Raw genomic sequence first — 57671 nt, forward strand, 5'->3', positions numbered from 1 at the left:
GCTTGTTTAGCTCATTTAAAACATTTAAACTGACAGTTTCGCTCGTTGTTCAGTTTTCAAAGAACAATTTCGACAACTTTTACATCTTACCAGATGTTAATCAGTGTGTCAAGCATTTCTTTTTGTTTTGTTTCGACAACGTTCATTATCTTATCACATGATCGTGTGTCTTGCAAGCTTTTTTTTAAAATCTTATTCTGAAGTTGTTCACTTCAACGTTTGATTCGTTTTAAGCTCGCCGGTCTTATGTTTCTCGGCCGGAATTAGAATATACCATAGGCGAACGCCCCATTGCAACCCCTAATTTCAAAAAAGTTGCGATTTCAAACAAAAAGCCGACTGCACACGGCAGTCGGCTCTTATTAACCTCTATCACTCACCTGCGCGGTGGCGCATATGAGGGAACAGCAGAACGTCGCGGATCGACGGCTGGTTCGTCAACAGCATAACCAAACGGTCGATACCGATGCCCAGACCGCCAGTAGGCGGCATACCATACTCAAGCGCACGAATGAAGTCATCGTCCATCTCATGTGCTTCATCATTGCCATGCTCGCGCTCAAGCAGTTGTGCTTCGAAACGCTCGCGTTGGTCGATTGGATCGTTAAGCTCCGTGAAGGCATTCGCATGCTCGCGCGCTACGATGAACAGCTCGAAACGATCCGTGAAACGTGGATCTTGCTCGTTCTTCTTCGCCAGCGGCGATATTTCAACAGGATGACCCGTAACGAATGTAGGCTGAATAAGCGTGTGCTCGCAGAAATGCTCGAAGAATGCGTTCAGGATATGGCCCGTTGCCCAGTGCTTCTCAACCGGAACTTTGTGCTCGCGCGCTGCCGCATGTGCTTCCTCGTCCGTAATTTGCGAGGCGAAGTCAACGCCTGTCGCTTCCTTAACGAGATCAACCATCGACACCCGGCGCCATGGCGTACCGAGGTCTACTTCGTATTCTCCATAAGGAATAACCGTCGAACCAAGCACCTCTTGCGCAATATGTTTCACGAGGTTCTCGGTGAGTGCCATGATGTCTTTGTAATCCGCATAGGCTTCGTACAGTTCAATCATCGTGAACTCAGGGTTGTGGCGAGTCGAGATACCCTCGTTACGATAAACGCGGCCGATCTCATAAACCTTCTCCAGGCCACCGACAATGAGGCGCTTCAAATGAAGCTCGATTGCAATACGCATGTACAACTGCATATCAAGTGCATTATGGTGCGTAATAAATGGACGAGCGGATGCTCCGCCCGCAATGCTGTGCAGCGTAGGCGTCTCTACTTCAAGATAGCCGAGCGAATCCAAGTAACGGCGCATCGACTGGATAATACGCGAACGCGCAATAAACGTTTGCTGTACATCCGGGTTCGTGATCAAGTCTACATAGCGCTGACGGTAACGAAGCTCTACATCCTTCAAACCATGGTGCTTGTCCGGAAGCGGCAGAAGCGATTTCGTCAGTACAACGATCTCCTTCGCCTTAACAGACGTCTCCCCCGTGTTCGTCTTGAAGACAACACCTCGAACACCGACGATATCACCGATATCGAGCAGGTCGAATGCGGCATATTGCGTTTCGGAGAGCGTGTCCTTACGCGCGTAGATTTGGATCTTGCCAGACAGGTCTTGGATATGCGCGAACGACGCTTTACCCATACCGCGTTTTTGCATAATGCGGCCGGCAAGCGCTACTTCGACATGCTGCTCCTCGAGCTGTTCCTTCGTTGCTTCTTCATTAGCTGTAATGATGTCCTTGGCGTAATGCGTCCGCTCGAACTTGCTGCCGAATGGGTCTACACCCAGAGCACGCAGCTCATCCAGTTTGTCGCGGCGAATTTGCAAAAGCTCGCTCAGTTCTTGTTGTTCCAGTTGTTGCTGTTGGTTCTCTTCCAATTGTAACCACTCCTAACGGTTGACGCCGACGCTGCAGCCTTATCGGGGCAAGACAAGGAGGCGCTAATTTGTATGCGAGCCTCACTTACGAACGAAAAAGCTTCCAAGGGAAGCTTTTTCGAAAGGGCCGTACGTAAACCTTATTTTTTGATTTCAAGAATTTTATATTGAATGATGCCGGCAGGGACGTTAACTTCGACAGTTGCGCCGACTTTTTTGCCCAGAATCGTCTTGCCTACCGGGCTTTCGTTCGAAATTTTGTTGTTAAGCGGATCCGATTCAGCCGTACCGACGATCGTATATTCCACAACATCGCCGAATTCCAAATCTTCCACTGATACCGTGGAACCGATGCTTACCGTATCCGTATCGATATCTTCGTTGTTGATGATACGAGCGTTGCGCAGCATTTTCTCAAGCGTAATAATACGTCCTTCGATGAATGCTTGCTCGTTCTTCGCGTCCTCGTATTCCGAGTTCTCACTGATGTCACCGTATCCAATGGCAACTTTAATCCGCTCTGCCACTTCGCGGCGTTTCACCGATTTGAGGTTTTCAAGTTCCTCTTCCAACTTCTTGAGACCTTCTTGAGTTAGAATAACCTCTTTATCGCTCATCTTGTGATTCTCCTGTCGTGTGACATATTTTCATACACCTTATGCCGCCTGTATGAATTCACCATTACTTAATATATTGCGCAAAGCCCGCTCCATGACGCCTCGTTCAGGACACGCATTGAAGCGCTTGCTTGTGTTTATATTGCTTGATTATATTGCAGTATCACATCAAATGTCAATCAAAGCCAGCCCCCATGCGGGACATACTTCGTCCTACTGTGCAGCGGCTTCGCCATCCGACCAGCTGGCGGATACCGGCTTATGCGCATCCTCTGGAAGTGCGTCGATGTACTGGTTCAGAATTGCCACCATGTTGTCGCGGCCCGTCTCTTCCATGATGTTATCCTTGATGCGCGCCGATCCTGGCAGACCTTTCATATACCAAGCCATATGCTTGCGCATTTCGCGTACCGCAGTCGATTCACCCTTCAGGCTGACAAGACGGTCCATATGCAGGATCGCAATCTCCATCTTCTCCTTCGGAGTCGGATCTGGAGGCAGCTCGCCGCGCGTCAAATAATGCACCGTACGATACAGCATCCACGGATTGCCGAGTGCGCCGCGTCCGATCATAACGCCATCTACACCCGTATGCTCAAGCATCCGCTTCGCATCTTCAGGCGTAAATACGTCACCGTTGCCAATGACAGGTATGGATACGGCTTCCTTAACCTCTTTTATAATGTCCCAATTCGCTTTGCCTGTATACAGCTGCTCGCGAGTACGGCCATGAACACTAACTGCGCTGCCGCCAGCCCGCTCAACTGCACGTGCATTCTCAACAGCAAAGATATGTTCATCATCCCAGCCAATACGCATCTTCACCGTTACCGGCTTGTCGACAGCTTCCGTTACAGCGGATACCATCTCATAGATCTTATTCGGATCAAGAAGCCAACGCGCCCCCGCGTCGCACTTCGTTACCTTCGGAACCGGGCAGCCCATATTAATGTCGATAATATCAGCATTCGTCTGTTTATCTACGATCTTGGCAGCTTCTACGAGCGACTTGCGGTCACCGCCGAAGATTTGCAAACTGAGCGGCTTCTCCCGCTCGTCGACGAAGAGCATCTCCATCGTTCTTTTGTTACCGTGAAGAATCGCTTTGTCGCTTACCATCTCGGCACAGACGAGCCCTGTTCCAAACTCCTTGGCAATAAGACGAAAGGCCGGGTTGCAGACACCGGCCATCGGCGCAAGCACGACATTGTTCTTCATCTCGATGTTTCCGATTTTCAGCATGCTACTCGTAACTCCTTCCTTCCGTTATATTGCCTAGTTACCGCTAATTCGAATTAATTCATTGTAGTCAATCCCAAGCGTATCCGCAATGTTGGTCAGCAGCTTCGGATCCGGCTTGCGCGTTCCCCGCTCCAGCGATCCAAGTACCGCCACCGAAACATCAAGCCGCTGCGCAAGCTCCTGCTGGGTAAAACCTTTTAATTTGCGAAAAGCGCGGATGCGTTGTGCTAATAGATCGTTATCCATCGCTTGATGCCTTCCTTTCCGTCCTGACAGGCCGATGTGGCAGATTGCTCTGCCGCCGCGCGAAGCGGATGCGTCTTCGTCAGCACGTCGCAAAGCGGCACCAAAACAAATGCTCGTTCCATCATCCGAGGATGCGGCAGTGTCAGCCGCTCCGTATCCATCGATACATCTTCGTATAAAAGCAAATCCAGATCAACCGTCCGCGGGCCCCATCGAATATCTCGCACACGGCCAAGCTGCTGCTCAATATCAAGCAGTGCCGTCAGCAAGTCATCGGGCGTCAGTGTAGTTCGAACCGCAACGGCCATGTTCAGAAATGCAGGCTGGTCGGTATAGCCGACCGGGTCTGTCTCATATATGTCCGACATTCGCTCGACCCGAATGCCTTCTCTTGCTGAAAGCTGTTCAATCGCTTGCCGCAGCGTCTGTTCCCGGTCGCCCAGATTAGAGCCCAGCGCTACGTAAGCTTCATTAAGTCCCGCCTGACTAGACGGGAACGATTGTACCATGTTCATCCCGCTTTCTGCGAAGCTCAACCGTTACTCCGTCAAAATAAATTTCGAACGGCGGATTCGGCTTCGTGACACGAACCGTCACTTCATTGAGATTAGTATAAGACTGTAGAAGCCGCGTTGCAATGGCACCGGCCAGCGCTTCGATCAGCTTAAAGGGCGGGCCTTCCACAATCTCCTTCGTTACCGCGTGGAGCTCGGCATAGTTAATCGTTGCGTCCAGGTCGTCCTCTGCCGCCGCGCGGGATAGATCCAGCTTCAATTCCAGCTCTACTTCGAACTTCTGTCCAAGCTTATTCTCTTCCGCGTATACGCCATGATAACCGAAAAAACGCATCGCTTTCAATGTCATCGTATCCATCTGTACGTCTCTCCTTACAAGCTTAAGCAAATTAATTGCCCCGCAAGCATACGTTTACCCGCGTGTGCGATCCCGGTAAACAATCGCGTCGGTCATCATCGCCGTTCGCTTGATTGCCTGCACATCATGCACGCGAACAATGCCGCATCCTTGTGCGATACCGAGCGCAACTGTCGCTGCCGTTCCTTCGACGCGTTCATTCACGGGGATGCCCCCGAGCGCCTGACCAATGAAACCTTTGCGTGAAGTTCCAAGAAGTACAGGATAGCCGAGCGCCGCCAGATCAGACAATCGGCCCATCATCGCAATGTTCTCTGTGTAGTCCTTCGCGAAACCAATGCCAGGGTCCAGCCATATCTGTTCATCGCGAACGCCAGCATCATGCGCAATTCGAACACTTTCCTTCAAGTCAGCAAGTACATCAGCAATGAAATCAGCATAGTTCCGGTCCGGACGATTGTGATTAATGATGACAGGGCAGCCATATTCAGCTACAACCTTCGCCATCTCCGTGCTGTATCGCAGCGCCCAAATATCATTCACGATATGAGCTCCTGCTTCGAGTGCTTGGCGGGCTGTTTCTGCTTTATAGGTATCAATAGACAGCGCCATCTGTGGAAGCGCCTCTCGCAGCGCACGGATAACGGGCACGACGCGGCTGATTTCTTCCTCGGCAGACACAGGCTCGAAGCCAGGGCGTGTAGACTCGCCGCCAATATCAATAATGTCTGCGCCTTCCGCAGCCATCTGCTTAGCCCGCCCTACCGCTGCACTTAAATTGTCATAACTTCCTCCATCCGAGAAGGAATCGGGCGTTGCGTTCAAAATCCCCATGATGAGCGTTCTTCTGCCGAGCTCTAATGTAACTCCGCCGCTTAATTGGACGGTGCGCACAACGGGTTGATGTTCTATGATGTTCACGCTACTCCTCCTTGCTGCAGTCCTGCCGATAGCTAGCTAACAGCTGCTGATGAATGCGTCCGGCGCGACCGCTGCCAACTTGATAATGCTCTCCGTTCGAGTCTGTCAGTGTCGTAATCGGAATCAGCTCCTGAATCGAGCTTGTCATCCACGCTTCATCCGCTTCGACAAGCTCATTCCACCGATATAATCCTTCTTCAACAGAGTATCCCGCTTCCGCAGCCAATTCCATCACCCGCTCACGCGTGATGCCAGGCAATATCCCAGCGTCGAGTGATGGCGTATAAACCCGATTGTTGCGGACAAAAAATAGATTGCTGACGATTCCCTCCGACAGATAACCTTCCTTGGTCAGCAGAAGACCCTCCGCTCCTGCCGAAGCGCCTGCTCGCAGAAGCTCCTGCTTGGCGATTATATTATTCATATAATGCAGTGATTTTAAGCGAATTTCGCCTTCCGGCGTGTTCCGTACCGTCTGCAGCAATCGTAATTCCCGACCCAGCTCATAAACGGATGGAGGGGTCACAGGAAGCTGCTTCACTAACAGCCAGACATTCGGCCTCTCATAAGCGCCAGTCGGCAGACCAAGCCCTTCATCGCCTGCCGAAACCGTCATTCGTACATAAGCGTCTTCCAAATCATTAGCTGCAATCACTTCCGACAGCCATTCACGAATGATTCGTTCATCAGGCGAATAACTAATCTGCAGCGCACGACAGCCATCCGTCAACCGCCGAAGATGGCGATCCAGCAAATACGGCTCACCGCCATAAGTACGGAATGTCTCGAATAATCCCAGTCCGTACAAAAAGCCGTGGTCGTATACGCCGACCACAGCTTTCTCCGCTTCTATGACGGAACCGTTGTACCCGACCTTCATCGTGCCGCGCCTGCTCGCAAAGAGAGGAAGTTGCGCAGCATGTTCAGGCCGTTCTCCGTAATAATCGATTCCGGGTGAAATTGCACGCCTTCAATTGGATACTCTTTGTGACGCAGACCCATAATCTCGCCTTCTGCCGTCTCTGCCGTAATCTCGAGGCAGTCTGGCAGCGTCTCACGCTTCACAATAAGCGAGTGATAACGAGTTGCCGTGAATGGGGATGGGATTCCTTCGAAAATCGTTTTGCCGTCATGCAAAATCTCAGACGTCTTGCCATGCATCAATTTCTCTGCGCGTACAACGTCGCCGCCGAATGCTTGTCCGATCGACTGATGGCCGAGGCAGACGCCGAAGATCGGAATCTCACCTTTGAATCGGTCGATGACAGCCAAGCTGATGCCGGCTTCATTCGGCGAGCATGGTCCCGGCGAGATAAGGATATGGTCCGGCGCAAGCGCAGCAATGTCGTCCAATCCAATCTCATCGTTGCGTTTGACGACGATGTCCTCGCCAAGTTCGCCTAAGTATTGAACCAAATTGTACGTAAAAGAGTCATAGTTGTCGATGACTAGAATCATGTCGACTCTCCCCCTTCTATTCCATTATCAAAGCGTTCGCTGAGCCCAATTGCCTTCCACAACGCCTTCGCTTTGTTAAGAGATTCATAATATTCCCGCTCCGGAATGGAATCGATGACGATCCCTGCTCCAGCTTGGACATGAACGACTCCGTCCTTAACGGTTATCGTTCTAATAATTATATTAAATTCCATATTGCCACAGTAGTCAATCCATCCGAGTGAACCTGTATACGGCCCGCGCCTCGTCGGCTCCAACTCTTCGATGATTTCCATCGTTCGAATCTTAGGTGCGCCCGTAATCGTACCGCCCGGGAAAGTCGCTGCAATAACATCGAATGCATCCTTGCCATCTGCAATCTGGCCATCTACCTGCGAGACGAGATGCATGACGTGCGAATAGCGCTCGATAACCATCAGTTCTTTCACATGAACGGACCCGTATTTCGAAATCCGACCAAGATCGTTGCGCTCCAGGTCGACGAGCATAATATGCTCGGCGCGTTCCTTCTCCGATTCAAGAAGCTCCCGCTCCATCGCAGCGTCTTCCTCTGCCGTCTGTCCGCGGCGCCGTGTGCCGGCAATCGGCCGCGTTGCCAATAGACCATCGCGCAGCTCAACGAGCAATTCAGGCGAGCCAGACACCAGTTGGAAATCGGGACAGCGCATGAAGCCCATGTACGGTGACGGATTGACAAGCCGCAGCCACTCGTAGAGCTCTTCTGCGGCGACCGCTGCCTTTTTACTCTGACGAAGCGATAGATTGACCTGGAATACATCCCCCTGACCGATATACTGTTGAATACGGCGGACGGCGTCCTCGTATGCGGTTCTGCCGAATGGCGAGAACGTATCCTTAACAGCTTCCACGTTGACGGCCAGCGACTCCTCCTCCAGCATACGTTGACGCTGCTCCCGCAGCTTAACTTTCTCAACAGCAGATTGACTTTCTCCGAACAGCTTCGTCCATAACGCCGCCATCTCTTCCGTTCTCACAAGGGCTTGTTCGAAACAAGCGCGCAGCTCTCGCTCATTCAGATCGGCATGCACATTCGTGCTTACAGCACAGTAAAGCGACCCCTCTTCCCGGTCCACAATCCACAGCTCGTCGAATCGCATGAATACGTAATCCGGTAGACCCAGATCATCATCTGCCAGCACTGGCAGCCGCTCAATAGAACGAATAATGTCATAGCTCCAAAAGCCTGCGCAGCCTCCCGTCCATTTGGGCCCGCTATGAAGTGCTGGTCCAACGTATGGCTCCATCCACCGTCTTACCACGTCAATCGGTTTGCCCTGCCATTCAGCGGATTGCCCCGCTGTCTGTCCTACCCACTCTGTCGACATAGCGCTTTCGCCCTTGCCTTGAATAACCGACACCGGTTGAAGCCCCAAATAGGTATACCGGCCTCCCTTGCCGCTCTCAAGCACGATTGAATAAGGACCAGCCTCTTGCCAAGCTGATTCCCATGATGCAACCGTGCTGCTGTTCAGACCTACTAACGGCTGCTTGTGAAGCATCGGCAAGGTTGTATAAGTCCGTTCTTTATGCCACTGAAGCCACTGCTCCCAGTCGATGATCAACCTCGTCTACCCCCGTTACAATTCCAGCTATTTCGCCTAGTATACAGAATCAGCAGGAAAAAGAAAAGGCGCGTGGCGCCTGATCTGACGGCTCCAATAGGAACGAGAAAACCTCTACCGGGGCCATAACGAGATGAGCAGCCGCGCCTAGAGGTTAGTTGTAACGCCAATGCTACGGATGAAATGAAAAGTCCCCCATTCCCGAGGAATGAAGGACCTTAAATCATCTATCGATAATGAATTAGTTCTCGAAGTTGAAGAGCGGCGTGCTCAGGTAGCGCTCACCGTTCGAAGGAACGATTGCAACTACACGTTTGCCTTTGCCCAGTTCTTTCGCCACTTTGAGAGCTGCAAAGATTGCAGCGCCGGACGAAATACCGCACAGGATACCTTCTTCGCGAGCAGCGCGGCGCGCCGTCTCGAATGCATCTTCGTTCTCAACCGTAATAATGCCGTCATAAATCTCACGGTTCAAGATGTCCGGAATGAAGTTCGCACCGATACCTTGAATTTTGTGAGGGCCTGGCTTACCGCCGGACAGAATTGGCGATGCGGAAGGCTCAACTGCATATACTTGGATACCTTCGAAGTTCTGTTTCAGCACTTCGCCTGCACCGGAGATCGTGCCGCCCGTACCGATACCTGCGATGAACGCATCCAGCTTGCCGTCGAGCGAGTTGATCGCTTCAACGATTTCCGGACCTGTCGTTTCGCGGTGAACCTTAACGTTCGCTTGGTTCTTGAATTGTTGCGGGATGAAGTAGCTTGGGTTCTCTTGAGCAAGCTCTTCTGCTTTCTTAACTGCGCCGTTCATACCTTCCGACCCTGGCGTCAGGACGAGATCAGCACCGTAAGCGCGAAGCAGGTTGCGGCGCTCGATGCTCATCGTTTCAGGCATAACGAGAATTGCTTTATATCCTTTGGCAGCGGCTACCAATGCCAGACCGATACCCGTGTTACCGCTCGTTGGCTCAACGATCGTATCACCCGGTTTCAGAATGCCTTCCTGCTCTGCTGCTTCAACCATGCTGATCGCGATGCGATCCTTAACGCTTGCGCCTGGATTCTGGTACTCAAGCTTTACATAGATTTCAGCGCTATCTTCAGGTACAAGACGGTTGAGACGTACAAGCGGTGTATCCCCGATCAGATCTGTAACACTTTGAACAATCTTAGCCATTGATAAACTGCCTCCTTATTCCGACTAGTTCAGTAGGTTTTACTATTTCCAATCTTATCAACGCACTATGAAATTGTCAATACCCTCTTTCCTGTCTATTCCAGATGGAAGACAGAAAGATCAAGGCATATGACTAGTGTGCATTGTACTGCGCGAGCAGTGCATCCTCAACCTGAGGAAGCGGAGGCGCCAGTTCAAGCGCTGCCCGGCGATATGCTTCTTCGATCAGACGATCACCCGCTAAGCCGCCATGCTCACGCCGCTCGTCCAAACGAACGATGGCATATCCGCCATCCGTCTTAACTGGGCCGCTGATTTCGCCTACCTCTAGTGAGGCCCCCGTATCCAGCAGCACCTTCTCGATGAACGGATCATCCGATTCGATTATGCCCAAGTCCCCGCCGCCGTCGGCTGTATACGAATCAATCGAGTCAGACTGTGCCAACTGTTCGAATCGTTCACCATTCTGGAGCCGCTGTAGAATGTCGTCCGCCAATGAGCGTGAGGGCAGTAGAATCCACCGAAGATGAAGCTCTGTTGCTCCCGCAAACTCGGCCGAATGCTCGTTTATGTATGTATTCACCTGCTCGTCTGACACTTGCACATTCCGAATCGCGATCTGCTCCAGCAGCAAGTTGTAGCTGGCGTCATCCTGAACATCCTGCCTTGTTAGGCCCAACTGCGTCCTCATCGCCTCGTAATAATCGGTTTCAGACTCGTAGCCATCCATCATCCGGGACAGCTCCGCTTGGAGCTGCTCCGGCGTTACTTCCAGGCCGCTTGCCGCAGCCTCTTGTTTCACCGCTTCGCGAAGCATCATCGTTCGAAGCATCTCTTTGCCATATCGGCGCCGCAGCTCTTGATCAAGCTCTTGCTCGGTAATCGTACGGTCACCAATCACGCCTGCCGTCGCGCTGCCGGCTTGCCCCTTGTTCGCCCCCGATTCCCCTGAACCGTCTATCGACTTCTCCCGAAGGAACGGCACGTAGTGGCTCGTTACAACGACAGCCACTACAATCATACATAGTGCTTGCAGGCACACCAGTCCCTGCAGCAATCGGTCTTTCTTCATCCCCGTCAAGCCTTTCGATTATTGGAGGGGCTTCGGTTTCGCTTGCTCGAGCAGATGCTGCAGCTGTGCACTATCAAACATGTAGGTCTCATTGCAGAAATGGCATACGACTTCGGCTTTTCCGTCTTCCTCTATGATTTGTTGCAGCTCTTGCTGACCCATGCTGATCAGCGTTCGTTCCGTGCGCTCACGCGAGCAGCGGCAGCGGAAATGAATATCCGTCGTATCGTGAATCGTCAGATCGTCCCCAACGAGGAACTTCAAAATTTCTTCAGGCGTTTCACCTTGATCCAGCAGTGCCGTTACTGGCGGCATCATACTAACCGCTTGCTCCAGACGCGTAAGCTCCTCATCCGTCAGACCCGGAAGAACCTGTACAATGTAGCCGCCTGCATGCAGGACAGAACCGTCCGTATCTACCAGCACGCCGAGACCAACTACCGATGGCGTCTGTTCGGACACTGCGAAGTAATACGTAAAGTCTTCTGCGAGCTCGCCGGATACGATTGGCGAACTGCCGCGATAAGGTTCCTTCAAGCCGAGATCCTTGATGATATGGATATAACCGTTGCGGCCGACTGCACCAGCAACGTCCAGCTTTCCTTGCGAGTTGCTAGCCATATGAACTTGCGGATGATCCACATAACCGCGCACATTGCCCTTCGCATCTGCATCAACCACGATCTGACCGATCGGGCCGTCGCCTTTGACCTGAATCGTCAGCTTCTCTTCGCCTTTCATCATTGCGCCCATCATCGCGCCAGCCGCGAGTGTACGACCGAACGCAGCCGTTGCAGTCGGGAATGTGCCATGTCTGCGCTGCAGCTCGCTAACGAGATTCGTTGCTCGAACCGCAAACACCCGAATACGGCCGCCCCATGCGGTGCCCCGCAATAAAATGTCTTGTTGTGCTTCCATGATCGGATGCCTCCTGACATCAGGATCTTTGAACGTAACATCAGGATCTTTGAATCGAGTTCAAAGTCACTCTGCCTATTCAAGTCACTCTGATTTCTTATTTAATAATTAAGCTTCGCTTACGTTAGCATTATCCTGATTGCGTTCATAAATGATACGCAGTCCTTCGAGCGTCAACAGCGGATCAACCTCATCGATCGTCTCCGACTCCGCTGCGATCAGATCGGCAAGTCCACCTGTCGCGACTACGCGCGGGGTAACGCCGAACTCCGATTTGATACGGCGGACAATACCGTCTACCTGACCCGCATAGCCGAAAATAATGCCTGCCTGCATCGATGTAATCGGATTGCGGCCAATGACGCTCTTCGGACGGACAAGCTCGATGCGGGGCAGCTTCGCCGCACGCTGATACAGCGCTTCGGTCGAGATGCCAATGCCCGGCACAATCGCGCCGCCCAGGTAGCTGCCCGTCGCGTCGATGTAGTCGAACGTCGTCGCCGTACCGAAGTCAACGACGATGAGCGGCTTGCCGTATTTCTCGATACCCGCTACGGAATTGACGATTCGGTCCGCGCCAACCTCGCGCGGGTTCTCGTAGCGGATGTTCAGGCCCGTCTTCACGCCAGGACCAACGACAAGCGGCGCCTTGCGCATATACTTGATGCACAGCTGTTCCAGCGTACGCATAAGCGGCGGCACGACGCACGAAATAATAACGCCGTTCACCTGCTCAATGGACAGACCGGACAGATGAAGCAAATTGTAAATCGAGAGACCATACTCATCGACAGTAGCCGAACGGTTCGTACTCAGCCGCCAGTGGTGCAGCAGCTCTTTGCCGCGATAGACGCCAAGTACAATATTGGTATTGCCAACATCAATTACGAGAATCACGCTTTATGCCCCGCCCTTCTTCTCATTCAGGTCGAGACTAATGTCAAGCGCATTGAATGAATACGTCAGACCGCCGACACTGATCACATCAACCCCAGTCGATGCGATGCCGCGTACGGTCTCCAGTCGAACGCCGCCAGATGCTTCTGTAATCACGTGCGGCGAATGCGACTTCACGTAACGAACGGCTTCCGTCATAGCTTCCAAGCTCATATTATCAAACATGATGATGTCTGCACCACTATTCAGCGCTTCTTCAATCTGCGCCTTCGATTCGGTCTCGACCTCAATCTTCATCGTATGCGGAATGCGCGCCCGCGCCCGTTCTACTGCTTCACGGATGCTGCCCGCTCCTTTAATATGATTGTCCTTAATCATGACGGCATCATACAGGCCAAAACGGTGATTCGCGCCGCCGCCGACACGAACCGCGTATTTCTCCAGCATGCGATGGCCCGGCGTCGTCTTGCGTGTATCGACCAGACGAGTCGGCAGTCCTTCAAGCGCATCTACGAAAGAGCGCGTCTTCGTCGCAATGCCCGACAGTCGCTGCATCAAATTAAGCGCCAGCCGTTCGCCAGTTAGCAGGCTGTGCGTGCTGCCCTCTGCCTCTGCGATGACCGTCCCTTTGGTTACATGATCACCATCTTGTACAAGCGCTTGATATACAATACCCGGATCAACGATTTCGAACACAAGCTTCGCGATATCAAGACCTGCAATAATGCCGTCTTCCTTCACATGAATAACAGCTTTCGAACGGCTGTCCGCTGGAATCGTCGTCTCTGTCGTAATATCGCCCATGCCGATATCTTCAGCTAACCAAGCACGTATCTGCTCGCGCAGTGCGTAATCATACATCGTGAATCCGCTCCTCTGTTGCTCCATATTCCCGGTGCAGCACCGTATGCTTGCGCCAATGCTTGTCATCACGTTCCGGGAAGTCCTCACGGGCATGCGCCCCGCGGCTCTCTTCACGCCCAAGCGCTCCCTCTGTCGTCAACAATGCGCATGTCAGAAGGTTGGCAAATTCATATTCTTCCCGCTTCGTAAGCACGCTCTGGAAAATCGGCAACTGCCGCTTCAGCTCTTCGAAGCCTCTAGCAAGCCCTTCTCCGCTGCGGCGCAGGCCGACATAACGAACCATTACCTTCTGCAGCTTCAACCTGCGTTCGACGACAGCCTGAATCGGCACGCCGTTGCGCTCCGCCTCATAATGAATCGAAGGCGTAAACGACAGGGGCGGCAGACCCGCAATTCGATCAACGATCCGTCTGCCGAAAACAATCGCCTCGGACAGCGAATTGCTTGCCAGTCGGTTCGCGCCATGTACGCCAGTCGACGAAACTTCGCCGCAGGCGAACAACCGTTTAATGTTCGTTTCGCCATTCAGATCCGTCTTCACGCCGCCCATCGTATAATGCATCGCCGGCGCAACAGGAATCCAGTCCGTTGTCAGATCAAGACCGTATTGTAAGCAGTATTCGTAAATCGTCGGGAAACGATGCTTCACCATCTCCTCCGACTCATGTGTAATGTCGAGATAAACAAACGTCGACTTCGTCTCTTCCATCTCGCTGACGATCGCGCGTGCTACAACGTCGCGCGGCGCCAGTTCCAACTGTTCGTGATAGCGATCCATGAATCGCTCACCTTTAATATTGCGCAGGTAAGCCCCTTCGCCGCGGACCGCTTCCGAGATCAGGAAGCGCGGTGCGCCCGGATAGCAGAGCGATGTCGGATGGAATTGCAGAAACTCCATATCTCTTATGTAAGCACCTGCGCGGTAAGCCATCGCTACACCGTCACCAGTTGCAACGTCAGGGTTTGTCGTATACCGATACAGCTGGCCAGTGCCGCCGGAGCATAGAATAGTCGCTTTGCCGCGAACGAATAGGCGACTGCCATCCGGTTTCTGAACGATCGCACCGCAGCACTCGCCATCTTGCGTCACAAGATCGATGACGAAGTGGTCGTCCCACACATCGATCCCGTCCATCGCCATCGCTTTCTCCGAAAGCGCCCGAACGATCTCATATCCCGTTGCATCCCCATTCGCATGCAGAATGCGCCGCTGGCTGTGCGCCCCTTCCTTCGTCAGAGCGAATTCACCGTTCTCGCGGTCAAATTGCGTCCCCATCCGAATCAGATCGTTCACGCCGTCCGGCCCCTCATGCACGAGCGCTTCGACCGCATCGCGATCGCAGAGCCCCGCTCCTGCAATGAGCGTATCCTCGCGATGGTAAGCCGGGGAATCGTCCTCGGAAATGACCGCGGCGATTCCCCCCTGCGCATAACGCGTATTGCTGTCCATCAGCGATTTCTTCGTAATCATGAGAACAGAGCCTTGCTCACTTGCTTTTATAGCGGTAAAAAGACCGGCGATGCCGGCCCCAATAACGATTACATCTTTATCAACAACCGGCAGTTCATCCAGTCGTACATCAATTAGATAATTAGGAATCATAAGGACAGATGCCTCCAGGTCACAAGGATGCGATCACTATTTCACTTGCAGCATACGCTCGAGCGATTGACGTGCTGAGTCAGCGACTGCAGGCGGTACATAAACTTGCGGCTGCATCGTCTCCAGGCATTTAACAAGCTTCTTCAAATTGTTGACCTTCATGTTCGGGCATACCAGATACTTCGTTGCAAAATGGAACGTCTTGTTCGGGCTGTCAACTCGCAGCTGATAACCCGTACCGTCCTCCGTACCAACGATGAACTCTTGGCAGTCGGAGTTTTTGCAATACTCGAGAATGCCGGTCGTGCTGCCGACATAGTCGCCAAGCGCTACAACTTCCGGACGGCATTCCGGGTGAACGACGAACTGTGCGTTCGGGTGCTTCGCCTTCATCTCTTCAACATCTTTAACCGTAAGCATATCATGCGTGTTGCAGTAGCCTTCCCAGATGATCATCTTCTTGTCCGTATGCTGCTGGACGTAGTGACCGAGGTTCTTATCCGGAACCCAGATGATCTCATCGGACTCAACCGAGTTGATAACCTTCAGCGCATTGGACGACGTACAGCAAATGTCCGTCTCCGCCTTGATCTCAGCCGAAGAGTTAATATACGTTACAACCGTAGCGTTCGGATGTTGCGCCTTCAGCTTGCGAAGGCCATCAACGTTAACCATGTCCGCCATCGGGCAGCCTGCGCGCTCATCCGGAATAAGAACTGTCTTGTTCGGTGCAAGAATCTTCGCGCTCTCGCCCATAAAATGCACGCCGCAGAACACGATAACGTCCGCGTCCGTTGCTGCAGCTTTCTGAGCAAGCAGGAACGAATCGCCTCGGAAGTCCGCTACCTCTTGAATCTCATCACGCTGATAGTAGTGCGCAAGAATAATGGCGTTACGCTCCTTCTTCAATTGCATGAGTCGTTCGCGCAGCTCGCGGTTCTGCTCTGCTTTCCGTTCCAATGCCAATGCTTCCATCGGTAGGTCTCTCCTCTTCGCGCGGTCTTGTTTTCATTCATAAAATATGATGGACTATGTGAATTCGTGCACATACTTTGCCGCCGCATAATTGATAGTGTGAACAAAAGATGAATGTTTTTTTAGTTAACATTAAATGTACACATTGCGACGAACGCTGTCAATTGCTAGATCATAGCAGAGTCGTCCAACTTTTCAACCAAATCGCTCTTCTTCAAAAAATAAGCCGCCACTTCCGTTCGAAGCGGCGGCTGTACCGTTCTATTTGACCGTTACGGCCACCTTCTGTGTCGTAGCGAGCTTACCCGCCATATCGTACGCTTTGACCACAATATCGATCTTCTTGCCCTTATAGGGTTTGAAATCGATCGCTGCTGTCCATGGTACACCGATCGTTGTTGCGACTAGCTTGTCACCAATCTCATAGGTCACCTTGCTGAGCATTGGCGTCCAGGTCTTCACATAAGCCGAAACCTTCTGCGGCCCCGCGTCTACCGTCGAGCCGCCGATAGAGCGATAAGCAATCGGAGATTCGTCACCGATATTGCTTAGATAGAATGGGCTTGCTATCGACTTCTTATAGGCGCTGAGCAGCTTATCGTTCGCAGACAGCATATAAAACTTAACGCGACTGGAATTATCATGGTTGCTGTCAAACCAGAAAACGGCTTTCACCTTCGGATACAGCATCGGCAGCGAAGCATAGAACTGCTTGATCTGATAGTTCGCCCAGTTCGTCTTGTCCTGCATTTTCTCCGGATACATATACGACACGCCGCCCTCGGAGATAAATACCGGCTTGCGCTTCGCATACTGCTTATAGATATAGTCGAACCTCTCGATGTGGCTGGAACGGTCCTCGCCCTTGTTCAACGGATCGAGTGTCGGATTGAATATCGTATACAAGCTCACGCCTACCCAATCGACATACGCGTCCCCCGGATAATAATCATTGATCGTGTACTCCGGCGTTGCTCCCGGCGCCCATACCATCGCAACATTGTCAGGCGCCGTCTTATGCAGCACATTGGCCACAAGACGGAACTTCTCGATATACTTCTTCGGGTTGCCATTCCACGGCACCCAATTGCCGTTCATCTCGTTCGCAAAACGCAGGAACACGGGAATACCCGCATCCGCCAGATCCTGTGCAAATTGGTGCAGGTACTCATCATCCTGTACCTCATCAAGCCCTTTCATCGGCTGTACGCCGATTTCGAGTGCCGTCCCGGCCGCCTTCGCATGCTCGATATGGTTCTTTAGTGTAGACAATGGCTTCCCATATTCAAAATAAAGCAGGTAGGCCGCGTGCTTCTTGCCTGTGAGCTGCTCGAGCCCCTCTGTATAGAACGGCTTGCCCGTTGCCGCATTATGCACGGCCGGGTCCAGCTCCGCGTAGGCGCCCAGCAGCGCCCCGTTCTTCGGCTCGAAGAGTGCGCCATGCGTATTCGCATTGCCGAAGACAGCCGCCTGCGTCTCGACGAACAGCTGCGTGCGACTGCGCAGTGCATCAGCTTTGCGCTTCGCTGCAATGCTAACCTGCGTCTGTCCAGCCTTGTCTGCGTACAGCGCTTCCTTGTCCCAGTTGGCGACAGCCTCATCATACTTGCCGAGATAAGAATAGTCAGCGCCAATATAGCGGTACATGTTCGTGGCGTTGCCGTATTCCCCCAGCTTCACGAACTCCGCAGCAATCGTCTGATACTTCGCGATCGCTTCTGCATATTTCCCCTTAACCTCCAGCTGCTGCGCTTCTTTATAGATCCCCCACACGTTGAGCGCATAGGCACTGCCTGCCGGTACAGCCGCCACGACGACGATCGCAGCAATAATACCTAGCGCGATAGACCTCCAGCGATAACCTCTTGCCATGATAAACTCCCCCATTGATGCTTATGTATGAGGTTAAGTCTAACATAACAGGCGTGTTACAGGAATAATATTCCTTGTACTATTTCACCTAAATCCTTCCTGCGGGAAAATCTGATGTAGGGATAGAAACGGCAAAAAAAGGCTGCTGCCCAGTTCTAAGAACCAGACAACAGCCTCTATTGATTTAGTACTATTCGTTCTTATCCGGATCTGAGCCAGTGCCGCGATCGTCGTCGCCGGCTTTGTCGGTCGAATCGCTGACAGGCGTAGAGGACTCTTCGTTATCCTTCGTCTGAATGCGGACCTTCACGCCGCCGATCGTATCGACCTTCACATCGGAACGGAATTCTTCCGTAGAAGTCGTTGTTTCTCCCGCAGGCAGTTCGCCAGTCAGCGAGCCAGTCTCGATCAGACGCTTGATCTGGTCAAGCTCGAGTGTCTCTTCGCTAAGCAACGTCTGTGCGATGAGATGCATTTCCTTCGACTTCTCGGTAAGGAGCTTCTTCGCCCGATCGTAACACTCATTGATAAAGAACTGCATCTCTTGATCAATTTCGTATGCGATCTTATCCGAATAGTTCTGCTCGTGACCGATATCACGTCCAAGGAACACTTGACCCTGGCTGCTGCCGAACTGCATCGGACCGAGCTTATCGCTCATACCGTATTCCATGATCATGCTGCGAACGATACTTGTTGCTTGTTTAAAGTCGCTGTATGCACCCGTGCCAATTTCGCCGATGAAGATTTCTTCTGCGACGCGGCCGCCGAGCAGACCCGTTACTTTATCAAGCAGCTCCTGCTTCGTGACAAGCATGCGGTCTTCCTTCGGCATCATGATGACGTAACCGCCAGCCTTGCCGCGAGGAATAATCGTAACCTTGTGTACCGCATCGGCGTGTTCCAGGAAGTAGCCAACGATCGTATGGCCTGCTTCGTGGTAAGCGACGATCCGTTTCTCACGGTCACTGATAACGCGGCTGCGTTTCTCTGTACCGACGATGACGCGGTCGATCGCTTCATCAACCTCAACCATAGCGATATCTTTCTTGTTGCGGCGTGCCGCGAGGAGCGCCGCTTCATTGAGCAGGTTCTCCAGGTCTGCGCCTGTAAAGCCTGTCGTACGTTTCGCGATGATGTCCAGTTTAACATCCTTGGACAACGGTTTGTTGCGAGCATGCACTTTCAGTACTGCTTCGCGGCCCTTCACGTCTGGACGGTCTACCGTAATTTGACGGTCGAAACGGCCTGGACGGAGAAGTGCAGGGTCTAGAATATCAGGGCGGTTCGTTGCTGCGACGATAATGATACCTTCATTCGCACCGAAGCCGTCCATCTCAACGAGCAATTGGTTCAGCGTCTGTTCGCGCTCGTCATGTCCGCCGCCGAGGCCTGCGCCCCGCTGACGGCCAACGGCGTCAATCTCATCGATAAAGATAATACAAGGTGCGTTCTTCTTCGCATTCTCGAACAGGTCGCGGACGCGCGATGCGCCGACACCTACGAACATTTCAACGAAGTCAGAACCGGAAATGCTGAAGAATGGTACGCCTGCTTCGCCTGCAACTGCACGAGCGAGCAATGTCTTACCTGTACCTGGAGGGCCCACGAGCAGTACGCCCTTCGGAATACGTGCGCCAACGGCTGCGAATTTGCGAGGATCCTTCAGGAACTCAACAACTTCGACAAGCTCTTGCTTCTCCTCATCGGCACCGGCAACGTCCTCGAACGTTACGCGCTTCTTCTCTTCGTTATACAGACGTGCACGGCTCTTGCCAAAGTTCATTACCTTGCCGCCGCCACCCTGCGCTTGATTCATTAAGAAGAAGAACAGGATAAAGATGATCACGAAAGGAATGATGGATGTTAGCAGCGTGAGCCACATGCTCTCGCCCTTCATCTTCTTGTACTCTAGCTCAATGCCATTCTTAGATGCTGCGTCGTCGATTTCTTTCGTGACGAATTCATCGACGCTCGTGCGAGTATAGAATTGCTTCTTGTTGGCTTCCGGCGGCTTCTTATATTCACCAGTGACCAAATAGGAATAGCCATCAAATTGAAGTTCTAAACTCTTGACATTGTCCGTTTGAAGCGCTGTCCTAAACTCATCGTATCGAATTTCGGCCGATGAGTCGTTTTGGCTGCTAATAAATTGGACAATCCCCACGGTCACCAAAAAAATAAGTAGATAAAATCCAGATGTCCGGATGATTCGATTCATCCCCAACCTCCTCTCGAGACGCTCTAAATATTTTACCATAGCATGACTTTCCATCACAATACGAGACGGCGTCACACTGAGGTGATCCTAATCGGGTACTGCTTACTTGCTGTATACTTCCGGCTTCAGAATGCCGACGAACGGCAGGTTGCGGTAGTGCTCGGCATAGTCGAGGCCGTAACCTACAATAAATTCGTCTGGCAGCGAGAAGCCCTTGTAGTCAGCCTCCAGCTCAACGGTACGGCGTGCCGGCTTGTCGAACAAGGTGACAACCGTTACCGATTTCGCGTTGCGGCGTTCCAGCACATCGATTAGGTAGCTGAGCGTCAAACCGCTGTCAATAATATCTTCGACGACGAGTACCTCGCGTCCTTCGACCGTTACATCAAGATCTTTAATGATTTTGACAACGCCGGACGACTTCGTCGAGGCCCCGTAGCTTGATACCGCCATGAAATCGAGCTCTACAGGTATACTTAATTGTTTAACCAGATCCGCCATGAAAATAAACGCGCCTTTCAAGACGCAAATAACGAGCGGATTACGCCCTTCGAAATCCTGGCTGAGTTGCTCTCCGAGCTCCTTCACCTTGTTCTGAATCGTCTCAGCATCAAACAGTACTTCTTGGATATCGTTTAGCAAATTAAAGCCTCCTAAAGATTTTGCGAATTACAAATGGGATTCGATTAGAATCTCATGGTGAGCAAAAGCCGCATCGTAAGCATAAACTTGATTTTGCGAATTACAAATGCGATTAGAATTCCATGGTGAGCAAAAGCTGCTTCATAAGTCAGCAATTGAACAAGTTCAATCGCTCGTAGCTTATATGTATGATCATACAAGGGCCGCTTATTCAATGTTCGTGGTGCTGGGTACGGCTTGAATTCGCAATACGTTCGTCGTCCCTGCATCCGTCAATGCAATTGCGGAGCGTCTTGCTCCCGGGATCCACAGCACTTGACCGGCCGCATCAACCAACAACGGCATTCGGTCTCGCTCTGATGGCGGGATTTTCAGATCAACGAACATATCTTGCACTTTTTTCGTGCCGTTTAATCCAACAACGCTCATCCGATCGCCCGGCCTGCGATTGCGGACGGTTAACGGAAACAAGAGCTGGTCCGCATCAAAATCAGCGCCATATCGCCCTCGCTCATCGGCCGCTGTGACTGCATTCGTCAGCCGAAACGACAATCCCCCCTCTGGAACGTCCAAGACGTCATCCATTGCTTCAATTGTGTACGCGTATGGCGGCCAACTGGACTTGCGCGAATGCGGCTCACCGATCCACCATCTCAGCCTGTCGTATTCGCGATAAAATCGAATTCCTCCTCCTGCATCCGTCTGCCATGTAGTTGGAGACGTTGCAAGCGCGGCATGCCGAATGGCTTCGATCCGCTCGAAATCCGCTTTATCACCAGGCGTTAACCCAGCTGTTTCCATCGAGAGATAGTTTAATATTAGTTTAATCAATCTTCTTTGTAAAGCAAGCGGGAGGCTGGCCAAATCCGCTCTTTGCAGCTCACAGAATGACCCAAGCGAACGAGCTGCCAATCGATCGAATGCGCGACGCGTTTCATCCTGCATCCACTGATCCTCTGCAGAAGCGATCTCGGCGAGCCGGTTCAAGGATGAACTTAGCTGGGGATTGTGCTGTTCCAGATACGGCAGCACATCCAGCCGCAGTTCGTTGCGCCAATAATCGCGTTTCTCATTGCTGCTGTCGATCGCATAAGGAATGCTGTGAAGATCTGCATAGGCTGCTAGTTCCGCTTTGTTTATACGCAGCAGCGGGCGAATCAGTTCCACATTTTTATCGCGCCGCTTAACGGGAATGCCGGCGAGCCCTCCGGTCCCCGTTCCCCGCAGAAGACGCATTAGAACGGTCTCGGCCTGGTCATCGGCATGATGGGCCAGCGCAATGTGAGAAGCGCCATGGCGGGCAGCAACCGCATGCAGAAATTCGTATCGTTTCATCCGGGACGCTTGCTGACTATTCATTCCTGTGGCTTCTATATAGGAAGGCATATCAAGCGTTACCGACTCGAACGGAACTCCCAGCTTCGCCGCGAACGTGCGAACCAACGTCGACTCATTCGCTGATTCCTGTCCGCGGAAACCGTGATCGACATGCGCCGCCACCAACTGCAGTCGCTCAGTATCCGATACGGTATGCAGCAGATGCAGCATCACCATCGAGTCGGGTCCGCCCGACACAGCTGCCACGATGCAATCCCCTTCTCGCCACAGCCCATGCTCGTCTTTGAATGCCAGCAGACGCCTCACCCATTCGTCCATGCTACCCTTCCCCTCGCTGTCCTGCTGTCGTCACGTGCTTCTCTTCCATCTACCATTCGATCCATAGCCATATTGCCGCACTGGCGGCAGCGCCGGCAGACAGCATAAACATCCACTTCATCCAGGCAGGCACAGCCTGTCCGCTCTTCAGCGTATCGGAACGGCTGACAAGCCGCTGCCATGACGCCGATGCTTCGCGCGCGTTAGCGAAGCCGCCCGTCATCGCTTGATTGAGCCAACCGGTAAATGGACGGAGCGCCGGTTGCTGTTGAACTAGGCGAAGCAGCTCCTCCGGCGAGCGATTCTGCGGCAGCAGCTGACGCGTGAGCAGCTGCAGATGTTTGCTGTCGTGCAGTTGAATGCACAGCAGTGCGAACGAGAACAAGTCATAGCCGGCATCCGCCGTGCGGCTGCCGGCGTTCCAATAGCCGCGGTCGTAAATTTCGGTAAATTGTCGAACACTCTTGCCGAACCCTGTCAGACCGCCGTAGTCGACAAGCTCGACTCGGCCGTATTCGGCTACGAGAATATTCTCAACCTTCAAGTCGCCAAACGCCCAGCCTGCATCATGCAGATCAGACAACATTCGGAGCAGATTATAGCCGACCAATGGGAACCATTCTGATCCTTCTTTAGCAAGGTAGTCCGCCAGCGTTACGCCCCGGACATAGCGCATTACATAGAACGGATACTCACGGCCGTCAGGCATGACCAGATCGTCCACATCGACAAGAAACGGCTCGATTTCCGGCCGTTTCGATCTTTTCTGCAAATCGAGCGATTGCAGTACATTTATCTCCAATTGAAGGTCCACCGCATCGGCACCCACCTTCAGCGCATACCACGCTTTGTGCCGCTCAACGAGAAACACTTTGCCGTTGGCGCCTTCCCCCAGCATTCGCTCGACTCGGTACTGCTTCCCTTTCCACTTGCCGGCTGCAACCGACCCGCGGTTAAGGCTGAACTTAAACGACGTAGTCACTCATCATCCCGTCCGTTTCATCTCTGCTCTTTCTACCATAATCCCCTTGTCGGTAAAAATCAATGACCTGCATGATCGCTGGTCCTGTTGGTGTCGTGCCCCGCATCTGCAGTTTAGGGAAGATCGCCTGTACGCCAGAGAGATTATTCGTCCAATCCAGGTCGAGCGTGCAGTCATCCCCGTACGATGAGCCTGGAAAATGGAACACGGCCAGCTCGCTTGCTCCCTGCCTCGCCTGGAGGCTTAGCATTAGATCGCGAATTGCTTCCTCTACCGCCGCAAGCTTCGGCTTCATGCTGGCGCTCGCATCGATGAGCAATGCGACGCGCAGCTTCGACGTCTCGCCAAGCTCGTCGATAACGCGGACGACCTCGCCACGCTTCTCTGGCGGAAGCGATTCTATCGATGTCTGTCCGAATACCTGACGCAGCTCCTTCTGCACCGCCTGCTGAATCGTCTGCACGACGGTTTTGCGCGTCATCATCTGCACGGTCTGCGACAGCTGCTTCGTATTGACGAGCCGGCTCATGCCGCCGCCTGCTCTTGCAATCTCTTCAATCTCCGTCGCGCCGAAATCGCCGACCTCGCCTCTATCAACGACACCAACCACGTTCACTGTAATGCCCTCCGCATAAGCATGTGCAGCTGCGACAACCGGGCTGACGCCGACATTCGAGCAGCCGTCCGTTACGAGCAAAATTTGTTTCATACCATCGCCTCCTAAACTTAGGGTTGCTGGAGCTAGCAAATCGATGCTTCTCTCTACCAGCGTTGCCCGTTCACGAGGTTTTTAGACGCTAGTTTTCAACCATATGAAAGCTAATAGACCTTACGCATCGAGTTCACTTCCTTTCCGTCACAACGCAAAGAAGCTCGGAGCATACGAGCGCCATCCTGGCGCTCACGTGCTCCGGGCTTCTTCATCATGAAGGGTGACCAGCCTCCTTTCTTCCCCGCTCGAACGGGGGCACTCGGATAGGCGAGCTAAATCGTCGTGTTCTCACAGAGAAGATCATATAGATGTCCTGATAGGATGAATGGGCCTGCATCCTTGCAGTGGGCGGCTCCGCCATGCGGAATCTCGAATAGGTTCGTGTCAGCACCGCCCTCGGCCTGATTCGCTTCATCGCCCGATCAGAGGAACGCACTTGTACGACGGCCTGTTTGGAAGTCTTCATGGTTGGCGGCACCGCTCCAATTGTCGGCAGACTCATTCGATTCAGAAGCTGCTCAGGCAGTCGGATCTCCTTCTTGATCGGAGTATAACGAAGAACTGGCTTACTTGGCGGCAGCATCCGGAATGCCACTCTTGTCCGGGAGCGCTTACGACTTCGAGCCTTAATACGCATATACGGCTGGACTTGTTTCTGCTGCTCCTTATGCGGCTGTTGTTCAGCTTCCTTCTCCGGCTGACTTACCGTCTCCTCTACGATTTCAATCGGCGCCAGCAGACGCTCGATATACCGATCACGGCTAACTTGCTCTCTCGACTTCCGCTTCCCATTCACACTCACTCTATACTTCATATTAGCTCACCGTCCTTGGGCGCTCGAAGCGCGGAATGCCTGTCCAGCGGAAGGTTGCCCATTCCGGCTGATGGCGTTCGACACGTGCGACAACAACCGTCATATCATCGACAATAGCACCTTCATGGTAGCGAACGACTTTATCAAGCAGCGAATCGGCAATTGCTTGCGGCTCGGTCACGGTAATCTCTTGAATCATCCGCTTCATCCACATCTCCTTATTCACCGTATGACCCGGTGCATCATAGATTCCATCCGTCATCATAATGAGCGTATCCCCTGGCTGAAGCTGCATCGTAATGAGATCCACATCAATGTCTTGCAGAATACCGACCGGCAAATTGTTCGCCGTGACTGGAATAACCTCCGTTCCTCGTTTGATGAAGCTTGGCGTCGAGCCAATCTTCAGGAAAGTTGTCTTCGCCGTATACATATCAATTAACGCAACGTCGACTGTCGCGAATACTTCGTCAGGGGAACGGAGCAGAAGCACCGAGTTGACGGACTTGATTGCCAGTCGCTCGTCCATTCCCGATTGGAGCAGTTGCTGCAAAATGGTCAACGCTGTGCTGCTTTCCAACCTAGCACGCTCGCCATTACCCATACCGTCGCTAATCGCGACAGCGAATTTACCGTTGCCAAGCTCAACGGTGCTGAAGCTGTCTCCCGACAGCAGGTCGCCGCCTTTGGCAAGACCAGCGATACCTGTCTCGACCTCAAACTCCTTGGCCGAACCAAACGTAACAAGTGCAGGTTCACCATTGCGCTCTGGATAACGTTCGGATTTCACGGCAATATTTTCGCCCAGAATGTCCGTCAGCAGCGGTGCGATAATTTTACGACACTCATCATACCCCCTTGCGAATAAATGATAAACTTCGATTTCCACGTTACCTTCTTCCAGACTTATAATATCGATGCTCTGAATGGATAGGCCCAATCCTTCCAGCGCCTCGCGAATTTGCTCCTCCTGCAGATGCAGCGTCTGTCCTTCCCGCTTAATCTCCTTCGCCAAATCTTCCATAACCTGCGACACGCCCGACAGTTGGTCGGCAACGAGCTGGCGCGAGTCGATAATTTGCTTCTTCCAATGGCGATCATTCTTATACAACTCGTACTGTTGCGCCATAACGCCGAGTACCTGCTGTGGCTTCACGCAATGCGAAGTCCAAGATTTCGGCATCTCTTTGCTCGTAGGCTTGCGCCCCTCCTCTACCGATGTCATCATCTCTGTCATCAGTTTATAAGTCTGATAAAACTTCGCGTCCCAGCACATGCTGCGGCGATGGCAGGATTGGCAGCTCTTCTCGGCTACCGCATTCATGAAATGGTTGAATTCTTCCTCTCGTTTCACCGCTTCAACAGCTCCATTGAACTGTCCGAAGCTCTTGGACAATTGGCGGAACACTTCAGAGAACTGCTCCACCCGCTCCGCCGTTACTTCACGGACGCGTCTAGCGTATTCATGCTGCGACTTCACATGCTCCTGCGTACCCGGTACATAACGGGAGATCGTCCGAATCATCAGACGTGGTGTCAGCAGGAACAGCGTCGCTGCAACAAGCGATTCATAAGTGGAAGCCATCACATCGGATTGACTTCCTATATATATAGAAAGAATAGATGTGCCCAGCAGCATGCCGAACGAAACCGCCATTTTCCCCCCATCTCTCATCAATCCAGCCAATAAGCCGGCAAACGCCAGCAGACTCATCTGCACAACCGCATTAAAGTCTGCCAAACTAAGAATCAATCCTGCCACAACGCCAACCGACGCACCAAGCGGCGCACCGCCAGCGAAAGCGAACAACAGCAGCATATACCGCGACATGACATGCTCAGCCGACATCCCATAGATACTCCAGCCGACGGTCCCCGTCATAATCGAAGCCATCAATATCATGAGACAAATAATTTCTTCATTCCGCAGTCCGCTCGACCTCTTCGTCATGGTCAGCACCGGGATAGCTTGTACAAACACAAGCGTCAGCACGAAGGACAAACCCGCTTCAACTGCGATCATCATCAGATCGTACCAGCCCAGCGTATGCGCCAATACGGCGCCGAATAGCTTCACGAGCAGGGTAGAGGTGAACACAAGCAGCGGCGCATACGATAACTCGGCTTTCTCGTAAGATTCCAGCCCTTTAATCATTAAGAATACAATTGCCAGCTCCATGGCGATCCAACCTGGGGATGGTACAGGTGCGAAGAAACTGCCTGCGACGAGCGCGAGGCCTGCCCAGAAACTCACTTCGCGTCTTAAGAAATACAGGACGGCAAAATAAGCAGCGGCGAATGGCATGAGCGATTCAAGAATAACAGCGCGACCAAGCAAGAACCCGACGGCAACAAGAAGGATTGTCCATTTCTTGGCTGAGACCATCTGTATCAGCTTGCGACCGGCAGCCCACTCGCGGCCCTTGCGAACCGCATTCTGTACCGCTGTTGTCCCCGCATGCTGAACACCTGGAAACATAACCAGCTTGCTTCTCTCCCTCACGAGATACACCACCATTTCCGAGTTAATGTGTTTCCCATTATAGGCGCGCGCCTTTATGAAGTTTGTCACAAATCGCTTTATGCCTAAAATTTTTTTACGACAAAACGCCCGTCATGCTGCACACTTGTCGGGAACCGCGTTCGTGCAGGCCCAGCTTGGGTTTGAGCATTGTTCCCGGCAAGCGGTTCGAAATGTCTCGACAAGCCATGTAACCGTTACCGCTTGGCGAATTAACGTCTCCTCTGTCGGGATAGCTGGACTTTCGGGGGAAAGTAATTGGTATATCTCCGCAAAACGCAAAAAAAGCAGAACCATTAAGGTTCTGCTTCATTATGCCTATGCTATAACGTATATCGCTCTATACCCGTTTAGCTCCGCGTCCGCCGCGTTTGCCTTCGGTGTTCTTCTTGAGGGAAGAAATACGCTCTTCGCTATCTTTCAGGAAGCGCGACATTTTGTCTTCGAATGACGGTTTTCCATACGGCGCCTTACCAGAGGATGATTTAAATGGACGTCCGCCGCGGTCTTGTCCACCGCCGCCGCCCCGGTTGAATCCGCCACCGCCGCCGCCTGTGCGTGGTTCACGCTGTTGGGGTGCTGGCTGTCCCTCCGGCCGGTCGATTGCCTGTTTAATTGATAGTCCGATCTTGCCGTCCTTGTCAACATTAATGACTTTCACCTTGACGACATCTTCCAGCTTCAGGTGGTCCTTGACGTCCTTAACGTAGTTGTCGGCTATCTCGGAGATATGAACCAGTCCTGTCACGCCTCCAGACAAATCGACGAATGCACCAAAATGCGTGATGCCTGTCACTTTACCCTCTAACTTCGCGCCCACTTCAATTGCCATAAAAGAAAATGTTCCTCCCTAAGGAATTATACATGTTGGTCTAAAAAGAAAACGTTGACGCCATCCTAGACAGCGCGTCACGTTCCAAAGACCTTACTATAAGTAATTATAGCTTAACGTAGAAAGCAAGGTCAACAGACGAAGAACCCGATTTTGCAAGGTTCATCGACTATTCCGCCGACTGAATGATCTTCTCTCCGTCACGTGTCATGCCTTGTTGATTAGCAAGCTGACCGATATACTCGGGGTCGCTAAGACGTTCGATTTCCTGTTTGAGATCGGCCATCTGTTTCTCAGAAGCAACCTTCTGCGCCTTTGCATCCGACAATCGCTGTGACTCGCTGTTCATGCTGAATTCCTGATTAATTAGCGTATACAATGCCCAGCAAGCGAAAATTACAACGCCCGCCATATAAAACCGCATGCGACGCTTCGAACCGACTGACGTCGCTTCTGATCTGCGCTGCCTCTCATTCGCCAAGAACACTGCACCACCTTTCTTCAGGGTTTGCGGCCGAATGTTCGCTTCCACCAAGCGGCCGTCTTGTTCGCCACGTTAGCCGCCTTCTCTCCAAGGCGCCACCGCGCGACAATCGGCATCAGCCAATTCATCAATGGCCGCAGCAGCGGCCTGAACATCCATCTGGTCAACAGCCAGAATGGACGGATCAATTGTAACACAATTTTGTAGCAGAAAATAGTAAGGGCCAGTAAAAACCCAAGCAGCACCTTGCACAGCTTGTACAAGATGAGCAGCGGCCGGATGATAAATATATGAAACAGCCGTATGAATAAGCCGATCAGATAGCGCACCGCTCCGATCGTCCAGCGGACAGTCGCGATGACGGCTCGACTGAGCAGCAGGAAATAGACAATGACGCCAAGAGCCAGTCCCAGAAATACGTACGCCCGCACCTCGCCATTGTTGCCGGCGGACAGCACCTGGAATACGACAAGCGTCGCCGCTGCCCAATAGAGCAGATCAAGCACGGGAAGCGTCCACTTGGCGAAACGCAGCTCATGCGAGACTACGCGATAGCCGTCGAACACAACCCCCATGCCGATACCGGACAGCAGCATCAGGCTCATCGTGAGCCACTGTTCACTGAGTGTTAAATTCACTTGAACAGCTTCCCGAACAGGCTCTTCGATTTCGTCTGCGGACTGCCATCCAAATAGGCGAGAGAATGGATCAATCCTTCGATTGCGACTTGCCCTTGCTCCAGGCTGAGATGCTTCATATGCAGATTCTGGCCCCGAACCGTAAGAAAACCTAGCTCGGTTTCCAATAAAAATTCTTCACTGTCGAAGCTTTCGACGTTACGCACGCCAGAGAGCTCCAGCAGCTTGCGGTTTTGCATCTTCATTTCTTGCCGTTTCTGACCTTTACCTTGATCCTGCATGGCCGCGTCCCCTCCTTCGAGACTAGCCTATGAAGGAGCAGTAACGATTAGAACGACTGCATAGATGTAATAGTATGACTGTATACAAAACCGATCAGTATCTCGTTATTTACATGTATCGGCTGTAGGTTCGTAATCTATGAGTGCCTGTGCAAGAAACGTATGTCCGCCAAAAGGGATGGGCAATATGACGTTGTAGAGAGCGATATAGATACGGTTAACATAGGAGATTCATATGCTTATGAAAATGATACCTGAAGCGCGCCAGTTCGCGAACAGCACGGAGCAGCGTGCCGCGGCATTGCCTACGACAATCGGGCTTATCCTGCACTATCCGGTGAAGCAACCGTCTCGCCCGGGGCGTTGCGACGCTCAGCAATTCGCAAGCTGGTGCGACCGTTACAATAGCGCGGCCGTTCGGCTGCCTGAAGCATCCCCCTTCCATCCCGGCGACTGGGATGTCTGCTTATCCAGCGACATGCGGCGCGCTGCTCATACGACCCGTCATCTATGGGGGGAAGAGAGCGGCATCGTCTACTCATCCGCGCTGCGCGAAGTAGAGATAGCGCCCTTCTGTCAGACGAGGCTTAAGCTGCCGCATACCTTGTGGAGCCTGATAGGACGCGCCGCCTGGTATGTCTCTCATCCATCACAGCCTGAAACGCTGCGACAGACGAGGGCAAGAGCATCTTCGCTTGTCGACTCCTTGCGTGCCTTCGGCGAAGGGCAACGTGTGCTCATTGTCTCGCATGGCTTCTTCCTGCTTATGCTTCAGCGGGAACTGCGTAAGAGAGGCTATCGCAGTTCAGGCGCTTGGCATCGGCGCCGGACGATCGGGGAGCCGCTGGTTTGGAGGTTGGGCGCGATTACCGTATCATAAGAGGGTAGAGGCGGCTGCTTGTATTGATGCGGACAGGGGAGAATGTGATGGCAAATACCGACAAGTTTGAAATGATTGCGCAAATGTACGATACGCCCGAACGAATTCATATTGCTAAGGTGTCGGCAGATGCCATACGTAAACACTTAACCGGCGCGGCTAATAAGAGCGCCATTGATTTTGGCTGCGGAACGGGCCTTGTCGGCATGAATCTGTTAGACGATTTCGGCTCTATGCTCTTCCTCGATACATCACCGAAGATGATCGAACAAATCAAGCAGAAAATCGAAGATGCTCGCATTCAGAATGCAGATACATTATGGTTCGATATCGAAGCGGAAGATCTGTCGACTGTTCGTGCGGACTATATTTTCATGGTGCAGGTGCTCCTCCACATCCCTGACATTGAGCTCGTTCTGTCTCGGTTGTTCGGTGTTCTGAATGAGGGCGGGCATTTGCTGATCGTCGATTTCGATCACAATGAGAATGTCGTTTCCGACATCGTTCATAACGGCTTCGACCACCAAGAGCTAACCGACACGATGACGAGAATCGGCTACAAAGATATTCAAATCGAAAACTTCTACTCCGGCAGCAAAATATTCATGGGGCAGGATGCATCGATGTTTGTGCTAAATTCTCGAAAATAAACAAAAAAAATCGCCACATCAATGTGACGATACCTGTTTTAGACATAATTAAAGCAAGGGCGCTATTTCCAGCTCCTTACTATAGTAGTATAAACCATGTGAAAATATAAGTCTACTTTATTTTGGAAGAAACGGTTACTCTTTGTATGCGGGTTGCAGGTTTATTCATTCAAGACCCCCCCATAGGAGGAATCGCATATGACCGTTACGCTTAGAACAATGACTTTGGAAAACCGACGCTCCATCTTTAACTTAGAAGTTTCAGAGGTTCAACGCCGCTATGTCGCGTCGAATCTATCAAGCGTTGCTTCGTGTTATATACTTGCAACGAATGGCGGGCATCCATTCCCGTTTGCAATTTACGCAGATGAGCAGCCGGTCGGGTTCGTCATGTTGGTTTACGGCATTACTGGGTATGATGAGCCGTCGCTAGCGGAAGGAAACTACTGCATTCTGCGCTTGATGATCGACAAACAGTTCCAGAATCGAGGTTATGGGCGAGAAGCGATGAAAGAAATACTGGCGTTTATCCGCACATTCCCTGCAGGCCCTGCACAATACTGCTGGATTCCGTATAAGCCGGAGAACAACCCTGCCAGAAAGCTGTATGAAAGCTTCGGCTTCCGCGACAATGGAGAGGTATTCAACGATGAGTCCATTACCGTACTGAGTCTCTGAATGCGATCAAACCGCTGCGGGGTCAGGAACCTCAGCATAAACAAAAACCGCTTCACGCCGCCAGTGTTACCTGACAACGTGAAGCGGTTTTCGCTAGATCCAATCCGGACTGTTGTCCGATTGGCGCGTTTCTTCTTTCACCAAAGTATAGAGCGTACCAGCTTCATCCTTGCGGGTCGTCTCCGTCAACCGTTCAACGCGAACGGTAACCAGCTTCGTCCCGTATTGGATCGTCAGCTCGTCTCCAAGCTTCACCGTACTGCTAGGCTTAGCCTCTCGGCCGTTCAGCCAGACGCGCCCCTGCTCGGATACGTCCTTCGCTACGGTGCGCCTCTTGATCAGCCTCGATACCTTGAGAAACTTATCTAGACGCATCTATTACTTGATTGCATCCTTCAGTTTGTTGCCAGCTTTGAATGCAGGGACTTTCGATTCTGCGATTTCGATTGGGTTGCCCGTTTGCGGGTTACGACCTGTACGGCCGGAACGCTTGCGCGTTTCGAACGTGCCGAAGCCGATCAGTTGTACTTTGTCGCCGCTTGCGAGTGCATCCGTAACTTCACCGAGGAAGCCGTTAAGAACCGCTTCTACGTCGCGTTTCGTCAGACCGCTCTTTGTTGCAATGTTGTTAATCAAATCCGTCTTGTTCATTAGTAATGCCTCCTATAGTTCATGGGTTAGAATCATAGAAATGGCCCCGTACGTTAATACGTTTTCGGGTGATTTGCCGTTTGGCTTCCTAGTAATTCTGCCTAGTGCTAAAAAAATCCTGCTAAAAGTTTAAAAAAATTTGCGAATTTTGAAGAATAGCGCCGTAATATAGCGAATATGGGCGAATTGCGCCTATTCTTTCGCCTTGGCTTCCTCCCAGAATCGGTCCATTTCTACTAAATCAGTCTGGTCAAAAGTTCGGCCTTCTATACGGAGGCACTCCTCGATATACGCGAATCTACGCATAAATTTAGCATTCGTACGCGCCAATGCCTCTTCCGGATCGGCGTCTACGAATCTCGCCGCGTTGACGACAGCGAATAATAGATCGCCCAGTTCACCGATCTTCTCATCCGGCGTCCCTTCGCTTGCTGCTTCGCGAAGCTCGCCGAGTTCCTCTTGGATTTTCGCCAGAACAGGGTCTAGATCATCCCAATCGAAACCGACCTTCGCAGCCTTCTTCTGAATCTTGTAGGCGCGCATAAGCGCTGGAAGATCCTTAGGAATGCCATCGAGCAGCGATTTGCGCTTCTCCGCCTCGCCGGTCCGCTTCTTCTCTTCCGCCTTCATTTGTTCCCAGTTGCCGAGCGCCTCTTCCGCATTGCTTGCACCACGGTCGCCGAACACATGCGGATGACGGAAAATCAGCTTCTCATTCAACGTCTGGATTACATCATAGACGCTGAAGGAGCCCACCTCTTCTTCCATCTGGCTGTGCAGCATGACTTGCAGAATAACGTCGCCGAATTCCTCGCGCATGCCGTCCGGATCGTCGTTATCTAGTGCTTCAAGCGCTTCGTACAGCTCTTCGATGAAGTTTTTGCGGATCGATTGATGCGTCTGTTCACGATCCCACGGGCACCCTTCCGGGCTGCGCAGTATCGAGACGATTTCATGCAAACGGTCGAACGATCGGTTCTGCAACGCCTCATCGTCAGAACGCGGAAGAAAGACGAGCGACAGGTTGCCATAGCCGTCGATCCGATCCAGCTCATAGAGCGGCACGGTGACGATCGACTCTTCGTCCGCAACGCCAAGCGCATGGCCAACGACGACCGGATGATCATCCGGATAGCGCTCCATGAGCGTCAGCTTCAGGTCGGAAGCGGTAAACACGTCGTACACCTGACCGATGACGGTGTGCAGCGCCGGCTGCAGCTGCGAAGGCTTCAAATCAGCCGCATCGAGCAATTGGAACCCTTCGATAGGATCGAACCCAAGGCGAACGAACGCTTGATCCAAGAAGCTCTCGCCGCCGAGAATGTTGAGCTGGATGCCCGCATCGCCGCATCGCTCGCGAAGCAGCTGAACGGTGCGCTCGGCAACCATCGGATGGCCAGGTACTGCATACAAGATGTCGGACGAGCCATCTGCGCTTGAAGCAAGCGAAATAAGCTCCGAGGCAATCGCCTCGTAAACATCAGGGAAGCTATCATGCGCTTCATAGAAGCGGTCGAATGATTCGTATCGGATGCCGTTCTCTTGCAGCAGGTTCATCATCGGGTGATGCTCGGTCCGAACGTATAGGCGGGAAGCGTTCTGCAGCCTGCGCCATACGCCAAGTGTCAATTGGTCCGCATCGCCGGAGCCAAGCCCGACGACGGTTATTGCGGGTTTCTGTTGCAGCATCATTGCTTCAACCTCCTCATCGTGCCGGCGCCGCTATTCGCGCGGCGCATCAGGCTGCGGCTGCGGTATGAGCCGCAGCTTCGTTAACCGGGCGGCCATTCGCTCGCCGCCCGGCAGCGCGCGCCATTCGCGCGCGCCAATGCCGCCGCTGCGAAGCAGCGCGGCGACGAAGACGCAAGCGCCGACGGCTGTGCCCGTCAGCGCTTGCAGCGCCGCTGCCGCCCGCGGCGGCAGCCCTGCGCCGAGCGCGTGCGTTGCGCGCTCGGTTAAGGCGAGCGCCGCGGCCATGCACGCGAGCGCGAAGCCTAGGCGGCACGCCGCCGCAAGCGCGCCGCCGCAAGCGCGCTGCCGCGATGCGCAGCAGCGGCAGCGGCGGCGGTGCCGCCGGCGCCAGCGCTTGCGGGCGGCGAAGCTGCAAGCGCGGCGCGGGCCGCCGCGGCGGCGATGATCGCGGCCGCTGTGAGCGCGATCACGCCTGCGGCGGCTGCGCCGGCGATGCCGTGCGCCGGCACGAGCGCGGCGTTCAACGCCGCCTTCAGCGCAGCTGCGCCAAGCAGCAGCAGCGCTGGCAGCTTCACCTGGCCGCAGCCCTGAAGCACAGCCGCCGACACCGTGGAAACGGCCGCAGCTAGCGCCGTTAAGCCAATCCATGCAAAGGTTCCCGTCGCATGATCGTCGGCGAACAGCATAACATTGATTGGCCTAGCAAGCAAGGCGATGCCCAGTGCTGCACCCGCTCCAATCCACCATGCAGCACGCAGTGCCAGCCCCGCCTGACGGCGCGTTTCCTCCCATTGCTCCCGCCCGCGCGAGAGGGCAAGCGTAGGCACCATCGCCGAGGCAGCGGCACCGCTAATCATCGCCACAAGCTGGACCAGCGTCTGCCCTCGGCTGTACATGCCGAACTGCGACATCGCCGCAGCATCCGGCATGCCCATGCCAATTAATAGTCGCGGCACCATGAAGACATCCACGACAGCCGCCAACGGCACAACAATAGCTCCGAACGCCATTGGAAAAGCAAGCTTCGACAGCTCCTTCATCTCCACGGAGAGACCCCGCTGCTTCTGTACCTGCCCTGATTTCTGAGCCGCATGGACCTCGACTTCCGCATATGCAATGCCTTCTGCACGCGCTAGCCGCCGCTGCTTCCAGGCCATCAGCGCCATGGCTGCAAGCGCGCCCGCACCGGAGCCCGCCATCGCGCCCGCAGCCATTTGCGAGTCCTCCCATGCACGAGACAAGCCCCATGCAAGCAGGGCCGCCATCACCGCTACCCGAACAAACTGCTCGACGACTTGCGACACCGCCGGAGCGGACATATCGCTTCGACCTTGCGAGTAGCCGCGGAGCGCCGACAACGCTGGGACGAACCAGAGGGCGAAGGCAACGGAGCGGATCGCTCCCGATGTATGCGCATCTCCAATCGCGGAGGCAAGCAGCGGCGCACCAAGCCATAGCAAGGCAAAACCTGCCGCGCCGGAGGCGCCCAGCAGCCATAACGCGGCACGTCTTGCTTGCAGTGCTCCTACCCCATCTCCAGCAGCAAGCCGTCTGGCGACGACGATCGCAACCGCGGGCGGCAGTCCTGCCGTTGCCGCCACGAGCAGCAGCTGATAGAGCGGATACACCGCGTTATAAATGCCGAAGACGCGGTCGCCGGCTAGATTTTGCAGCGGTATTTTTTGAAGCACGCCAAGCAGCTTGGATACCAGCATCGCCGCTGCCATCAGCAGCGCGCCGTTCCAAACGTGCTTATGCGCTCCTTGTCCCGTCTCACTGTTCATTCTGGTCGGTTACCTTCCATTCCATACGATGGCTTCATTATAGCAGGAAATTAGACATTTCCGCCCTATTTCCCGCCAAAATAGGCCAAAAGTGTCCCCTGGACGGTTCTCAGAAAAATGTTGTAAAAAACAAAGTAAATACTGTACAACTTTCCAACGTTTTGTGCATCTAACTTAATGTTCAAATAATTATGACTTAGAGGAGGTGCACCATTGAAGTCCAAAACGTTCAAGACCGTCCTCGTTTCTATCGTTGCGTTGTGTTGCTTCGGTGCCAGTGTCGTGTATGGGGATGCGCTTACAAAGAAAATCCGTGTCTTTGTAAACGGGCAAGAGTTGTTTAACCTTGGCGTTGTGGTCGATGACAAACCGTATCTTGCGGTTGATGCTGTCAATAAACAATATAAAGGGATTACGGCATGGGACGAGAAGAAGCAAACCGTCAGCATCGACACGCCTAACGTCCACATGATTACGAAGGACGGCAACTCGATCTTCGGCGGGGTGGATAAAGGCAAGAAGGTTTCGTTCAATGTTTTCGCGCAGATCGATTCTCTCGAGACCGATATTTCCTCGTTCCGAATTACGTTGGTTGATCCTTACGGCAGCGAGACGCTAATCGAAGAACGCAAAGCAGGTCAAAGCAATTTCCCGGACAAAGGGAAGACGAATTTCTGGATCAACAGCTCTGACATTACATACAAATTCACCGTCACCGGCGACTACACGGTCCGTTTCTATATGAAACCGGTCGGAGACGATAATTCGTATGTCGTATCGGAGAAATTGATTATCTGTACCTAATCCTGTATATGCAAACATATGTTTGCATATGTCGACTTTTTCCACTACAATAGGGATATCGCTTAGTATTGTTGAAAGGCGGTGTGCCCTATGAAAGGCTCCTCGCATCTTGTCGTCAGCACCGGCATATCGCTCGCATTGACTGCATTAATCCAACCATCACTCACACCCATGGCGGCCGCAGCCGCTATCGTCGGCAGTCTGCTGCCCGATCTGGATGAGCCGAACGGACTGCTCGCCAACCGGACGTTTCCGAAGGGAGCCATACGGGCCCTGCAGGTTATTATTCTGCTTGCGGCAGCAGCTGTTGTATGGCTGACAAGCACGCAGTACCCATGGAACTGGGCGGCAGGCGCAGCCATCGGATTGACCGCCTTCGCTTCTATACGCTGGCTCCGCACGCTGCTTATGCTCATTGTCGGCGGTGCGCTCACCGTTGCCGGCGTCATCTATGATACGCGGCTATCGGCTGCCGGATTGGCGCTTGTCGTCAGCGCGCTCGTGCCGCACCGCGGATTTACGCATACGTTGTACGCGACCGGACTATGGACCGCAGCGCTTTATTGGATGGCGCCAGATGAGCTTAGCGTACCGATCGCAGGCGGCTTGTCGTATCTGCTGCATCTGCTCGCTGACGCCTTGTCACAGCGCGGCATTCAGCCGCTTCCTCCGATTCCTTGGAAGCTTCGGGTACCGCTCATGCGATCAGGCAAGTTCAGCGCCGCAGTTGTCGAAACCACTGCGATCGGCTTCACCTTCATTCTCGTCTGGATCGTCTTCGTTCAGATGGGGTATTGGCGGCTGTGGATCGGCTTCTAGCGCGGCACATATGTGGGGTTCGCTTCTAAATGACGCGCTGATCACTTACGTTCTCTCGTTGATTGAGCTATCCTGTTCGCACAACAAACAGCCTTCTCCGTGGACCGGGTCTTTGACCCGGCAGGGGAAGGCTGTATATGTGTAAGAGTTATCTTCGAATGGCCTTTCTATTGCTCCATCTGCTTGGCGAGGAAGCCAGCAGCGGTCTCTGCCATCTTTTGTTCCATTTGCGACATCTTGACGCCTTCTTCCTTGGAGAGCAGGACAACTGTTCCGATCGGATCGCCGCCAGCAATAATCGGAGCAGCGACGTAAGAAGCGAACGTCTCATTCACGTCCTTGATCAGCTCGATGTTGCCGCTTGATGTCTCAAGAACCGTCTTGCGGTTTTCCATACAATTTTCCAGCACGGATCCGACTGACTTGTCCAGAAAGTCCTTCTTGGATGCGCCAGCGACAGCGATCACCGTATCCCGGTCTGAGATAAGCGTCACATGCCCAGTGCTTTCGGACAACGATTCTGCATACTCCTTCGCAAAATCGCCCAGCTCACCAATCGGGGAATACTTCTTCAAGATGACCTCGCCATCGCGGTCCACGAAAATTTCGAGCGGATCGCCTTCGCGGATGCGAAGCGTCCTCCGTATTTCTTTCGGGATTACTACACGGCCCAGATCGTCGATGCGACGCACAATACCAGTTGCTTTCATGTCTTGTTGCCCCACTTTCCCTGAAGATTTTAAGTCCACTGGTTACCTGCCGCTGGTAATCGCATTGTGAAGCGTGTCCTGATGACAAATGTATAAGCGTGAGAAAACCGCCGCTTGTCCGTCCGCTTATATCGAAGAAGGGATGCTTGGAACTCGACCATAGTATTCATCCCCTCCCATATTCTTATTCGTCGCCTTATCGGCGACAAAAAAGGCAAGGTGTTCGCCGTTTGGCAGCATTTATTCGGCCGTTCATCTGGCTGGGAATACATCGCTGCATTGGGCTCGCTGTTATCCTTCCCGCTGGCGTGTTTCTCCATCCATCCGATTAGCAGAACGTAATTTGAGCGCTTCGCCGCCTCGCATGACCAACTGCCAGATCGCCTGTGCAGCATCCTGCACCGTTCTTGGCTGAACATGCCCTTGATCCTTCAGCAACCGGAATGGCCGCACCAACCTTGGCAAATGCAGATCTGCGCCCGACAACAGCTCCGCATCGAACAACAGCTCCGGCGTGCCGGAAGCGAGCAGCTGGCCTTCCTTCATCATAAGAACATCGGTAGCCCATTCCGCTGCAAAATCAACATCATGTGTCGCAACCATGACGGTTAGCCCTTCTTCGTGCATTTTCTCCAATAGCTGCTGTAGTTGATCGCGGCTCTTAGGATCGAGGAAAGCCATCGGCTCATCAAGAACGATGACGTCCGGTTTCATGGCAAGGACGCCCGCAATCGCAACCCGTCGCTTCTGACCATAGCTCAGCTCGAAAGGAGAACGGCTGTCGAAGCCGTCTAGTCCAACAGCATGAAGCGCCTCGGTGACCCTTTGCTGTATCGTAAGCTCATCCAACCCAAGATTGCGTGGTCCGAAGGCGACATCCTCGCCAACGGTCGGCGAGAAAATCTGGTCGTCCGGATCCTGATACACGACGCCCACTCGTGTTCTTAATAGATGTGCATTGCCGCTTGATATCCGTTTGCCGAATATCGCAACCTCACCTGCGGAGGGCTGTTCCAACCCATTGAGCAATGCAATCAATGTCGATTTGCCCGCTCCATTGGGTCCCATCAGCGCCACTTTCGCCCCTTGCCCGATACTGAAAGACAGGCCATTAAGCGCCTGTCGGTTCCCATAATGAAAGGTCACTTCCCGTACCTCGATCGCTGACGTCATGGCTTCGCCCTCCTTTAATAGATGTAACGGATTTGTTGAATTTATTGGATTCGATGGGTTCGATGGGTTCGATGGATCCGCATCGATCGTTCCCGAACGACAACGTGAACGTAAATGACTGCCGTTCCCCATACTTCCGCCGAAACCGCCGCGCGCGGCAATAGATTGATAAATACGTCCGCTCCGGCTGTAGGCCCGAACGAACAGAACGCCAAGCAGTTCGCCTAATCTGTGCCAAGTCCGCCGTTTGAAACGCCAGTCTCTAATTTGAAGGCCGCGTGCGCGCTGCGCATGGAGCATTCCTCTCGCTTCCTCTCTAAGCAATCCCGTATACCGCAGCATGAGGACGGTCATCTCGAGCAGCACGGCAGGCATGCCAATGGCTCGTAGGCTTGCGATAAGCTGATACACCGGTGTCGAGAGGATCAGGTACGTTAAGAGCAGATTCGCACATATTATTTTTAGCAAAAGAACAAGAGCATGACGTGCTCCCTCTTCCGTCGCTGTCCAACCGCCTACATGAAGCAGCGCAGTGCCGCCATCAGGATGCTGAAACGGAACTAGAACAATCGTACCCAGCGCGAACGGAATAATGAGCAGCATGCGGGAGACAATCGATCGGAGCGGCTGTCCGAACCACAGCAGCCACAATAATAAACATCCTGCCGCTCCACTAAGAACGGCAGGATGTCTGAACAGCATCAAGGCTGCTATTAAACCAAGCACCGACAGAACGCGTCTACGTGACTGCCGATATGGGTGTTGATGCGATACAGCGTCAGCTAGCGCTGAATAATTAGCGGTCGTCGTTTCTTTTGGATTAGATGCGATCGATTCCTTCAAGTCCATCTGTTCGCTGCTCATTCCGATCCCCTCCGCTTCTCGTTAACGAACGAGTTAAACCAAATAACACAGCAGCCATAATCATAATGCCGATAGCTCCCGCCAATCCGATGCTGACAGCCGCCCAAGGAATGCCTGCGACCTCGTAATCCGGTATGGCAGCCAATTCATTGACCGCCGTTTCTTGATGAAGGAAACCGTGGTCCTCCGCTACTCGCTCCAATCCATCCGGATGCGAGGAAGCCCAAGGCGACAGCAAGCAGGCAATCGCAATCGTGATCAGCGCTAGGATGATCCAGCGTTTTCTATGCTCGGTTACGCGATAGGCGTTCATTCTTGAAGCCCCCTCCTGTCATCACTGCATTCCGTTCCATCAAATAACCGGTTACCAGCATCGTAATCATGCCTTCTCCAATTCCGATCAACATGTGCCAGCCAACCATTGCCGTCAGTGCCGTTGCTAAGTTGAAGGTGCCGGAAGCAGCAAGCAGTACCGCAACCCCTGCCGATGCCGCTACAATGGATAGCCAAGCTGACATCCAAGCGACGATTGCTCTTCCTTTGCCTCTGAATAGTTTCATACCTAACATATAACTGCCATATCCTACAAAACAGCCGATGAAGCCGGTACAGAGTACATTGGCACCAAGCGCTGTGATGCCTCCGTCCTGATACACGACCGCCTGCACGAGCAATACAGCCGTCATGACAAGCGCACCGATCCATGGACCGAACAGAATGGATACCATCGTTCCGCCAAGAAAATGCCCGGAGGTGGCACCGGCAATAGGAAAGTTAATCATCTGAGCAGCGAATACGAATGCGCCAACAAGCGCAATTAGCGGTACCCGCTTCGGTTCCAGCGCTAGCTTCGCCTGGCGAAGGCTGTACGCAACTGCGCCTGCTCCTGCCGCGGTTGTCGTGATCCAGGTCTTCGCATCGAGAAACCCATCTGGAATATGCATGCCTTTAATCCCTCAATTCTTATGTTAGATTATCTAACATCCTTGTTTTCCCATTATCAAGCATCCCCTTCTGTTCGTCAAGTAGTTTGAAAGGATCAATTTGGTTACGGTTGGCCACCTGCCCGCCACAAAATGTAGTCAAAACGAAGCAAGCACCAACCTCACCGCTGTCGATTAGCCATTAAAGCTAACCCCAGCAAGCAACGATTGGTGCATACGCTCATCATCTCAGATATGGGATCAAACGAATTAGTCATGCTTTAACAATTGAGCCAGCTCACGCTTCAACTGCAGAAACACTGGCAGCTCGCGCACATCTGCCGTCCGCTCCGAAGGGAGATCGATGCGGAACTCACGGATAATCCGCCCTGGGTGAGCACCCATCACAACAATGCGCTGCGACAAGAAAATCGCTTCATCGATATCGTGCGTGATGAACAAGACGGTTGTCTTCTCTTTCTCCCACACCTCGAGCAGCATCTCTTGCATCTCCACCTTCGTCTGCGCATCCAGCGCACCGAACGGTTCATCCATCAATAATACCTTTGGACGGTTCGCCAAAGCACGAGCAATCGCAACACGCTGCTTCATCCCGCCCGATAGCTGCTTCGGATAAGCGGAAGCGAACTTCTCCAGGCGAATAATGCGGAGCCAATGGTTGGAGATGCCCCGCCGCGCAAGCGTCGGAACACCCTTGAGCTTCAGGCCGTACTCGATGTTCTCCCGCACAGTCAGCCAAGGGAACAACGTATAGCCTTGAAACACCATGCCACGTTCCGCGCCAGGACCGATAATATCTTCCCCGTCTATTGTCAGCTCGCCGGAGGTCGCATCTTCAAGTCCAGCGACGATGCGCAGCAGCGTTGACTTGCCGCAGCCGGATGGACCAAGAATCGTGACGAACTCATTCTCGCCAATCGTCAGGTCGATATCCTTAAGCGCTTGGAATTGGCTCTTGCGCGATTCATACACCTTCTGCAGGTTCTGAATATCGATTCTTCCGCGCTCCGCGCCCGTGCTCCCTTGTTCTCGCGACTCATTCACTGCCGTCACTGCTTCGCTCGCACTTTGCATCCGAACCCCTCCTTAAGATGTAACGCCGCTCCGTTCGTTCCGATAAGCCCGCCATCCGCCCGATGACGTGATGTCCACTGCTGCGAGCTCGGCATACCCTTCGCATATAAAACCCGAAACTTCTGTCCCATCCAATAGCTCTACCTTGCCGATGCCTAGCGGTGCCGGGATAGCTGCAGTGAATTCCCCTAATGCTGCAACAGGCATCTCCCATACCTCCAGCGCAATCGATGCGCCTCCCTCAGGCAGCTTAATCAAACCCGGCTTCGTCGGTGTCGTTGGGAGCTCCATAAGCTTATATCGCGCTGCTGTAAACGTTTCTTCTATAAATTGCGCTCCGCACGCCTGCATCTGCTTCTCCAGCGGGAACCCGCGCATATGAAGTCCGCATAAAGCAACCCGTATCTTCGCAGATGATTTCTTTGTAATAATGGTCTCGGATTTCGGATTTGCATTCTTGGTCCCGGAGACTCTCGCCTTATCATCCAAGTCCGATCCTTCGCACTCGAACGCCAGCCGTTCCGCTACTTCGCGAATAAGACCTTCCTGCTCCGCCGCGCTGAACAACGTAATGCCAAATGGCAGATCATCGGCCGCCAATCCTGCCGGTATTGCAATTGCACACAAATCAAGCAAGTTGCAATGATTCGTGTAACGGCCCATATCGCGATTGCTTGCGATCGGATTCTCCCTCACCTGCTCGCGTGTCCACGTCCCGCCTGCGGTTGGAAGCATGAGTACAGCGCTTCGCAATAACTCCTGCGCCTCCCGTTTGTACCTTTGCAGCTTGTGCATCGCCCCGAATAATGAAGCAGCCGAATACTGATCGGCTCCCGACCGTACGATCTGTTCCGTCACGGGAAGCGTCGAGCCCGGATTCGCCTCAATGAAGTGTTGCAACCCCGCCCAACGCTCCGCAACCCACGGCCCTTCATACAGTAGCGCCGCAGCAGCAGCGAACACACCTGTATCCACGTATTCCACTGGAATCCCGATCAACTTCAGCTGGTGAACAACTCGCACCCATGCCGCTTCGTATTCGGCGGCGAACGGGCCATAGAACGACGGCGTCTCGATCGGCAGCAGCAGTCGGGTTGGCGCAGCCGCCTCTGGCAATGGGAGATGGCGTGACCACGCATCTTCCGCATGGTATCCGCGCGCCACAGCGTCAACGGTGTAGACATCTGCCAAATTAGCCGCAAACACCGTTACGCAGTCCAGACTTTCGCAGGCAGGGACAACGCCTTTCACCGGCCAAGCGCCAAGGCTCGGCTTATAACCGACTAGATCATTCAGCGCTGCAGGCACACGGCCAGAGCCAGCCGTGTCCGTGCCAAGCGAGAATGCGGCTTGGCCGCGTGCGACCGCAACCGCCGAGCCGGAGCTTGAGCCGCCGCTGATCAGCTCCGGCCGAAGCGCGTTATGCGTCTCGCCGTAAGGACTGCGCGTGCCAACGAGACCGGTGGCGAACTGGTCGAGGTTTGTTTTGCCGACAGGTATCGCTCCTGCCGCAAGCAACCGTTCGACTACTACCGCATGATCATCCGGCGTATAGGCAAATTCCGGACACGCCGCCGTCGAGGGCACGTTCGCAAGATCGATATTGTCCTTAATTGCGAACGGAACGCCCCACAATGGAGATTCAGAAGGATCAAGCTTCTGGAGCCTTTCGAGATAAGGGCGGATAAGTTCCATTGATGGCGGCGTAATCCAAATGTTCATATTCGCGTCCGCTTCAGAACGACGGATGATCTCTGCAACGACATCCTCCGGTGTTAAAGCTCCGTTCCGATACTGCTCCTGCAGCCACCTAATCGTCAGCTGTTCGGGAATGATGGTCTTCGTCACTAGACTGACACCTCCGCTGCAGAAGGCTGCAGGGCAACGATCAACTGCCCCGCCTGCACCGCATCGCCTGGCTTTACATAGTGCGTATTTACGATAAACCCGTCGCATGGCGCCTGCTGGGAAAACTCCATTTTCATACTCTCTACGATGAGAAGCGCATCACCCTTGTTCACTCGTTGACCCGGCTCGACGAGCACTTTCCATACACTGCCCGGCATGTTGCAGCGTACCGCTTCCGTACCCTCCGGCAGCTCTTCTTCTACAGAGGAGTGCTGCGCATCCGGTTCCAACACATATTCGGCAAGGCCGAGCTCGTGCCAGCGATTTCGCTCCGCTTGGAATGCAGCTTGCTGCGAGATACGGAACGCGTTCGCGCTGTCTGTAATAGAATCAAGGAATTGCAAATAGCTGCCGAGATCGAAAGTTGTCTCTGTAATCGACACCTCATAACGACCGCGCGGGAAGTCTTCCCTTAATTGCAGCAGCTCATCAGCGGTGACCGGATAGAATTGAATCTGATCGAAAAACCGGAGCAGCCATGGTTTGTTGTGCTTGAAGCTGTCGGTTGCGCTGCGGAGTCGATTCCACATCTGAATCGTTCGCCCAACGAACTGATAGCCGCCCGGACCTTCCATGCCGTATACGCACATATATGCGCCGCCGATGCCAACTGCATTCTCCGGCGTCCATGTACGTGCCGGATTATACTTCGTCGTGACTAGCCGATGGCGAGGATCGATTGGTGTTGCAACGGGAGCGCCAAGATAGACGTCGCCAAGTCCCATAACCAGATAGCTTGCTTCATAGACTATGCGCTTCACGTCTTCGATCGAATCAAGACCATTCACGCGGCGAATGAACTCCAGATTGCTCGGGCACCAAGGCGCATCCGGACGGACGCCTTGCTGATAACGTTCAATGGCGAGCTGCGTCGCCGGATCATCCCACGAGAGCGGCAGCTTAATAATCCGGGAAGGTACTTGAATCGATTCAAGAGGCGGCAGTTGACGGTCGAGCTCTAGCAGCCGTGTACAAGTTTCCTGCATCGTCATGATGTCGCGGTCGATATGAACTTGCAGCGAGCGTATGCCCGGCGTTAGGTCAACAACCGGAATTTCGCCATCGTCCACAATCGCCTGCATCAGTGCATGGACTTGGAAGCGCAGCTTCAGATCAAGCTCCATCGGTCCATACTCAACAAGCAGGTTCTCGTCGCCGCTGCAGCGAATCGTGATGGGGAATGGACGGTTCTCAACCTCCTGCGCCAAGATCGGATACTGCGGATCGAATGGCCGCTCCGCCGGCAATTTCATTGCCCGGGCAATAACAGCGGCCGTATCTGCTTGCAGCTGCGACTCGCCCAGCGCGTCATCGCCAATCGCGTTCAACCATACGTTCTGCGCTTCGCGCAGCCCATCTGCTTCCTCCAGCGTCAGCAGACGGAAACGAACTTTATCGCCAGGACGAAGCTGACCCAGCTTCCAGAACTCAGCCGAAGCCGTCGTTACCGGGCAGACGAAGCCACCAAGGCTAGGACCGTCTGGGCCGAGCAGAATCGGCATGTCGCCCGTCAGATCAAGCGTACCAACAGCGTAAGCATTATCGTGAATGTTCGACGGGTGAAGCCCCGCTTCTCCACCATCTTCACGCGCCCACAGCGGAGCAGGCCCGATCAGCCGCACGCCCGTTCGCGAGCTGTTGAAATGCACTTCATAGCTTGTTGCCGCAAGCTCGGCAAGGAAGACAGGCTTCAAATATTCCTGCGTGCTGTGCGGACCTGGAATCACTCCGATCGTCCACTCTCGCGTCAGCGCAGGACGATCTGCCGGAGGAAGCTCAGCCTGATATTCAGCCAGACTTGCCACTTGGTCGGTACCGTCCACTGCCGATTGCCGCTGAACGCCTAACACATCGCCCGTTCGCAGCGCGCGACCGCCATGACCGCCGAAGCCGCCAAGCGTGAATGTCGATGAACTGCCGAGAATACGCGGCATGTCGAGTCCGCCAGCTACGAGCAGATAAGTACGCAGCCCCATCTTCGCTTCGCCGAATCGGAGCACCTGACCACGCTGCGCCAGCACCGGCTTGTAGAGCGGCACCTCACACTGATCAAGCTTCGCATCCATATCCGCACCCGTGAGGCAGATCCAGATGTCGCTTCGGAACGTATAAGCACCGCCGCGCAGCGTCAGCTCAATGCCCGCTGCATCATCGGCATTGCCGAGCAATCGATTGCCGATGCGGAACGACAGCGGATCCATCGGCCCGCACGGCGGTACGCCAACATCCCAATGACCTCTGCGGCCCGGATAGTCCTGCACCGTCGACTGCACGCCGCCATCGAGCACTTCAATGGCATGCTCGGTCGGTTCGAAGCTGTTTAACAATCGCGTGTAGACGTCGCCTTCAACGACAGCCTGCTCCTGCAGCAGCGACTGCAAATACGACAGGTTCGTCGTAATGCCATACATTCGCGTCTCCGACAGCGCCTTGATCAGCTTCGCAATCGCGTCGGCGCGGTCGCGGCCGTGCACGATGATTTTGGCCAACATCGGATCGTACAGCGACGTTACAATAATGCCATCCCGCACCCATGTCTCATTGCGTGCATCCTCCGAGAATACGGCACGATCTAATTGACCAGCGCTTGGGCGGAAGCTGTGATGACAGTCCTCCGCATAAATGCGGGCTTGCATACTGTGTCCCTGCGGCGTCGGCACGTAGGATTCGAGCCCATGCAGCTCATCGGCCGCTTCCTTCACCATCCACTCAACCAGATCGACGCCAAGCACTTCCTCCGTCACGCCGTGCTCGACTTGAAGCCTTGTATTCACCTCGAGAAAATAAAACTCGCTCGTCGTCGGATCATATAGAAACTCGACCGTTCCCGCGCTTCGGTAACCAGCCTCCGCAGCAAGACTGCGCGCCGCCGCGAACATCCGCTCGCGCACCTCCTGCGCCAGCTTCGGCGCCGGACTCTCTTCAATCACCTTCTGGTTGCGGCGCTGGATGGAGCAGTCCCGTTCGCCGAGCGCTGCCACCTCGCCGAACCGATTGCCGAAGATTTGCACCTCGACGTGTCTCGCCTTGGCGATATATTTCTCTAGGAACACGCCGCCGTTCTTGAAGTTCGTCTCCGCAAGATGTCGGACAGATTCGAATGCATCGCGCAGCTCGCGTTCGTCGGCGCATACGCGCATACCGATACCGCCGCCGCCGGCCGTGCTCTTCAACATCACCGGATAACCGATGCCCGCAGCGGCGACTACCGCTTCGCCGAGCTCCGTAATGAGCGGCGTACCCGGAGCGAGCGGTACGCCCGCCTTCTCCGCAAGCTCGCGGGCGGAGTGCTTCAGGCCGAACATCTCCATCTGTTCGGGCGTCGGGCCGATGAACGCGATGCCGCGCTCGCGGCAGGCGCGGGCGAAGTCCGCATTTTCGCTCAGGAAGCCGTATCCCGGATGAATCGCCTGCGCACCCGTCTGCTCTGCTACTTGCAGAATAAGCTCCGCATTTAAGTAGCTGTCCTTCGCAGCGCCTTCCCCGATCAGCACCGCCTCATCAGCAAGATCGACGTGCAGACTGTCCTGATCGGCTTGCGTATAGACGGCTACGGAGGCGATGCCAAGCTTGCGCAGCGTGCGCTCAATGCGGACGGCGATGGCGCCGCGGTTGGCGATAAGTATTTTGTCGAACATTATGATCCTCTCCATCCCCCATGATTGCTTAACGTCTATCTATCAGCACGTGTTCACAAAGTTCGGTTGTCAGCACCGAGAATGATTCGATGCCGACTTTGCTTCTTGTACTGCTTCGTGATCACAAGCGAACTTCGTTCCAGATCAGGACGCGCACTGGCGTCGGGTTATACGCATTGCACGGATTGTTCAGCTGCGGACAGTTGCTAATGAGCACCATCGTGCGAGCAATCGCCTGCATCTCCACATAAGCGCCCGGCGACGAGATGCCGTCTGCGAAAGTCAGACCGCCATCCTCCGAAACCGGCACATTCATGAAGAAGTTAACGTTAGGTGCCAGATCACGTTTTGTATACCGCTCATCACCCTGCTTCGCCAATTGGAGCATGAAGGTGTCGCGGCAGTTGTGCATATGCAGCTTTTCATGTGCATATCGCACTGTATTGCTCTGCGCCGAGCAGCTTCCGCCGACCGTATCGTGACGGCCGCATGTGTCGGCAACAATCTCGACGAGCGGCTTGCCCGATTCCGCCCGGAGCACCGAACCTGTCGTTAAGTAAATATTTCCTTGCGCCGCAATCGTCGTGACTGCACTGTAGTGATCCTCCGGATTGTCTGCATCGTAGAACAGTGTATCCGCAGCCTGATTTCCTTCCATATCGACAATGCGCAGCACCTGTCCTGGTTCCAGCACATGCATCCAGCCATCTCCCGCCGGAATCACCTCGTTCACTATCGCTTCCGATTGTTCGCGCGGTAATACCATCTCTTCTCTCACGATTGACACAAGCAATCCCTCCCCGTTCGATTGTTTATATCTCACACGCCCAGCAGCGTGTAATATTCCTTGGTATTCTCGAATGCACGGCGGTTCTCGCCCCTGAAGTTCAGACAGTAATCCGCGTCATCAGCCGGCACCGCTTGCAACACCTCAATCTTGACCGGAACCGATGGGTATTCCGCTCGCGGGTCCAGCGGGTTCGGCGTGTTCGATAGAATGAGCAGCGTATCCATCTCCGTTCGCAGCGTCACCGTCGCGCCTGCCGGACAATGATCGACGTCATAGCGCATCGCACCCGAAGCATCCACTGCCACTTTGGAGAACAAATTAACGACCGGCATCATATCTCTTGGTCTTAGTCCATTCCGAACGAGCTCGACCGCGAAGTTCTCCTGACCGCTGCGCAGCCATTCGTTGCGCTCCGCCTGATAATTCGTCGTTCCGTACTTCGTATCAGTCGCTTCGCGATAAGAATAGCCGCTGATCGGATCATGCCAACCGAGACTGTCTTCTACGAAGCTTGCCAATACGCGTCCGTTGTCGCTCATCAGCACATTGCCTCGCGTATAGCGAGCCGTATACTGCGCCTTCAGCGAATCCGGCATGTTGTAGCGTTCCGTCAGATCGTTTGCATGGTACAGCTGAATCGCCACATTCGCACCGGCCTCCAGCGCCGTGAATCGGATGAGCTTGCCGCGCCCGATCGTGCCCGACCATTTGCCGCCAGGACGTATCGTCGGGCTCCATATTGCATTGCTTTCCATATCGATTGCCTCCTTATCGAATCGGTTATTTTTACACCCATGGGAAGAAACGTTTGTTCATTAGAGCGAATATTCTGTCACTTATGAGACCAAGCAATCCGATGACGATAATGCCAACGAAGATTTGATCCGTATTGAGATATCGTTGTGCTTTCATAATGGCGTAACCTAAACCGCTGTTAACGGCGACGAGCTCTGCAACGACGAGATATGTCCATGCCCAACCAAGAATGAGGCGGAGCGTGTGCATCAGCTGCGGTTGAATCGCGGGGATAAGCACCGTTTCGATGACTTTCCAACGGCTTGCGCCAAGCGTGAACGACGCCTGCACGAGATCATGCGGCACGCGGCGCACATTGTCCGCAACCATAAGGACAAGCTGGAAGAAACAGCCGATGAAGATAAGCATCACTTTGGCCCATTCGCCAATGCCGACCCACACCATGATGAGCGGAATGAACGCTACAGCCGGCATATAACGAATGAACTCCATGGGCGGCTCGATGAATGCTTCACCGAATTTGAACGTACCCGCGAATATGCCGATCGGAATGCCGATTACACACGCCAGCAGGAACCCGCCCATGACGCGGAACACGCTAATGCCGATGTGATGCCAGTACTCGGAGGTGCCAAGCAGATGAATCATCTCGGTCAACACTTTATCCGGGGTGGGCAGGAAGATCGGATTGACCGCCTCCGTGTAGCTGAGTGCAGACCAGAGAAGAAGCAGCAGGAGGAACGATGAACCTGCCGTTATCCCGAACGATCTTGACCCGATATCCTTGAAAATCTGCATGCGATGCGGCTTGCGCCGCTTCGCCTTCAGCCCCGTCACAGCGGTCGTCGCCCCTGTCGGAGGCAGGTCTGTGAGCCCCGCCGATCTTAGCTGGGCTTGTTGCTGGGTGGCAGTAGAAGCAGTCGATCCACGCATCTTCCGTCGCCTCCTTTATTGTCCTGTTACAAACGACGAATCGAAGATTGCGTCGAAGTCTTTGATTGAGCTAATCATATCGAGCTCTTGCAGAAAATCAGCCGTTTTCTTCGCCGTGAACGCAAGCGACGAGTAATCCTCTTGTTTGCCGAATGCTTGCACATTCTCTTCCTTCGTGAACAGCTTGACGCTGTCGAGGCCAAGCTTAAATTCCTCCGGCGTCGTCTCCGCTTTCTCTGCGAGCAGTTTAATGGCTTCGTCCGGATGCGTTTTGAAATATTCCAACCCTTCGAACCAGGCGTCAACGATGTGCTGAACATCTTCCTTGCGGTTCTTCACGACACTGTCCCGAAACACGAGCAGGTCGGGAATAAGTCCCGGCGTATCTTTGGAAGAGAACAAAACTTTACCCTTACCTTCAGTGACCGCCTTCGTCTGGAACGGCTCCCACAACACCGACGCATCCGTTTTGCCCGTGATGAAGGCCGGACCCGCATCGTTAACTGTCATGTTCACAAAGTTAACATCACTTTCTTTCATCCCGCTCTGTTCGAGTGCGGTTAGGAGCAGCAGATGGTCGACCGTTCCGAGCTCAGTTGCCACTGTTTTGCCAGCCAAATCCTTCACGCTCTGAATGCCCGGTTTCGCCACAATTGCATCGCCGCCATTCGAGTTATCGTTCACTAATACAGCCTTGAGCCCAATTCCTTTGGATACTGGCGCGAGCGTGTCGCTAAGCGTCTGGGAGTTGGCATCTACTTTACCCGTTGCGAGCGCCTGCAGCGAATCGCTGTATACCGGGAACCACTTCAACTCCACGTTAACCCCATGCTTCTCGAACAGACCTTGCTGCTCGACGAGGTACCACATATACCAACCTGGCCAAGGGCTGAGCGCAATGGTAATCGGCTTTTCCGCACCGCCCGCCGCCGTTTCCTTCGAAGATCCGCCGCACCCCGTCAAAGCTGCCGACATCATAAGCACAAGCACCATAGCTAGCATCCAGCCGCGAAATTTCCTCACCGACTCCACTCCCTTTATCTGTTCCAAAGTATAAGAAAAAGCCCGGGAGACATGGATCTCCCAGGCTTTTGTCCTTCCGTGTATGCGCACCTTCTGCCCGCTTCTGCCGCGGCTGATTGGCCATCGCACGCCATCTCTCGGACCAGTCTTGACCACCCTCAACGCATACTTTTCAGTGTGCGATTAAGGGGGATCAACGGAACCCTAGACAGCTTTGTCGTTCTTCATCCTTGAAGCTCCCGGTGTAAAGGGGCTTGGCGAGAACCTTTATTTGGTTGTAAGATAACCTAACATCTACACTTAGTCTATTGGCAAATTCCGCTTGTGTCAACACTTATGTTAGATAATATAACACAATATATTTGACATAAAATTGAAAAAGTCGGTTTTTGAGCCGAAAAGTCAGACAAAATGTCGAATAAACGTTGTAAGTTCGTCGGGCTAACTGAGGGAGGAAAAGAGGGTGAAACCGGTCAAATGTGAGGTTTCATGCGATTTTGGTCCAAAATTAGGGAGGCATTGGACGGTCAAATACCCTCGGATAACGTCGGATGACATCGCCAGATAGGTTAGCTAATCACCCTTTCTCCCTCACCTGTCTAGTATGAGAAAAATTTCACAACCATCGAAACTATTTAATATCAATTATTTGCAAGGTATCTATTCGAGAATTTGTGGGGTTGATTCGAACGAATTAATCCTTTAGTATTCATCTACAATTAACAAAAATGACATTTTCATGTTGAATTGGAGAATTTGTAACGGACTAAAAACTTTTTTGATGTCACTAGGGACCACACAAAATTAAATTTAGGAATTTGTATAGATTGGAGTTGGTTTTAAAATGAACGATAATTCGTTTGACAGGAATCTATATCGGATGACAATGATAATAATTTTATTTTTACTTATACCTCTATCTGGGTGTACATCGGGCGGCAACGACTCCTCCTCTCAAGACTTCAATAATCTTGACGACAACTTGTTGAACGTTAACCAGAATAAGTTGTCAGCAGATAAGGTGGACATATGGTGGGATCAGTCTTCAGGCATCCCAGCGAGCAGCTTCGCGGATGTACATTTGGAGAAACAATTCAAGGATACTCATTTCAAGTTTACCGAGTTCCATACGCCGTTTATTTTTGCCTCTCCGTCTAAAAACGACCTATTTACGAAGCTTAATTCAGAAGTCAGCCCGGATCTTATCGTATTTAACAGTCGGTTTCTTCCCTTGTTAATAGAGATCGGGTACTTAGACCCTATCATCAATAACCGGGCAGACGATCTAAACATTCAGGAGTCAGCATTAGAACAAATCAATTCTGCCGCACCTGATCACCAGCTGTACGCACTTCCATTCGGACAGAATGTTGTGGGGTTATTTTATAACAAAGCAATATTCAATGAGATGAATGTACCTTATCCAACAGACGGCATGACTTGGGAGGACGTTATCGCCCTTGCCCAGCGTGTATCAAATCCCGAGAAATGGTCGGCACTCGATGCAGCAGATTTTGATCTAGTAGCTAGCCAACTTTCAATTCGTTTATATAATCCCGCAACGCAGCAGGTTGATTTGGAATCGGACGAGTGGGCAAGAATGGAGCAGTTCGCCAAAAGACTGAACGGACTTCAGAGTAAAGGAAAGAGCGCAGCAACATCCACAGACAGCAGCATGTACGCATTTTCCAATGGCAGAATAGCTATGGTTGCAGGCTCTCTGTATGATGACACTCAATTAATGCAAGGCTTTTATGATCAAGAAAGCAATATAATCTCCAACGGTGTGGAATGGGATGTCGTCAGCTATCCTGTATTCAATGACGATAAACTCCTGGCCCCAGCTGCCCAATCGCTGTATATTGGCGTACCGCGCGCAGGGAAGAATAAGGAGGACGCCTTTAAAATAATGAAACACCTGTTATCTAAGGAGGTTCAAGTGGACAACATGCGCAACGGGTTGGCAAGCCTTCTAGACGACTCCGCATCTTACGCGGATGAATTCGGTCAATCGTCGTCGCTGTTGTCGGGCAAGTCAACAGCCTCATTCTTTAAAAGGATGCAAGAAGGATCTTTCGATCCAAGTCTCGACGACTATTTCATCATGGGACATTGGATCAAAAGCGTCGTTAACTCTGAGACTTTCTTGGCTGATCAAACCTTGGAAAGGGCAAAGGGCCATCTCCGCAGCGATATTTCGGACTATATTGTAAAACGGTCTAAATTCATTGATCAAATAAAGACGAAGACAAATGAACAACATGAAATGGAATAGATCCATTTGCCATTAAATCAGCAAATCCAGGCGTTGTCCGTCTACAATGCAGCAAAGCCCGGTACGTATACACCGGGCTTACTTGAGAGCCTCCTCCTTTGCCGCGAAGGCAAATAAATGCGAGAAAATCTCTATGTTATTTCGAGGGACATAGAATACGGGACGACAACCATCTTTAGATTGAGTTTTGTACGAATAATCATATAAAATATGACAATCATCTTAGATATCGCATCAGAGAGCCCACTGCAGGGCGTTCCTTCATTCCCGCTTCCTTTTCTTCCGCACCTATACCGTCAAATACTTCCGCACCACTTCGTCGCTCAGCCAATCAAGCTCACCTTCCCAGGCAACAGCGCCTTTATCGAGGATGTAGAAGTAATCACCAACACTACGGACAAAATCAAGGCTCTGCTCGACGAGCAGAATAGCCGTCTTACCGTCCTGCTTAATGGAGCGAATAACGTCTCGAATGTCGTCGACAATCGACGGCTGTATACCCTCGCATGGTTCGTCGAGCAACAGAAGCTCAGGCTTCGACGCCAGCGCCCTAGCGAACGCCAGCTGCTGCTGCTGTCCGCCTGACAGATCGCCGCCGCGGCGTTCATACATCGACGGCAGCACCGGAAACTTCTCGATCGCTTCCGGCGGAATGCCGGAACTCTTCTCACGCGACGCCTCTAATCCGACCAGAATGTTCTCATATACGGTCAACTGGCTGAAAACCTCACGCCCTTGCGGTACGTATCCGATGCCGCGCTTCGCTCTTCGCGCCGGCGCCGCCTTCGTCAGGTCGGCGCCATCGTACGTCACCGCGCCACGACGAGCTTTCAGCACGCCCATAATGCTCTTCATCAGCGTCGTCTTGCCGACGCCGTTGCGGCCGAGCAGGCAGACGACCTGCCCCGGCTTCACCTTCAGCGACACGCCGCGAAGAATAATGCTTTCGCCATATCCGGCCTCAAGCTGTTGAACGGCTAGCATCCGCATTCCTCCTCTTCCCCAGATAGACCTCCGCGACCCGGTCATCGCTCTGGATTTCGTCCATCGCGCCTTCCTTCAGCAGCTTACCCTCATGCATAACGGTTACCTTGCTTGCAAAATTACGCACGAACTCCATGTCGTGCTCCACGACGACGATCGTCCGCAGCTTCGCAATCTCCTTCAGCAGCTCGCCCGTCTTGTCGGTTTCCTTGTCCGTCATGCCCGCAACGGGCTCGTCGAGCAGCAGCACGCTCGGCTCCTGCATCAACATAATGCCGATCTCGAGCCACTGCTTCTCGCCGTGCGACAGACCGCCAGCTCGCCAAGGTGCTTTATCCTGCAGGCCGATCATCACCAGCTGCTGCTCAACCCGCTCGCGGTCTTCCGCTGTAAGACGGGCGAACAACGTCGCGAAGACGCTTCGACGCTGGCGCATGGCGATCTCTAGATTTTCAAACACCGTTAGGGTTGGGAAAATCGATGGCGCCTGAAACTTGCGGCCTATGCCAAGTCCGGCAATCTGATGCTCCTTCTTCTTCGTCACATCAACCGGACCGTCGCTGCTGTTATAAATCACAGAACCTGACGTCGATCTTGTTTTGCCGCAAATGACATCAAGCATTGTCGTCTTGCCCGCCCCGTTCGGACCGATTAGAAAACGAAGCTCTCCCCGCTCAAGCGTCAAATTCATGCCCTGTATCGCTTTGTATCCATCGAACGATACACTAATATCCTCACACTGCAGGATGACGGACGGCTTCTTGCTCATGCTCGCTCACGCTCCTCTTGCGGAATTTAAGGCGCTCCACCAGACCCGTCACGCCGCCAGGCAGGAATACGACTACGACGATAAACAGCGCACCCATGATGAACGTCCAAGCATCCGGATATTGCGCGCTAATCTCACTCTTCGCCCCGTTCATCAGCACCGCGCCAAGCACGGCACCGATAAGCGTGCCGCGGCCGCCGATGGCAACCCAGAGCACCATTTCAATCGAAGGAACGATACCGAGCATCGAAGGCGAAATAATGCCGACGTGAAGCACGAACAACATGCCTGCAAGACCAGCCAGAACGCCGGAAATCGCGAAGGCCGTCATTTGATACAGCGCTGGGTTGTAGCCGATGAACCGAACGCGGTTCTCTCCGTCGCGGATCGCTCGCAGCACTTTGCCGAATCGGCTCTTCACCAGGAAACGACACAGTACAAATGCCACGACGAGGAAAATAGCCGTCACCCAGTACAACATCTGCTTCGTATCCGGGGATGAAATCGACTGGCCTGCGATCTTCGAATAGCCGGTAATGCCGTTTGTACCGCCCGTATATGCCTGCTGTCCAATCAGCAGCGTTGTCGCAATAATAACGAGCGCTTGCGTAAGAATCGTAAAGTAAACGCCGCGGATTCGGTTGCGGAACGTAACATAGCCGAGTATGAGTGCTAAGACCCCCGGTATAAGCAGCCCCGCTAGGAATGCGAAGCCTAATGATTCGAACGGTTTCCAGAATGCAGGCAGTGCGGTAAGACCGCTCCAATCCATAAAGTCCGGCATCCTCCCGCCGCTTGCCTGCAGCTTCAAGTGCATCGCCATGGCATAGCCGCCGAGACCGAAGAAGACGCCGTGGCCCAGGCTGAGAATGCCGGTATAGCCCCAGATTAGGTCCAACCCAAGCGCGACGATTGCAAAAGCAAGAAACTTCGCAAGCAAATTTAGCCGAAAATCACTTAAATACAGCGGTGCAGCGAACATCGCCGCCGCCGCGACAGCATATCCGATAAGTGCCCATATACGGGCACGACTCCAAGTTTGGGTCATCATGGCCACCTCTAATCCAATGAACGTGTGCGCATCGCGACGAACCCTCGCGGCCGCCACTGCAGGAATGCGACAATGCAGACGAACACGAGCACTTTACCGAGCGATGCATTCGTCCAATATTCGAACAGCGTATTCGTCATGCCGATGCCAAGCGCACCGAGCAGCGTACCAACCAGCTTGCCGACACCGCCCAACACAACAACCATAAACGCATCAACGATGTAATAGGTGCCGAGCGACGGGCCAATCGGTCCCAACAGCGTCAACGCACAACCCGCGATTCCAGCGATGCCTGAACCAATTGCGAATGTGACGGCATCGACTCTGCGCGTCGAGATGCCGAGACAGGCTGCCATATCACGATTCTGCATAACCGCACGCATATTGCGGCCTGCACGACTGCGATAAATATAGAAGTACATTGCAAGCAGGCAGATGATAACAAGGGCGATAATGAACAGCCGTTTGTACGGCAGCACGACGCCTTCCATGATCGTGAGTCCACCGTCCAGCCAGGACGGACTCGTCACGCCGACGTTCGGCGCACCGAAGATGGAACGCGCGAGCTGCTGCAGCGCCAATCCGACACCCCAGGTCGCAAGCAGACTGTCGAGCGGCCGCCCGTACAAATGCCGGATGAGCGACAGTTCAAGCAGCCATCCGAACAGGAACGCTATAGCGAAGCTTACCGGAATCGCGAGTATATAATAGTAGTCGAACATGGAAGCAGGCAGTGCGCTTTTAAACATATTTTGCGTCACATACGTTGCATATGCACCGATCATAATAAGCTCGCCATGCGCCATATTGATGACATTCATCAGACC

General features: G+C 53.2%; 55 protein-coding genes and 1 riboswitch (1 of these 56 running past the window's edge). Of the genes, 6 read left to right on the plus strand and 49 right to left on the minus strand.

Annotation, left to right across the window (positions count from 1 at the left end; all coding sequences use genetic code 11):
* Positions 1 to 372: 372 nt before the first annotated feature.
* The 29 genes from lysS to yabP form a co-directional block, all read right to left on the minus strand.
* Positions 373 to 1890, minus strand: coding sequence for a lysine--tRNA ligase (gene lysS, locus H8B09_RS28960; RefSeq protein ID WP_191207062.1), 1518 nt, complete (start codon positions 1888 to 1890; stop codon positions 373 to 375).
* Positions 1891 to 2030: 140 nt separating this feature from the next.
* On the minus strand, positions 2031 to 2507 hold the full coding sequence (gene greA, locus H8B09_RS28965; protein ID WP_191207063.1) for a transcription elongation factor GreA: 477 nt from the start codon (positions 2505 to 2507) through the stop codon (positions 2031 to 2033).
* 213 nt (positions 2508 to 2720) lie between these two features.
* Positions 2721 to 3749 carry a tRNA dihydrouridine synthase DusB gene (gene dusB, locus H8B09_RS28970; protein WP_191207064.1) on the minus strand — a complete coding sequence of 343 codons (1029 nt, stop codon included), beginning with the start codon at positions 3747 to 3749 and terminating at the stop codon, positions 2721 to 2723.
* 33 nt (positions 3750 to 3782) lie between these two features.
* The gene (locus H8B09_RS28975) at positions 3783 to 3995 is read right to left on the minus strand and encodes a helix-turn-helix domain-containing protein (RefSeq protein WP_191207065.1); all 213 of its coding nucleotides are present in this window, start codon (positions 3993 to 3995) and stop codon (positions 3783 to 3785) included.
* Complete coding sequence (folK, locus tag H8B09_RS28980) at positions 3977 to 4504, minus strand: 2-amino-4-hydroxy-6-hydroxymethyldihydropteridine diphosphokinase (protein ID WP_191207066.1); 528 nt, start codon at positions 4502 to 4504, stop codon at positions 3977 to 3979. The genes H8B09_RS28975 and folK overlap by 19 nt, the downstream gene beginning before the upstream one ends.
* Positions 4482 to 4868: a dihydroneopterin aldolase gene (gene folB / locus H8B09_RS28985; RefSeq protein WP_191207067.1), complete on the minus strand. Its 387-nt coding sequence runs from the start codon at positions 4866 to 4868 to the stop codon at positions 4482 to 4484. The genes folK and folB overlap by 23 nt, the downstream gene beginning before the upstream one ends.
* 54 nt (positions 4869 to 4922) lie before the next feature.
* Positions 4923 to 5780 carry a dihydropteroate synthase gene (gene folP / locus H8B09_RS28990; protein ID WP_318152823.1) on the minus strand — a complete coding sequence of 286 codons (858 nt, stop codon included), beginning with the start codon at positions 5778 to 5780 and terminating at the stop codon, positions 4923 to 4925.
* A 10-nt stretch (positions 5781 to 5790) separates the two neighbouring features.
* The gene (gene pabC / locus H8B09_RS28995) at positions 5791 to 6669 is read right to left on the minus strand and encodes an aminodeoxychorismate lyase (protein WP_191207068.1); all 879 of its coding nucleotides are present in this window, start codon (positions 6667 to 6669) and stop codon (positions 5791 to 5793) included.
* On the minus strand, positions 6666 to 7247 hold the full coding sequence (gene pabA / locus H8B09_RS29000; RefSeq protein WP_191207069.1) for an aminodeoxychorismate/anthranilate synthase component II: 582 nt from the start codon (positions 7245 to 7247) through the stop codon (positions 6666 to 6668). The genes pabC and pabA overlap by 4 nt, the downstream gene beginning before the upstream one ends.
* The gene (locus H8B09_RS29005) at positions 7244 to 8830 is read right to left on the minus strand and encodes an anthranilate synthase component I family protein (RefSeq protein ID WP_224754121.1); all 1587 of its coding nucleotides are present in this window, start codon (positions 8828 to 8830) and stop codon (positions 7244 to 7246) included. The genes pabA and H8B09_RS29005 overlap by 4 nt, the downstream gene beginning before the upstream one ends.
* A gap of 241 nt (positions 8831 to 9071) precedes the next feature.
* The gene (gene cysK, locus H8B09_RS29010; protein ID WP_191207070.1) at positions 9072 to 10010 is read right to left on the minus strand and encodes a cysteine synthase A; all 939 of its coding nucleotides are present in this window, start codon (positions 10008 to 10010) and stop codon (positions 9072 to 9074) included.
* Between the two features lie 133 nt (positions 10011 to 10143).
* Positions 10144 to 11082, minus strand: a complete 939-nt coding sequence (locus tag H8B09_RS29015; protein ID WP_191207071.1) for a peptidylprolyl isomerase — start codon at positions 11080 to 11082, stop codon at positions 10144 to 10146.
* Between the two features lie 18 nt (positions 11083 to 11100).
* Positions 11101 to 12000: an Hsp33 family molecular chaperone HslO gene (gene hslO / locus H8B09_RS29020; RefSeq protein ID WP_191207072.1), complete on the minus strand. Its 900-nt coding sequence runs from the start codon at positions 11998 to 12000 to the stop codon at positions 11101 to 11103.
* 108 nt (positions 12001 to 12108) lie between these two features.
* On the minus strand, positions 12109 to 12897 hold the full coding sequence (locus H8B09_RS29025; protein ID WP_191207073.1) for a type III pantothenate kinase: 789 nt from the start codon (positions 12895 to 12897) through the stop codon (positions 12109 to 12111).
* Positions 12898 to 12900: 3 nt separating this feature from the next.
* Positions 12901 to 13758, minus strand: a complete 858-nt coding sequence (gene nadC, locus H8B09_RS29030; protein WP_191207074.1) for a carboxylating nicotinate-nucleotide diphosphorylase — start codon at positions 13756 to 13758, stop codon at positions 12901 to 12903.
* Positions 13751 to 15364, minus strand: coding sequence for an L-aspartate oxidase (gene nadB, locus H8B09_RS29035; RefSeq protein WP_191207075.1), 1614 nt, complete (start codon positions 15362 to 15364; stop codon positions 13751 to 13753). Before nadB ends, nadC begins: the two co-directional genes overlap by 8 nt.
* A gap of 36 nt (positions 15365 to 15400) precedes the next feature.
* The gene (gene nadA, locus H8B09_RS29040; protein ID WP_191207076.1) at positions 15401 to 16339 is read right to left on the minus strand and encodes a quinolinate synthase NadA; all 939 of its coding nucleotides are present in this window, start codon (positions 16337 to 16339) and stop codon (positions 15401 to 15403) included.
* Between the two features lie 261 nt (positions 16340 to 16600).
* The gene (locus H8B09_RS29045; protein ID WP_191207077.1) at positions 16601 to 18211 is read right to left on the minus strand and encodes a glycoside hydrolase family 26 protein; all 1611 of its coding nucleotides are present in this window, start codon (positions 18209 to 18211) and stop codon (positions 16601 to 16603) included.
* Positions 18212 to 18401: 190 nt separating this feature from the next.
* Positions 18402 to 20432, minus strand: coding sequence for an ATP-dependent zinc metalloprotease FtsH (gene ftsH / locus H8B09_RS29050; RefSeq protein WP_191207078.1), 2031 nt, complete (start codon positions 20430 to 20432; stop codon positions 18402 to 18404).
* 102 nt (positions 20433 to 20534) lie between these two features.
* Positions 20535 to 21074 (minus strand): hypoxanthine phosphoribosyltransferase, encoded by a 540-nt coding sequence (hpt, locus tag H8B09_RS29055; RefSeq protein WP_191207079.1) that lies wholly within the window; start codon positions 21072 to 21074, stop codon positions 20535 to 20537.
* 207 nt (positions 21075 to 21281) lie between these two features.
* A complete protein-coding gene (gene tilS, locus H8B09_RS29060) occupies positions 21282 to 22730 on the minus strand; it encodes a tRNA lysidine(34) synthetase TilS (protein ID WP_191207080.1) in 1449 nt (482 codons plus the stop codon).
* Positions 22731 to 22779: 49 nt separating this feature from the next.
* Positions 22780 to 23712, minus strand: a complete 933-nt coding sequence (locus H8B09_RS29065; protein ID WP_191207081.1) for a serine/threonine protein kinase — start codon at positions 23710 to 23712, stop codon at positions 22780 to 22782.
* Positions 23696 to 24421: a vWA domain-containing protein gene (locus H8B09_RS29070; RefSeq protein WP_191207082.1), complete on the minus strand. Its 726-nt coding sequence runs from the start codon at positions 24419 to 24421 to the stop codon at positions 23696 to 23698. Before H8B09_RS29070 ends, H8B09_RS29065 begins: the two co-directional genes overlap by 17 nt.
* Positions 24422 to 24635: 214 nt before the next feature.
* Positions 24636 to 25238, minus strand: coding sequence for a hypothetical protein (locus H8B09_RS29075; protein ID WP_191207083.1), 603 nt, complete (start codon positions 25236 to 25238; stop codon positions 24636 to 24638).
* Between the two features lies 1 nt (position 25239).
* Positions 25240 to 27717: a stage II sporulation protein E gene (spoIIE, locus tag H8B09_RS29080; protein ID WP_191207135.1), complete on the minus strand. Its 2478-nt coding sequence runs from the start codon at positions 27715 to 27717 to the stop codon at positions 25240 to 25242.
* Positions 27718 to 28099: 382 nt separating this feature from the next.
* On the minus strand, positions 28100 to 28591 hold the full coding sequence (locus H8B09_RS29085) for a S1 domain-containing RNA-binding protein (RefSeq protein ID WP_191207084.1): 492 nt from the start codon (positions 28589 to 28591) through the stop codon (positions 28100 to 28102).
* Between the two features lie 169 nt (positions 28592 to 28760).
* Positions 28761 to 29072 (minus strand): septum formation initiator family protein, encoded by a 312-nt coding sequence (locus tag H8B09_RS29090; RefSeq protein WP_191207085.1) that lies wholly within the window; start codon positions 29070 to 29072, stop codon positions 28761 to 28763.
* A gap of 20 nt (positions 29073 to 29092) precedes the next feature.
* Positions 29093 to 29713: a spore cortex biosynthesis protein YabQ gene (gene yabQ / locus H8B09_RS29095; protein ID WP_191207086.1), complete on the minus strand. Its 621-nt coding sequence runs from the start codon at positions 29711 to 29713 to the stop codon at positions 29093 to 29095.
* Positions 29710 to 29994 (minus strand): sporulation protein YabP, encoded by a 285-nt coding sequence (yabP, locus tag H8B09_RS29100; protein WP_110046149.1) that lies wholly within the window; start codon positions 29992 to 29994, stop codon positions 29710 to 29712. Before yabP ends, yabQ begins: the two co-directional genes overlap by 4 nt.
* A 241-nt stretch (positions 29995 to 30235) precedes the next feature.
* Here yabP and H8B09_RS29105 point away from each other — a divergent pair, with 241 nt between their 5' ends.
* The 3 genes from H8B09_RS29105 to H8B09_RS29115 all read left to right on the plus strand — a co-directional run bounded on the left by H8B09_RS29105 (position 30236) and on the right by H8B09_RS29115 (position 32202).
* Positions 30236 to 30874 carry a histidine phosphatase family protein gene (locus H8B09_RS29105; protein ID WP_191207087.1) on the plus strand — a complete coding sequence of 213 codons (639 nt, stop codon included), beginning with the start codon at positions 30236 to 30238 and terminating at the stop codon, positions 30872 to 30874.
* 47 nt (positions 30875 to 30921) lie between these two features.
* The gene (locus H8B09_RS29110; protein ID WP_191207088.1) at positions 30922 to 31524 is read left to right on the plus strand and encodes a class I SAM-dependent methyltransferase; all 603 of its coding nucleotides are present in this window, start codon (positions 30922 to 30924) and stop codon (positions 31522 to 31524) included.
* A 198-nt stretch (positions 31525 to 31722) separates the two neighbouring features.
* Positions 31723 to 32202 carry a GNAT family N-acetyltransferase gene (locus H8B09_RS29115; protein WP_191207089.1) on the plus strand — a complete coding sequence of 160 codons (480 nt, stop codon included), beginning with the start codon at positions 31723 to 31725 and terminating at the stop codon, positions 32200 to 32202.
* 93 nt (positions 32203 to 32295) lie between these two features.
* Here the strand turns inward: H8B09_RS29115 and H8B09_RS29120 are convergent, their stop codons facing one another.
* The 5 genes from H8B09_RS29120 to H8B09_RS29140 all read right to left on the minus strand — a co-directional run bounded on the left by H8B09_RS29120 (position 32296) and on the right by H8B09_RS29140 (position 36329).
* Positions 32296 to 32577, minus strand: coding sequence for an RNA-binding S4 domain-containing protein (locus H8B09_RS29120; RefSeq protein WP_191207090.1), 282 nt, complete (start codon positions 32575 to 32577; stop codon positions 32296 to 32298).
* A gap of 3 nt (positions 32578 to 32580) precedes the next feature.
* On the minus strand, positions 32581 to 32853 hold the full coding sequence (locus tag H8B09_RS29125; RefSeq protein WP_006038139.1) for an HU family DNA-binding protein: 273 nt from the start codon (positions 32851 to 32853) through the stop codon (positions 32581 to 32583).
* A 192-nt stretch (positions 32854 to 33045) separates the two neighbouring features.
* Positions 33046 to 34545 carry a bifunctional methyltransferase/pyrophosphohydrolase YabN gene (gene yabN / locus H8B09_RS29130; protein WP_224754122.1) on the minus strand — a complete coding sequence of 500 codons (1500 nt, stop codon included), beginning with the start codon at positions 34543 to 34545 and terminating at the stop codon, positions 33046 to 33048.
* A 30-nt stretch (positions 34546 to 34575) separates the two neighbouring features.
* A complete protein-coding gene (locus H8B09_RS29135) occupies positions 34576 to 34830 on the minus strand; it encodes a hypothetical protein (RefSeq protein WP_191207091.1) in 255 nt (84 codons plus the stop codon).
* A 17-nt stretch (positions 34831 to 34847) separates the two neighbouring features.
* Entirely contained in the window at positions 34848 to 36329 is a 1482-nt protein-coding gene (locus tag H8B09_RS29140; protein ID WP_191207092.1) for an oligosaccharide flippase family protein, read from the minus strand.
* Between the two features lie 213 nt (positions 36330 to 36542).
* Between H8B09_RS29140 and H8B09_RS29145 the strand changes: the two genes are divergently transcribed.
* Both H8B09_RS29145 and H8B09_RS29150 read left to right on the plus strand, forming a co-directional pair.
* Entirely contained in the window at positions 36543 to 37133 is a 591-nt protein-coding gene (locus tag H8B09_RS29145; protein WP_191207093.1) for a copper amine oxidase, read from the plus strand.
* A 90-nt stretch (positions 37134 to 37223) separates the two neighbouring features.
* Positions 37224 to 37952 carry a metal-dependent hydrolase gene (locus tag H8B09_RS29150; RefSeq protein WP_191207094.1) on the plus strand — a complete coding sequence of 243 codons (729 nt, stop codon included), beginning with the start codon at positions 37224 to 37226 and terminating at the stop codon, positions 37950 to 37952.
* Positions 37953 to 38119: 167 nt separating this feature from the next.
* Here H8B09_RS29150 and spoVT read toward each other — a convergent pair whose 3' ends face one another.
* The 11 genes from spoVT to H8B09_RS29205 all read right to left on the minus strand — a co-directional run bounded on the left by spoVT (position 38120) and on the right by H8B09_RS29205 (position 51765).
* Entirely contained in the window at positions 38120 to 38662 is a 543-nt protein-coding gene (gene spoVT / locus H8B09_RS29155; protein ID WP_191207095.1) for a stage V sporulation protein T, read from the minus strand.
* Positions 38663 to 38953: 291 nt separating this feature from the next.
* Entirely contained in the window at positions 38954 to 40699 is a 1746-nt protein-coding gene (cbiQ, locus tag H8B09_RS29160) for a cobalt ECF transporter T component CbiQ (RefSeq protein WP_191207096.1), read from the minus strand.
* Positions 40656 to 41012, minus strand: coding sequence for a PDGLE domain-containing protein (locus H8B09_RS29165; protein ID WP_191207097.1), 357 nt, complete (start codon positions 41010 to 41012; stop codon positions 40656 to 40658). The genes cbiQ and H8B09_RS29165 overlap by 44 nt, the downstream gene beginning before the upstream one ends.
* On the minus strand, positions 40984 to 41643 hold the full coding sequence (locus tag H8B09_RS29170) for an energy-coupling factor ABC transporter permease (protein ID WP_191207098.1): 660 nt from the start codon (positions 41641 to 41643) through the stop codon (positions 40984 to 40986). The genes H8B09_RS29165 and H8B09_RS29170 overlap by 29 nt, the downstream gene beginning before the upstream one ends.
* A gap of 249 nt (positions 41644 to 41892) precedes the next feature.
* Positions 41893 to 42717 carry an ABC transporter ATP-binding protein gene (locus tag H8B09_RS29175; RefSeq protein WP_191207099.1) on the minus strand — a complete coding sequence of 275 codons (825 nt, stop codon included), beginning with the start codon at positions 42715 to 42717 and terminating at the stop codon, positions 41893 to 41895.
* Positions 42718 to 42729: 12 nt separating this feature from the next.
* On the minus strand, positions 42730 to 44565 hold the full coding sequence (atzF, locus tag H8B09_RS29180; protein ID WP_318152817.1) for an allophanate hydrolase: 1836 nt from the start codon (positions 44563 to 44565) through the stop codon (positions 42730 to 42732).
* Positions 44565 to 48263, minus strand: coding sequence for an urea carboxylase (uca, locus tag H8B09_RS29185; protein ID WP_191207101.1), 3699 nt, complete (start codon positions 48261 to 48263; stop codon positions 44565 to 44567). Before uca ends, atzF begins: the two co-directional genes overlap by 1 nt.
* Before the next feature lie 121 nt (positions 48264 to 48384).
* Positions 48385 to 49029 (minus strand): urea amidolyase associated protein UAAP2, encoded by a 645-nt coding sequence (locus H8B09_RS29190; RefSeq protein WP_191207137.1) that lies wholly within the window; start codon positions 49027 to 49029, stop codon positions 48385 to 48387.
* Between the two features lie 53 nt (positions 49030 to 49082).
* Positions 49083 to 49808 (minus strand): urea amidolyase associated protein UAAP1, encoded by a 726-nt coding sequence (locus H8B09_RS29195; protein ID WP_191207102.1) that lies wholly within the window; start codon positions 49806 to 49808, stop codon positions 49083 to 49085.
* 31 nt (positions 49809 to 49839) lie between these two features.
* Positions 49840 to 50742: an ABC transporter permease gene (locus tag H8B09_RS29200; protein ID WP_318152818.1), complete on the minus strand. Its 903-nt coding sequence runs from the start codon at positions 50740 to 50742 to the stop codon at positions 49840 to 49842.
* Positions 50743 to 50757: 15 nt separating this feature from the next.
* Entirely contained in the window at positions 50758 to 51765 is a 1008-nt protein-coding gene (locus tag H8B09_RS29205; protein WP_318152819.1) for an ABC transporter substrate-binding protein, read from the minus strand.
* Between the two features lie 55 nt (positions 51766 to 51820).
* Positions 51821 to 51984, minus strand: a riboswitch (guanidine-I (ykkC/yxkD leader).
* Between the two features lie 661 nt (positions 51985 to 52645).
* Here H8B09_RS29205 and H8B09_RS29210 point away from each other — a divergent pair.
* On the plus strand, positions 52646 to 54040 hold the full coding sequence (locus tag H8B09_RS29210) for an ABC transporter substrate-binding protein (RefSeq protein ID WP_224754123.1): 1395 nt from the start codon (positions 52646 to 52648) through the stop codon (positions 54038 to 54040).
* A gap of 288 nt (positions 54041 to 54328) precedes the next feature.
* On the opposite strand, the gene urtE is transcribed toward H8B09_RS29210, so the two are convergent.
* The 4 genes in view from urtE to urtB are tightly spaced (at most 8 nt apart) and all read right to left on the minus strand, a layout consistent with a single transcriptional unit that may run on beyond the window.
* Positions 54329 to 55024 (minus strand): urea ABC transporter ATP-binding subunit UrtE, encoded by a 696-nt coding sequence (urtE, locus tag H8B09_RS29215; protein WP_191207104.1) that lies wholly within the window; start codon positions 55022 to 55024, stop codon positions 54329 to 54331.
* The gene (gene urtD, locus H8B09_RS29220) at positions 55002 to 55793 is read right to left on the minus strand and encodes an urea ABC transporter ATP-binding protein UrtD (protein WP_191207105.1); all 792 of its coding nucleotides are present in this window, start codon (positions 55791 to 55793) and stop codon (positions 55002 to 55004) included. The genes urtE and urtD overlap by 23 nt, the downstream gene beginning before the upstream one ends.
* Entirely contained in the window at positions 55759 to 56844 is a 1086-nt protein-coding gene (gene urtC / locus H8B09_RS29225; protein ID WP_224754124.1) for an urea ABC transporter permease subunit UrtC, read from the minus strand. Before urtC ends, urtD begins: the two co-directional genes overlap by 35 nt.
* Before the next feature lie 8 nt (positions 56845 to 56852).
* Positions 56853 to 57671 carry the 3' portion of an urea ABC transporter permease subunit UrtB gene (gene urtB, locus H8B09_RS29230; protein WP_191207106.1) on the minus strand. 87 nt of this gene lie beyond the right edge of the window, so only the last 819 of its 906 coding nucleotides appear in the window; its start codon lies beyond the right edge, outside the window; it ends in the stop codon at positions 56853 to 56855.

Source organism: Paenibacillus terricola, from assembly GCF_014779765.1.
GTDB lineage: Bacteria > Bacillota > Bacilli > Paenibacillales > Paenibacillaceae > Paenibacillus_T > Paenibacillus_T terricola.

What these genes read in the sequence shown, in the direction of transcription:
- greA (WP_191207063.1), bottom strand. Translation starts at nt 2,507, where the DNA reads ATGAGCGATAAAGAGGTTATTCTAACTCAAGAAGGTCTCAAGAAGTTG.
- dusB (WP_191207064.1), bottom strand. Translation starts at nt 3,749, where the DNA reads ATGCTGAAAATCGGAAACATCGAGATGAAGAACAATGTCGTGCTTGCG.
- H8B09_RS28975 (WP_191207065.1), bottom strand. Translation starts at nt 3,995, where the DNA reads ATGGATAACGATCTATTAGCACAACGCATCCGCGCTTTTCGCAAATTA.
- folK (WP_191207066.1), bottom strand. Translation starts at nt 4,504, where the DNA reads ATGGTACAATCGTTCCCGTCTAGTCAGGCGGGACTTAATGAAGCTTAC.
- folB (WP_191207067.1), bottom strand. Translation starts at nt 4,868, where the DNA reads ATGGATACGATGACATTGAAAGCGATGCGTTTTTTCGGTTATCATGGC.
- pabC (WP_191207068.1), bottom strand. Translation starts at nt 6,669, where the DNA reads ATGAAGGTCGGGTACAACGGTTCCGTCATAGAAGCGGAGAAAGCTGTG.
- pabA (WP_191207069.1), bottom strand. Translation starts at nt 7,247, where the DNA reads ATGATTCTAGTCATCGACAACTATGACTCTTTTACGTACAATTTGGTT.
- cysK (WP_191207070.1), bottom strand. Translation starts at nt 10,010, where the DNA reads ATGGCTAAGATTGTTCAAAGTGTTACAGATCTGATCGGGGATACACCG.
- H8B09_RS29015 (WP_191207071.1), bottom strand. Translation starts at nt 11,082, where the DNA reads ATGAAGAAAGACCGATTGCTGCAGGGACTGGTGTGCCTGCAAGCACTA.
- hslO (WP_191207072.1), bottom strand. Translation starts at nt 12,000, where the DNA reads ATGGAAGCACAACAAGACATTTTATTGCGGGGCACCGCATGGGGCGGC.
- nadC (WP_191207074.1), bottom strand. Translation starts at nt 13,758, where the DNA reads ATGTATGATTACGCACTGCGCGAGCAGATACGTGCTTGGTTAGCTGAA.
- nadB (WP_191207075.1), bottom strand. Translation starts at nt 15,364, where the DNA reads ATGATTCCTAATTATCTAATTGATGTACGACTGGATGAACTGCCGGTT.
- nadA (WP_191207076.1), bottom strand. Translation starts at nt 16,339, where the DNA reads ATGGAAGCATTGGCATTGGAACGGAAAGCAGAGCAGAACCGCGAGCTG.
- H8B09_RS29045 (WP_191207077.1), bottom strand. Translation starts at nt 18,211, where the DNA reads ATGGCAAGAGGTTATCGCTGGAGGTCTATCGCGCTAGGTATTATTGCT.
- ftsH (WP_191207078.1), bottom strand. Translation starts at nt 20,432, where the DNA reads ATGAATCGAATCATCCGGACATCTGGATTTTATCTACTTATTTTTTTG.
- tilS (WP_191207080.1), bottom strand. Translation starts at nt 22,730, where the DNA reads ATGGACGAATGGGTGAGGCGTCTGCTGGCATTCAAAGACGAGCATGGG.
- H8B09_RS29070 (WP_191207082.1), bottom strand. Translation starts at nt 24,421, where the DNA reads ATGAAACAAATTTTGCTCGTAACGGACGGCTGCTCGAATGTCGGCGTC.
- H8B09_RS29075 (WP_191207083.1), bottom strand. Translation starts at nt 25,238, where the DNA reads ATGAAGTATAGAGTGAGTGTGAATGGGAAGCGGAAGTCGAGAGAGCAA.
- spoIIE (WP_191207135.1), bottom strand. Translation starts at nt 27,717, where the DNA reads ATGTTTCCAGGTGTTCAGCATGCGGGGACAACAGCGGTACAGAATGCG.
- H8B09_RS29085 (WP_191207084.1), bottom strand. Translation starts at nt 28,591, where the DNA reads ATGGCAATTGAAGTGGGCGCGAAGTTAGAGGGTAAAGTGACAGGCATC.
- yabP (WP_110046149.1), bottom strand. Translation starts at nt 29,994, where the DNA reads ATGCAGGATCAAGGTAAAGGTCAGAAACGGCAAGAAATGAAGATGCAA.
- H8B09_RS29105 (WP_191207087.1), top strand. Translation starts at nt 30,236, where the DNA reads ATGAAAATGATACCTGAAGCGCGCCAGTTCGCGAACAGCACGGAGCAG.
- H8B09_RS29110 (WP_191207088.1), top strand. Translation starts at nt 30,922, where the DNA reads ATGGCAAATACCGACAAGTTTGAAATGATTGCGCAAATGTACGATACG.
- H8B09_RS29115 (WP_191207089.1), top strand. Translation starts at nt 31,723, where the DNA reads ATGACCGTTACGCTTAGAACAATGACTTTGGAAAACCGACGCTCCATC.
- H8B09_RS29120 (WP_191207090.1), bottom strand. Translation starts at nt 32,577, where the DNA reads ATGCGTCTAGATAAGTTTCTCAAGGTATCGAGGCTGATCAAGAGGCGC.
- H8B09_RS29125 (WP_006038139.1), bottom strand. Translation starts at nt 32,853, where the DNA reads ATGAACAAGACGGATTTGATTAACAACATTGCAACAAAGAGCGGTCTG.
- yabN (WP_224754122.1), bottom strand. Translation starts at nt 34,545, where the DNA reads ATGATGCTGCAACAGAAACCCGCAATAACCGTCGTCGGGCTTGGCTCC.
- H8B09_RS29135 (WP_191207091.1), bottom strand. Translation starts at nt 34,830, where the DNA reads ATGGCCGCGGCGCTCGCCTTAACCGAGCGCGCAACGCACGCGCTCGGC.
- H8B09_RS29140 (WP_191207092.1), bottom strand. Translation starts at nt 36,329, where the DNA reads ATGAACAGTGAGACGGGACAAGGAGCGCATAAGCACGTTTGGAACGGC.
- H8B09_RS29150 (WP_191207094.1), top strand. Translation starts at nt 37,224, where the DNA reads ATGAAAGGCTCCTCGCATCTTGTCGTCAGCACCGGCATATCGCTCGCA.
- spoVT (WP_191207095.1), bottom strand. Translation starts at nt 38,662, where the DNA reads ATGAAAGCAACTGGTATTGTGCGTCGCATCGACGATCTGGGCCGTGTA.
- cbiQ (WP_191207096.1), bottom strand. Translation starts at nt 40,699, where the DNA reads ATGAGCAGCGAACAGATGGACTTGAAGGAATCGATCGCATCTAATCCA.
- H8B09_RS29165 (WP_191207097.1), bottom strand. Translation starts at nt 41,012, where the DNA reads ATGAACGCCTATCGCGTAACCGAGCATAGAAAACGCTGGATCATCCTA.
- H8B09_RS29170 (WP_191207098.1), bottom strand. Translation starts at nt 41,643, where the DNA reads ATGCATATTCCAGATGGGTTTCTCGATGCGAAGACCTGGATCACGACA.
- H8B09_RS29175 (WP_191207099.1), bottom strand. Translation starts at nt 42,717, where the DNA reads ATGCAAAGTGCGAGCGAAGCAGTGACGGCAGTGAATGAGTCGCGAGAA.
- uca (WP_191207101.1), bottom strand. Translation starts at nt 48,263, where the DNA reads ATGTTCGACAAAATACTTATCGCCAACCGCGGCGCCATCGCCGTCCGC.
- H8B09_RS29190 (WP_191207137.1), bottom strand. Translation starts at nt 49,029, where the DNA reads ATGGTATTACCGCGCGAACAATCGGAAGCGATAGTGAACGAGGTGATT.
- H8B09_RS29195 (WP_191207102.1), bottom strand. Translation starts at nt 49,808, where the DNA reads ATGGAAAGCAATGCAATATGGAGCCCGACGATACGTCCTGGCGGCAAA.
- H8B09_RS29200 (WP_318152818.1), bottom strand. Translation starts at nt 50,742, where the DNA reads ATGCGTGGATCGACTGCTTCTACTGCCACCCAGCAACAAGCCCAGCTA.
- H8B09_RS29210 (WP_224754123.1), top strand. Translation starts at nt 52,646, where the DNA reads ATGACAATGATAATAATTTTATTTTTACTTATACCTCTATCTGGGTGT.
- urtE (WP_191207104.1), bottom strand. Translation starts at nt 55,024, where the DNA reads ATGCTAGCCGTTCAACAGCTTGAGGCCGGATATGGCGAAAGCATTATT.
- urtD (WP_191207105.1), bottom strand. Translation starts at nt 55,793, where the DNA reads ATGAGCAAGAAGCCGTCCGTCATCCTGCAGTGTGAGGATATTAGTGTA.
- urtC (WP_224754124.1), bottom strand. Translation starts at nt 56,844, where the DNA reads ATGATGACCCAAACTTGGAGTCGTGCCCGTATATGGGCACTTATCGGA.